Origin of the sequence: Sanguibacter sp. 25GB23B1 (assembly GCF_040012415.1) — a bacterium.
In the GTDB taxonomy this organism is placed as follows: Bacteria; Actinomycetota; Actinomycetes; order Actinomycetales; family Cellulomonadaceae; genus Sanguibacter.
The window spans coordinates 1-57,034 of sequence record NZ_JBDYKL010000023.1 but is presented as its reverse complement, the minus strand read 5'-3'; the positions used below and the strand labels follow the sequence as shown (position 1 = coordinate 57,034).

Below are 57,034 nucleotides of genomic sequence, written 5' to 3'. Positions count from 1 at the left end.
CAGCCGCGATCGTCTCCGTCTGCAGGGCCTCGCGCAGGTTCTTCTCGATGAGCTTCTGCAGCTCCGCGTGCTCGGCCGTCATGGAGCCCCCTCGTCGTCGTCCGTGCTGGCAGGCTCCATGGTGGACGACGAAGGACTCTGTGTGCGACCACCAGCGGTGGGGAGAACTCCCCGGGTCCTTCTCCCCCTGTGGACGGCGTCGCGGGCCCACGGAACCCCACTACAGTCTGAGTGCCGCTCACCAGGTCACCCTCTCGACGGCGAGACACCATGCCCCTGAAGATTCCGTCGAGACACAGGACGTGAGCGATGTATCCCGGTACTGTCCCGCCCGGCTCCACCGTTGACGAGCACCGGAGCCGGAAGGTGGCGGTACTGCTCGACGGAACGAGCCGCGCCGCCGCCGGGACGTCTGTCGCCGGGGTCCGGGTGGTGCTGCCGGCGTGAGCGGTCAGCGGTGGGAGGGGGATGGTGTGGGGGCGCGTGGCAGGTTTGCGCCTGCGTTCGACGAGCAGCCGGTCGTTGCCGTGCCGGCGGCCGATGCTGCTTCTGCTGCGGTGTTTCCACGGAAGGGTGTCCTCAAGGGCGATGTCGATCGCCCGGTCGCTCGTGTGCTTCGGGTGGTGCATACGTTGCTGTTCGCCGCCCTGATCACGGCGTTCGTGTGGTTGTTGTCACCCGAGAGGGAGAAGGCGGTCGCTCTCGTCGGACTGTCCGGGGACGTCTGGGCCCTCGTGCTGGTCGTGCTCGTGGTCCTCGTTTCCTTCGCCGTCATGGGTGCTGACGCGGAGTCGGTCGTGGCGTGGGAGATGTATGCGGTCGGCGGTGTCGTCGCTCTGGTGGAGAATCTTCGCGCCGGTCTGTGGGTCGAGGTGGCGGTCTCCGGAGCGGTCTTCCTGTGGGTCGTGGCGTACTTCTGGCGCAAGGTGCGCCTGACGCGGCGGGCGAGGTGGCGGCGGCTGAGTCAGGTGCTCGACAACCATGAGCTTGTCGAGGCGGAGGTGGTGCGGCATCGGTGGCTGGACAAGCCTGGCTCCAACGCGCTGCACGAGGTCCGTCTCGTTCTCGCGACTGCACTGGTGCCGGGGCAGCAGTGGAACGTGCAGCTGGTTGTCCCCACCCGGCAGGTCGATGCTGCGCCGGAGACCGGGGACCGGGTGCTCATGTTCGTGTGCCCGGCCGACCCCGAGGTTGCTGTCGTCCGCCCGGTGCTGCCAGCGTGAGCGTTGGTGGTCCAACCGCAGTCCGTCGGCTGTCAGGTCCACCGTCTAAAGTGGCGACGTGAGCACAGCCCTGTACCGCCGATACCGTCCTGAGAACTTCGCCGAGGTCATCGGTCAGGAGCACGTGACGGCACCCCTCATGCAGGCGCTGCGCTCCGACCGCGTCAACCACGCCTACCTCTTCTCCGGGCCGCGCGGTTGCGGCAAGACGACCTCCGCGCGCATCCTCGCCCGGATCCTCAACTGCGCGCGCAACACCCCCGAGACGCCGACCGACACCCCGTGCGGCGAGTGCGAGTCGTGCGTCGACCTCGCCCGCGGCGGACCGGGCAGCCTCGACGTCGTCGAGATCGACGCGGCGAGCCACGGTGGTGTGGACGACGCCCGCGAGCTGCGCGAGCGCGCCACCTTCAGCCCGTCGCGCGACCGCTTCAAGATCTTCATCCTCGACGAGGCCCACATGGTCACGGCCCAGGGCTTCAACGCCCTGCTGAAGATCGTCGAGGAGCCGCCCGAGTACCTCAAGTTCATCTTCGCCACGACGGAGCCCGACAAGGTCATCGGCACCATCCGCTCCCGCACCCACCACTACCCCTTCCGGCTCGTCGCGCCCGAGACCCTGCAGGCCTACCTCGGCGACCTCTGCGCGAGCGAGGGCATCGCCGTCGGCTCCGGCGTGCTGCCGCTCGTCGTGCGTGCCGGCGGCGGCTCCGTCCGGGACTCGCTGTCCGTGCTCGACCAGCTCATGGCAGGAGCGCACGAGGCGACCCTCGACTACGAGCGGGCCGTCGCCCTGCTCGGGTACACGCACGTGACACTGCTCGACGACGTCGTCGAGGCCCTCGCAGCACGCGACGGTGCGACGATGTTCCGCGTCGTCGACCACGTCATCTCCACCGGGCACGAGCCGCGCCGCTTCGTCGAGGACGTCCTCGAGCGGTTGCGCGACCTCATCGTCCTGTCCGTCTCCGGCGACGCCGCCCAGGCCGTGCTCCGCAGCGTCCCAGCCGACCAGATGGCCCGCATGCAGGCACAGGCGACGAACCTCGGCGCCGCCGAGCTCTCCCGCTCGGCCGACGTCGTCAACGCCGCACTGTCCGAGATGAGCGGCGCGACGTCCCCCCGGCTGCACCTCGAGCTCCTCTGCGCCCGGCTGCTCCTGCCCGCCGTCGACGACTCCCTGTCCGGCGTCGGCGCACGGCTCGACCGGCTCGAGCGCGGGCTCACCCATGCACCGACGGCACCTGCTCGCCCTGCGGTCGGGGCGCCGCCCGTGCAGGTCGTGCACGCACCCGCCGAGCGACTCCCCGCGCCGACACCCACTGCGTCGACATCCCCTGCGCCGACACCCGTGGCACCGGCTCCGGCAGCGGAGACGCCTCGTCCCACGCCGCCCGCGGAGGTGATCCCGCCGGCGGAGGCACGGCCAACGACCGCGCCGGACGACGGGACGTCCCCCGAGCGCGCCCCCGCCCCCGCCCCCGCGCCCGCCGAGCCCGCGCCTGCCGCACCTGCGACAGCTCCTCGCGTCGAGGAGCCGACCCCGGCCCCGGACCTGGAGCGGCCCGCCTCGCCTCGATCACCAGCTCCGGCGGACGTGCAGGCACCGGTCGTCGCCGCCGAGGAGGCACAGCGCGCCGTCGAGCCCGCAGCCGCCTCTGCCCCCGCTAGGCCTACCCCCGCTACGCCTACCCCTGCAGCCGCCCCGGCCCCCGCAGCCGCCGGTACCGGGAGTGCGGCGAGCACCGAGATGCTGCGTCGTCGTTGGCCGGAGGTCCTCGACACACTGAGCAGGCTCCGGAAGGCGACCTGGGCGCTCGTGAGCCAGAACGCGCAGATCGCCGACCTCACGGACACGACGCTCCACCTGACCTTCGCATCAGCCGGACTGGCGACGGCCTTCCGCAACGGTCCCGGCGCCGAGCTCGTCCAGCGAGCCGTCCGGGAGACGCTCGGCTTCGAGGTCCGTGTCGAGGGCGGTCTCGAGGACTCGTCGCGCACCAGCGGCACCACCGGCGGACGGCCCTCCGCGTCAGGCGGTACGTCCTCGGCCCAGGGTGCCGACAGCACACCAGGACACGGGCCAGGCGGCCCGGTCGGGCGGATCGCGGGAGTCGACCCAGCGGCCGCAGCCGCGTCGTGGGACGCCCCCGCGCGCCCCCCGGCAGGCGCTGGACCCACGCCCCCCTCCGCCACCGACCCGACCGCTGTGCCAGCGCCGCAGGGCGCCCACCCCCAGACCGCAGGAGCCACGGCCTCGGGCTCAGGCGCCCCGGCTCCCGGCTCGCCAGGTGCCGGCTCGTCGGGTCCAGGTGCGGGTGCGTCGGACGCAGCCCGTCGACGTCCGACGACCGGTGGATCGAGCGAGTTCGGCGAGGAACCGCCGGAGGACTTCGACCCGGGGCACGAGCCACCGCCGGAGACAGAGCGCGAGAGCCCGCGCCAGGCCGCGGAACGCCGCGTCGCCCGGTCGCGGCGCGAAGAGATCGAACGCACGCAGGTCGTCGACGACCCGCAGCCCGACGACGAGGACCTCGCCTCCTCCGGTCTCGTGGGTGCACCGCTCGTCGCCCAGATGCTCGGTGGCGTGGTCATCGACGAGATCCTCGACACCGAAGGCTGACACCGGGCCCATCCGGGCCCGGACCAGTCACGGATGGCGCAGGCGCGCGCCGACGGCCCGCCCGCACCCGGGAGCCGCATAGGCTGGGGGCATGTATGAAGGCGTGGTCCAGGACCTGATCGACGAGCTCGGGCTGCTGCCCGGCATCGGCCCCAAGAGTGCGCAGCGCATCGCGTTCCACCTGCTCGCGGCAGACGGCGGCGACGTCCGGCGGCTCGTCGACGCGCTCACCGAGGTGAAGGCCCGCGTCCGGTTCTGCGAGATCTGCGGGAACGTCGCCGAGTCCGAGCAGTGCCGCGTGTGCCGCGACCCGCGCCGCTCACCTGCAGTCATCTGCGTGGTCGAGGAGCCCAAGGACGTCGTCGCCGTCGAGCGCACGCGAGAGTTCCGCGGCCGGTACCACGTGCTCGGCGGAGCCATCAACCCGATCGACAACGTCGGACCCGACGACCTCCGGATCAAAGAGCTCCTCACGCGCCTCGCCGACGGCGTGGTGCAGGAGGTCATCCTCGCGATGGACCCGAACGTCGAGGGCGAGGCCACAGCGACCTACCTCGCACGCCTGCTCGGCCCGATGGGCCTGCGCGTGACGCGCCTGGCCTCCGGCCTGCCCGTCGGCGGCGACCTCGAGTATGCGGACGAGGTCACGCTCGGCCGAGCGTTCGAGGGTCGCCGCGTCGTCGGCGGCTGAACCACCCCGCACCACGCTGCCCGTTCCCGTACGTTCGCGCTGCGCCCCCTCGCCGGGGGACACTGGAGAGACGACGCCAGGCAGACCTGCCGGCGTCCGGAGCCTGGAGACGACCTGATGACTGACGAGACCACGCCGGAGCACGGGACCGTGGGCGACAGCCCGGTGCACGACGCGGCAGACCTGCGATCCGTGGCCGCTGCCGTCGTGCCGCAGGCCAAGCGCTTCCTCCAGACGTGCGCCGAGGTCGCCTCCGGCGGCGCACCGGACGCGGCGATCCCGCTCCTCCTCCTGGCGACGTCCGACATCCTCGGCGCCGGCGCCCGCCTGGGCGCGATGATCGACGTGGTCCCGTCCGAGCGCTTCGAGCCGGACGACGGCGAAGAGCTCGACCTCGACCCGCTGCGCGTCGGGCTCGCGAAGGTTCTCGACGGCCTCGACGAGTACGTCGAGGTCATCGACCCCGTCCTCGGCCCCGACCTCGGGGGAGCGAGCCTCTCGGCCGACCTCACGACGATCGCGTCGGCCCTCACCCAGGGCCTGCAGCACTACGACGCAGGCAACACCATCGAAGCCCTCTGGTGGTGGCAGTTCTCCTACCTGTCCTCCTGGGGCGAGCGGGCCGCGAGCGCCCTGCGCGTGCTGCAGCTGATCCTCGGTCACCTCCGCCTCGACGTCGACGACGACGTCGCGGCCGAGGCGGAGTACGACGCGCTCCAGTCCTGACGCTCAGGCGACGCGGGTCCCGCGGGCCAGCTTGCGCTGCGGGATCCGGATGCGCCGGACCGTGAGGGCCACGGACCCGGCGCCGAGCAGGACGTAGAACACGAGACCGAGCGGCCACACGGGTGCAGTCGACGGGTCTTCGTCCTCGATCCCGGAGATCTCTGACGGGCAGGTGGTGTACGGCTCGCCCTGCCCGGCACGCATCTCGCGGACGCCGTCACGGATCGCGGCGAGCGGGTTGGCGCCGTCGTCGCCGAAGACCTCCCCGCCCGGTGACGCGTCGGCCACCATGACGAACGGGTTGATGGCGAGAAGCCACCAGGTCCGCTCGGTGTGCACCTCGCTGCGCGTGTACGTCTCCCACACGCACTCGGTGACCTCGCCCGTGTCGGAGTCGTAGGCCGAGGCCTGCTGGACCCGGACGGTCTCCTCGCTCGTCATGGGGATGAGCGTGAGGAGGAAGAGGATGAACGAGAAGAACGACACCCCGGCGACCACGAGGTAGGAGAGCATCGTCGACCCGCTCGTCTTGGTGACGAGCGAGGACAGCGCGAGGCTGAACGCGCACACGACCGCGAGGATGAGGCTGAGCAGCAGCAACGTCGTCACGACGGCCAGGACGGGGACGCCGCCGGCGAAGAAGGCCCACACGATGAACGGGATGCTCACGGCGAGGAACGCGAGCGCGGCGCACCATCCGGCGAGGAGCTTGCCCAGGGTGATCTCCAGCGGCGTGAGGAGCGTGACCTGGAGGATGGCGAGGGTACCGGCGTTGCGGTCCCCGTTGATGGCGGTCGAGCTGAGCGTCGGGGTGACGAGGAGGCCGACGAAGAGGATGAAGAAGACGTTGAGGCCGAAGATCAGTGGGCCGGTCCTGATCTCGCCGTAGCTCGACCCGAAGGACGCGGCCGTGCTGATGAGGATCGAGATGCCGCCGACGACGACGAACCAGACGATGAGCGCGGTCTTCCACCGCGTCGACCGGATGCGCTGCGTGAGCTCGAGGCGCGCCACGGTACGCACCCCGTGCCAGGAGAGCGACCAGTCGCCGCGGTCGGCAGGTCCTGGGGCGGTAGTCCCGTAGGCGGACGGCTGGGCGGGAGGGTAGGTCACCGGCGCTCCTCGTTGAGGGAGAGATACGTCTGCTCGAGCGCGCCGCCCGAGGGCGCGAGGGACACGACGGGCACGCCGGCCGTGACGCTGTCGCGCAGCAGTCGCGACGCGGCCTCCTCGCCGGCGAGCTGGAGGACGAGCGAGCCGTCGGGCTGGTCGACGTAGGGGACGTGGACCGACCGCAGCCACGCGTGGAGGGGCTCCGGGGTCATGGCCTTCATCCGCCACGTGCGGTGGGCGGTGCGCGCGTCGGCGACGGACTCGCTCACCACCGTGCGGCCCCCGGAGATGAAGACGGCGTCGTCGACCATCTCGTCGAGCTCGGTGAGGATGTGGCTCGAGATGAGGACGGTCGTGCCCGCGGCGGCGATGGCTCGCACGAGGGTGCGCAGCTCGATGCGTGAGCGTGGGTCGAGGCCGTTGGCCGGCTCGTCGAGGATGAGGACCGACGGGCTGTGGACGAGCGCCCGCGCGAGGCCGAGGCGCTGCTTCTGCCCGCGGGACTGCACGTGCGCGGGCTGGTCGGCGAGCTCGGCGAGGTGCACGGTCGTCAGGAGCTCGGCGGCACGCTGCTTGGCGTACCCGGCCGGCAGCCGGTAGGTGGCCCCGGTGGTCTCGAGCACCTCGCGGGCCGTGAGCGAGTCCCACGTCCCGAAGACGTCCGGCATCCATCCGACGCGCGAGCGTGCCGCGTAGTTCTGGGTGACGGGGTCCATGCCGTCGATGAAGATGCGTCCCGCGTCGGGGACGAGCAGCCCGGCGAGCATGAGCATGAGGGTCGTCTTGCCGGAGCCGTTGGGTCCGATGAGCGCGGTGACGGCACCGCGTCGTGCGAGCACCTGGACGTCCTCGACGGCGCGCACGCTCCCGAACGTCCGCTGCACGCCCTGGGCGATGACGCCGTACTCGACCGGCGTGACCGTCGACGGGTACCCGACCGGGCCCTGGGTCGCCGTCGGATCGGCAGGCGTCTTGCTCAGCGACGGGTAGCCGGACGCCGTGTCGGTCGGCGGCGCAGGGGGCACCGGGATGGGCGGGGAGGGCGGCTCTGCGCTCGTCATGCCCAGAGCGTAGCGACAATCGGCACCGGAGCCGCCGCCGCGCGCCGTCGCCGTGGTAGGACTGGCCGGTGGACAGCGCAGGTTTCGAGATGGGTGGGCTCGACGTCGGTGCCACCACCCTCGTCGCCCTCGTCCTCGCCGGCCTCCTCGCGGGCTGGATCGACGCGGTGGTCGGCGGAGGCGGGCTCATCCAGCTCCCGGCGCTCCTCCTTGTCCCCGGGATCACACCGGTCCAGGCCCTCGCGACGAACAAGCTCGGCAGCATCATGGGCACCTCGGTCAGCGCGATCACGTACTACCGGCGCGTCGGCCCGGACCTGCGGACGGCAGGCCCGATGGCGCTCGCGGCGTGCGTCGGAGCGTTCGGTGGTGCCGTGCTCGCCTCGCAGATCCCGGCGGACCTCTTCACCCCGATCATCCTCACCGTGCTCGTCGGCGTCGCCGCGTACACGTGGCTGCGACCGACCCTGGGGCACACCGACGAGCTGCGGTGGGAGGGCAACGGGCACCGCTGGGCCGCGGCCGGGATCGGTGTCGTCATCGGCGCCTACGACGGCCTCCTCGGTCCCGGTACCGGGACGTTCCTCGTCATCGCACTCGTGAGCGTCCTCGGGTACGCGTTCCTCCCGGCCTCGGCGCTCGCCAAGATCACGAACTTCGCGACGAACGCCGGCGCCCTCATCTTCTTCGTCCCCGACGGCTCCGTCATCTGGGCGCTGGGCCTGTGCATCGGCGCCGCCAACCTCGTCGGCGCCTACCTGGGGGCGCGGATGGCGGTGGCGAAGGGCAGCGGCTTCGTGCGCGTCGTCTTCCTCGTCGTCGTGTCCGCGCTCATCCTCCGGCTCGGATGGCAGCTCGTCGCCGGCTGAGCCGTCGGGCACGGGCCTGCCGGCCCAGCGCCCTCGGTCCGGGATGCGGACCCGCGCGGGGCGTCGTGGCGCCCAGCGTAGGATCGTGGCTTCGGACAGCACCTGGTGGACGTTTAGATCAACGGGACCAGAACAGTAACGGAGCACATCTTCATGGCACTCATCGTGCAGAAGTACGGCGGATCGTCGGTCTCGGACGCCGAGAGCATCAAACGGGTCGCAAAGCGGATCGCGGAGTCCAGACGGGCGGGCAACGACGTCGTCGTCGTCGTCTCGGCCATGGGGGACACGACCGACGAGCTCATCGACCTCGCCCAGCAGATCACGCCGCTGCCCCCCTCCCGCGAGATGGACATCCTCCTCACCGCCGGTGAGCGGATCTCCATGTCGCTCCTGGCGATGGCGATCAACAACCTCGGCGTCAAGGCGAAGTCCTTCACCGGCCAGCAGGCCGGAGTCATCACCGACGCGGTCCACGGCAAGGCGCGCATCGTCGACGTCGTGCCCGGACGCATCCGCGAGACGATCGAGAAGGGCTCCGTCGCGATCGTCGCGGGGTTCCAGGGCGTCACGCAGAGCACCAACGACGTCACGACGCTCGGTCGCGGCGGCTCGGACACGACCGCCGTCGCGCTCGCGGCGGGCCTCGGTGCGGACGTCTGCGAGATCTACACCGACGTGGACGGCGTCTTCACCGCCGACCCGCGCATCGTCCCCAGCGCCCGGAAGATCGACCGCATCACCTACGAGGAGATGCTCGAGATGGCGGCGTCGGGCGCCAAGGTCCTCGTGCTGCGGTGCGTCGAGTACGCCCGCCGGTACGGCGTGCCCATCCATGTGCGGTCCTCGTTCTCCGGCAAGGACGGCACGCTTGTCACGAACATCCCTCCGGCCGTCGAGGCCGGATCGAGCGAGGTAGAGGTAGCGATGGAAGCCCCGATCATCTCCGGTGTGGCGCACGACCGCAGCGAGGCAAAGATCACCGTCGTCGGCGTCCCGGACGTTCCCGGCACCGCGGCCCGGACCTTCGAGGTCGTGGCGAGCGCGGGGGCGAACATCGACATGATCGTCCAGAACGTCTCGGCCGCGTCGACCGGGCTGACGGACATCTCCTTCACGCTCCCCGAGGGCGACGGCCAGCTCGCGATGACGGCCCTCAACGCGATGCAGGGCGAGATCGGCTTCGGCTCGCTCCAGTACGACGACCAGATCGGCAAGGTCTCGCTCGTCGGCGCCGGGATGAAGTCCCACCCGGGCGTCTCCGCGAAGCTCTTCGGTGCGCTGCGCGACGCCGGCATCAACATCGAGATGATCACCACCTCGGAGATCCGCATCTCCGTGGTCACGCGGGAGGACAGCCTGGACGACGCCGTCCGCGCCGTCCACACGGCGTTCGAGCTGGACGGAGACGGCGAGGCCGTCGTGTACGGAGGGACCGGACGATGAGCGCGACCACCAGCGAGACCCAGGGCGTGGGCGGCGTACGCGTCGCCGTCGTCGGTGCGACCGGCCAGGTGGGCGCGGTCATCCGCCGTCTCCTCGACGAGCGCGGCTTCCCCGTCGCGAGCATCCGCTACTTCGCGTCTGCCCGCTCTGCCGGGTCGACCCTTCCGTGGAAGGGCGAGGACGTCGTCGTCGAGGACGCGGAGACCGCGGACCTCTCCGGCATCGACGTCGCACTCTTCTCGGCCGGGGGAGCGACCTCGAAGGCGCAGGCCCCGCGCTTCGCGGCGGCGGGCGCGGTCGTCGTCGACAACTCGTCCGCGTGGCGCATGGACCCCGACGTCCCGCTCGTCGTGGCCGAGGTCAACCCGGAGGCGATCGACGATGCCCGCAAGGGCATCATCGCCAACCCGAACTGCACGACGATGGCTGCGATGCCGGTCCTCAAGCCGCTCACGGACGAGGCGGGGCTCGAGCGGCTGATCGTCGCGACCTACCAGGCGGTGTCCGGTTCCGGGCTCGCCGGTGCGAGCGAGCTCGAGAGCCAGGCGCGCGCGGCTGTCGAGCAGGACGTCGTCGGTCTCGTCCACGACGGCAGCGCGGTGTCGTTCCCCGACCCGGTGAAGTACGTGAAGAACATCGCGTTCAACGTCATCCCGCTCGCCGGGTCGATCGTCGACGACGGGTCCGAGGAGACGGACGAGGAGCAGAAGCTCCGCAACGAGTCGCGCAAGATCCTCTCGCTCCCCGACCTCGCCGTCGCCGGGACGTGCGTGCGCGTGCCGGTCTTCACGGGGCACTCCCTCGCGATCCACGCGGAGTTCTCCCAGGCGATCACACCCGACCGCGCCCGCGAGATCCTCGCGGACGCGCCGGGCGTGCAGCTGACCGACGTGCCGACCCCGCTCGACGCGGCCGGAGCGGACCCGAGCCTCGTCGGCCGGATCCGGGTCGACCAGTCCGTCCCCGGCGGGCGCGGCCTCGTGCTCTTCGTGAGCAATGACAACCTCCGCAAGGGTGCCGCGCTCAACGCGGTGCAGATCGCGGAGCTCGTCGCGGCGAAGATCGCCGCTCGGGTCTGACGCACTCGACCCGAAGGACCGTCACCGCGGATGCGGTGGCGGTCCTTCGTCGTTCTCGCTGCGGTCCCCGGCGCGAGCAGGTCTTCTCGGCACGCGGGAGAAGCAGTCGGCGTCGGCGCTCAACGTTCTGGCCTCGAGAAGCGTCTATGTCAGTGACACCCTCCGCCGCGCCCGTGACGTCGCGCCGACCTCGAGGAGCACGGCATGATCAGCATCCTGCGCGACGCCCTGGCCGGGCCGGCCGCTCCGGCCGACGGGGCGAGCGCTCGGCCCACCCCCGCCCGCCGACGTCGAGCGACGATCCTCGTCGGCGCGACCTGCCTCGTCCTCGTCACGGCGGGTGCCGCCGCCGCGGGCCTGGACGTGCTCGGGCGCGGGAGCGCCGTGACCCTCGACCGCACCGTCTCGGGGGAGAGCCCTCCGCCCGCGCCAGGGACACCGGTAGATCCAGAGACGTCTCCGGTCGCCGCGCTCCCGGCGCTCGACCCGGCCGCAACCTTCCCGCAGTGCGGTGCCCCCGTCGAGTCCCCGCGACCCGACCCCGAGATCGGGTGGAGGGGCGGAGACGGCCTGCGCCACCAGCCGGTCGACGCGAGCGGACGGTCCGAGGTCTCGCTGACGCCGACCGCGTACGGGTCGTCGGTGACGGTCTACCCGACGACAGCACCCGCGCTCGCGATCGTCCGGGACGGGGTCGTCGTCGGCACATCGATGCCTGACGGGCAGGTCTGGGTCCCGGCATCACCGCCCCAGGACCTGGTCTCCGGTGACGAGGTGGTCGGCACCGTCCTGTACCGCGCGTGCTCGCCCGGGACGGCGGACGCTGGTCTGCTGCCTGCTGGTCACTACTCGCTCTGGGCGAGCCAGACGTTCTACGTCACGGAGCGCGCCGTCTCGCCACCCGGGGGTGGCCCGCTCGTCCCGGAGGACGCCGACGAGGAGGTCGTCGCTCTCTCGCGGGTCACCGATGTGTGGATCGGTGCGGACGGTGGCCCGGTGGCCAACCCCGGCCCGACGGCCGGATGGCCGACCGCAGTCCCGGAAGACGTCCTCGTCCAGCCGTCGGCGGACGCGCGCACGGTCGTCTGGGTCGACGCCGCGACGTTCGGCGACCCGAACCGTCGTGGCGTCGTCGACGAGGCACAGGAGAAGCTTGCGGCCGTGGGATACGGCGGGTCGCCCCTGCCGTTCATGTGCCAGAAGGACGCTGCTGAGCAGCTCGGGATCGGCGCCGGGGTGGTCGGCGGGACCGGTGCTGCGGTCGTCTTCGCGACCCGTGGTGAGGCTGCGGCCTTCGTCGAGCTCTTCGCGCACCCCGTGCGGGCGGTGGTGGAGGGAGTCGTGTTCTGCGACTTCTCCTGAGGTCGGGCTGACCGACCGACCCAACCTTTCGGCCCCGTCGAGCGTCTACCTCTGTGACATCCTCCTCCAGACCGACGACAGGCAGGCCATGGCTGACTGGGAGCACGACCTCACCGAGCTGGTGCGGACACGACATCGCGCGCTGGCGGGGCACGCGTTCTTGCTGTGCGGCAACGCCAAGGACGCGGAGGACCTCGTCCAGGACGCGTTGGTGAAGGTCTACGAGGCCGGACGCAGGCCTGGCTCGACCGCGAGCCCCACCGAGGCGTACGTCCGCCGGGCGATGGTCACGCTGTACGTCGACGGCTACCGTCGCAGGCGCCGCTGGTCCGGCGTCCGGCACCTCGTCGGTCAGCGAGAGACGCAGCGCAGCCGTGACGACGCGACCGTCGAGAGCATCGCCGTCGCCACCGCACTCGAGGCGTTGACACCCCGCCAGCGCGCCTGCGTGGTCCTGCGCTACTTCGACGACCTCACCGTCCCCCAGGTCGCGGAAGAGCTCGACTGCGCCGTGGGAACCGTCAAGCGGCACCTGCACGACGCCCGCAAGCACCTCCACGACCTCCTCGGCCCGATCGACGAGGACCTCGACATCCTCGGCTCCAGCCCTGAAGGTCCCGCCCACGACGCCCACCGCATGCTTCACGTCGCACCGACCCCGAGGAGCACGTCATGACCCGCAACCTGCGCGACGAGCTGTCTGCCCTGGCCGACGAGGGCGTCGGACAGATGTCCGCCCCCGACGGGCTCGCTGAGCGGATGGGTGCACTGTTCGCCCACGCCCGGCGCCGCCGTCCGGTGATCGTCGTCGGCGCGACCGTTCTCGTCCTCGCCTCAGCGGGAGCGGCCGCCGCAGGTATCGCCCTGCTCCGGGACGAGCCCCCGGCGTTCCCCGACCGGATCACGCAGGGAGCGGCTGCGCCCCAGGCGTCGACAGGCCTGGCCTGCGGGAGGGCACCGGGAGAGCTGCAGCCCTCCGTGGTGCCGATGGAGCTCGTGGCCGAGGACCCCGAGGGCGTGCAGCCGACGGCCTTCGCTGCTCCGCTCGACCCGGAGGAGCGGTCCTGGCCGACGGTCTGGGCGACCAGCACGACGACGGCAGACCTCGCCGTCACGATGAGCGACACGGTCGGGACATACCTCGTCCGGGACGGGATCGTCGTCGCCGCGCCCGATCGGGCGGGCACGACGACGGACACCACCGCGTCACCGGGCGTCGGCATCGCCACCCCGGTCGCCCCACCGGTCATGTGCGACGGCAGCGCCACACCCGCCGGGACGTACGTGGCGTACGGCTCGCTCGAGGTCACCGTCCACGGTGGCGACTCCGCCGGGACCTACGACATCGTGGGTGGGCCCTGGACCGTGGTGCTCGAGTCGACCGGAGAGGCGTCCGCGACCCCGGACGAGCCCCCGGCCTCGGTGCTCCCGGCGCTCGACCCGTCGGCGACGTTCCCGCAGTGCGGCGCCCCCGTCGTCGCACCCCGCCCCGACCCGGAGATCACGTGGACGGGCGGATACGGCCTGTGGGACATTCCGGTCGACCCGGCCGGACGATCCACCGTCTCGCTCACCCCGTCCGTCTTCGGCGGGACGGTGACCGGCTACCCGACGACCACGACCGCGCTCGCGATCGTCAAGGACGGGGTGGTCGTCGGTACGTCGATGCCCGGCGGTCCGGTCGGGGTCGCGGCATCGCCGCCCACGGACCTCACGGTCGGCTCCGAGGCCGCAGGGACGGTGCTCTACCGCGCGTGCTCGCCCGGGACGGCGGACGCGGGACCGTTGCCTGAAGGGCGCTACTCGCTCTGGGCGAGCCAGACGTTCCACCTCACCGAGCGCGCCGTCTCGCCGCCCGGAGGTGGTCCTGCCGTCCCGCAGGTCGTCGACGAGGACGCTCTGGCCTTCGCCCGCGTCACTACCGTGGCGATCGGCCCGGAGGGTGGGCCCGTGGTCGATCCCGGACCTGCAGCAGGATGGCCTGCCGCGATCCCGGAGGATGTCGCCCTCGCGGAGCCGGCCGACGCGCTCGCGGTGGTCTGGGTCGATGCGGCTGCGCTCGACGACCCGAGCTACGGCGCGATCGTCGGAGAGGCCCAGGAGAAGCTCGCGTCGGTCGGATACGCGGGTGCGCCACTACCACTCATGTGCCAGGCGGCGGCCGCCGAACAACTCGGCATCGCCGCCGGGCCGAACGGTGGAACGGGTGCCGCGGTGATCTTCGCGACGCGGGCGGAGGCCGACGCGTTCGTCGAGCTGTTCGAGCATCCCGTGCGCGCGGTGGTCGAGGCTGACGTGTTCTGTCACTTCAGCTGACCGCGACGGCAGGGGCCGCGACCGGATCCTCGGTCGCGGCCCCCGTCGTGAGCCGGGCCTTGCGCCTTGCGGACTACAGTGGTTCACTAGTTAGGTAACGAACCATTGGAGCGAGAGACGTGGGAGGGGTGACGATGTTCGACGGCCGGGACCCCATCTACCTGCAGATCGCCGACCAGGTCCGTCGCGACGTGCTCTCGGGAGCGATCCGTGAGGGAGAGCAGGTCATGTCGACCACCCAGTACGCCACGACGTACCGCATCAACCCCGCCACCGCTGCCAAGGCGTTCGCGATCCTCGTCGACGAGGGCGTGCTCTACAAGCAGCGCGGTGTCGGCATGTTCGTCGCCGCCGGCGCAGCGGAGCAGCTGCGACGCGCGCACCGTGCCGACTACTTCAAGGTCGTCCTCCAGCCCGCACTGGACCAGGCGACAGCGCTCGGCATCACGCCTGACGAGATCGTCGAGCACATCCGATCCGCAGCCGAAGGAGCGCGATCATGACGCACGCCACGAACCCTGATGCCACGCCCGTCGGCCCGTCGGCGGACCCCGTCCCGGGCTTCCGCCTCCAGATGGAGGACGCCCGGGTGCGCTTCGGTCCGCCCGCTCTCGACGGCCTGTCTCTCGACCTCGCACCCGGCGTCATCCACGGCCTGCTCGGCCGCAACGGTTCCGGCAAGACGACCGCGCTGTCGCTCGCCGCAGGCTTTCGCCGTCCGAGCGGTGGACGCGTCCTCGTCGACGGCGAAGACCCCTTCGAGAACCCTCGCATCGCCGAGGGCGTGTGCTTCGTCCGCGAGAGCGGCGACATGCTCACCGACGAGAAGGTCCGCGACAACCTCGCCTTCTTCGCGCAGATGCGGCCGGCCTTCGACCGCGAGTACGCCGAGAGCCTCGCGGACGTCTTCCAGCTCGACCGGAAGGCGAAGGTCAAGTCGCTCTCGCGCGGACAGCAGTCGGCGCTGGGCGCTGTCGTCGGCCTCGCCACGCGCGCGCCGCTCACCATCCTCGACGAGGTCTACCTCGGCATGGACGCACCCTCGCGCTATGCGTTCTACGACGCCCTCCTCGCCGACTACGTCACGCACCCCCGCACGTTCGTGCTGTCCAGCCACCTCATCGGCGAGCTCGAGCGACTGCTCGAGAGCGTCGCCATCCTCCACCGTGGCCGACTGCTCCTGGCCGACGACGTCGCGTCGCTCCGCTCCCGCGGTGCCACCCTCACCGGACCGTTCGCGGCCGTGGACACCCTCGTCCACGGTGCGCGGCTCACGGTCGTCAACCGGCAGGAGCTGGGGCGCACCAGCCAGGTCACGGTCTTCGGTGTGCTGCCGCCCGACGTCACCGAGCAGGCGCGGGCGCTCGACGTCGAGGTCGGCCCGGTCGGGCTGCAAGACCTCTTCGTGCACATCACGACGGACACCGAGGCCGACCGCACGGGGCAGACCGCCCCGGTGCTCAGCACCGCCAAGGAGGCATGAGTCATGAGATCCCTCGAACGAGCCCAGGCCGTCCGCTCCTTCAAGCGGCTCATGGAGGTCGAGCTGTTCGTCGCCGCCTGGCTGTGGGGCACCGGCGTGGTGGTCGTCGCCGTGATCCTCACGATCGTCGACCGGCTCGGCACGGTCAACGCGTCCGCGTTCTCCGTGGGGTCGCAGGTCGGCATGTGGTTCTGCTTCGCCATATCGGTCCTCGCGACGACGCAGTACCTCCCGATCCATGTCGCCGCGGGGACGACCCGCCGCGCGTTCGTCGTCGCCTCGATCGCAGCGGCGCTCCTCACGGCGGTCGTCTACGCGGTAGTCCTGACGACGCTCCTCCAGGTCGAGCGCGCCGTGTTCGACGCCTTCGGCTGGGCGTACAGCTATGCGGACGGTCAGCTGTTCAGCTCCACGGACCAGCTCCTCGCGGTCCTCGGTCAGTACGCGCTCGTCTTCGCCGGGGGCGGGCTCGGCGGGCTGCTCGTCGGCATCGTCTACTACCGCGGTGGCGCGGCGATCGGGACCCTCGCGCTCCTCGTGACGGTCACGCCGGTCCTCCTCGTGGCCGCGGTCGTGAACGACGGTCCGCCGGTGTGGCGAGCGGTGCCGTTGCCCGACGGCTCCGGTGCCCGGGTCGGGCTGGTGATCGTCATCCTCGTCCTCGTGACCGCCGCCTACCGGCTCGTGGCGCGGCGCGTGCCGATCACGCCCGCGATGGGGTGAACCGTCAGCGGGCGAAGCGTGGGCCGGCCGACGGGTCGGCGAGATACGCGAGAGTCCACGCGATCCGGTCCTGCGAGGACGGAGCGAGGCCCTCGGGCAGCGCGTCGGGGGAGAACCACCCGACCGCGAGCGACTCGTCGTCCGCGACGTGCGCGGCCGCCGCCTCGGCGGCGTCGAGCGGGCGGCACACGAAACAGAGGTCGACGTACTGCGTCTGGTCGCCGTTGTCGTAGACGATGGGTCCGGTGACGCTCAGCGCGGAGAAGGCCTCGACGTGCACGCTGACCCCCGTCTCCTCGAGCACCTCGCGGGCGAGGCCCACGGCAGGCTCTTCTCCCGGCTCGAGCACACCGCTGATGACGGTCCACAGGGCGTCGTCCGTGCGCTGGGCGAGGAGGATGCGACCCGAGGTGTCGAGCACCACCCCGCTCACTCCGGGCAGCCAGAGCATCTGGGTGCCGATGTGCTCGCGCAGGACGGTGATGAACGCAGGGATGGCCACGTCCAGAGCCTAACGCGCGCCCGTGTGCACCCAGGCGGCCGTGCTAACCTCGCACTCGTGACCGGAAATCGTTGGTATCAGCGCTTTACGCTGGCTCCTGGTGGAGCCGAGCGGGCGCGAGCCTGACCAACCTTCCACCCGGAGCCAGCACAGGGCCAGACGCGCAACGCGTCGTGGCCCTTCGTCATTCAGACGGCGGCTCCGGATACCGGCAGGCGTGCGCGGCTCCCGTCTGACGTCCTTCCCAGATTCGGAGCCTCACACCATGCCCGCTCATCTCGACTCCCACGCCGCCGCCGCACCGTCCGGCACGGACACCCCGAGCACGAACGACCTGCGTATCCGTGCGCTGGACCCGCTGCCCGCACCTGCACAGATGCTCGCCGAGCTGCCGCTCACGAGTTCGAGCGCCGCGCTCGTCGCCCGCAGCCGCGCCGAGGTCCGTGACATCCTGCGCGGAGAGGACGACCGCCTGCTCGTCATCGTCGGCCCCTGCTCCGTCCACGACCCGGCCGCGGCCCTCGACTACGCCCGCCGCCTCGCCGTGGTCGCCCAGGAGACGGCCGCCGACCTCTGCATCGTCATGCGCGTCTACTTCGAGAAGCCGCGCACGACGATCGGGTGGAAGGGCCTCATCAACGACCCCCACCTCGACGGCACGTTCGACGTGCACCACGGTCTGGCCCTGGCCCGCGAGGTGCTCCTCGGTGTCCTCGCCGAAGGTGTCCCCGCGGCGTGCGAGTTCCTCGAGCCGACGAGCCCGCAGTACATCGCCGACGCTGTCTCGTGGGGCGCCATCGGTGCCCGCAACCCCGAGAGCCAGGTCCACCGCCAGCTCGCCTCGGGCCTGTCGATGCCGATCGGCTTCAAGAACGCGACCGACGGCGACGTCCAGGCCGCGACGGACGGCTGCGTGACCGCCGCCGCCGAGCACACGTTCTTCGGTATCGACTCCGAGGGTCGCGCGGCCGCCGTCGCCACCGAGGGCAACCCCGACTGCCACGTCATCCTGCGCGGCGGCCGCAGCGGCCCCAACTACGACGACGTCTCCCTCGCTGCGGCGCTCGACGTCGTGCGCGCGGCGGACCTCGAGCCCCGCCTCGTCATCGACGCGAGCCACGGCAACTCCGGGAAGTCCCACGTGCGCCAGGCTGAGGTCGTCCGGGAGATCGCCGCGTCGGTCGCCGCGGGCAGCTCCGGGACCGCGGGGATCATGATGGAGAGCTTCATCGTCGCCGGACGGCAGGACCCGGCGCCGAGCGGCCTCACCTACGGGCAGTCCGTCACGGACGCGTGCATCGACTGGGAGACGACGACCGAGCTCCTGCAGGACCTGGCCGCGGCCACCCGAGCTCGCCGCGCGCTCGCGTAGGCGCGTCAGGCCCGCAGCGCGTCGACGGCGAGCACGACGTTCGCCGCCGTCCACGCGAGCGGAGCGACCGCGGCCGGGCTGCCGTCGTGGAGGACCTTCTCCGAGAGCGAGCCCACGGCGGTGCGGTGGTCGGCCAGCCACCGGAGAGTCGTCCGGGCGTAGTCCTGCCGGCCGCTCCCGGCCCCCGCCATCGCGAAGGAAGCCGTCTCCGGCGTCCAGCTGATGCCGTCGCGCTTCCAGCCCGCGCCGGGGGCCAGGCCTCCGGCCGGTCGCTGGAGCTCCGTCCTGGCCAGGTCGAACGCCTCGATGACCGCCGGAGGGGAGTCCGGCACGTACGGCGGCATGAGAAAGGTGACGGACGTGCAGCGGTCGGCCCCTCCGAGGTGGCGCGGGTAGCCGTCGATGCCGAACCGGTGGTGGATCGCTGCGGAGAGCTGGTCGGCCCCGCGGATCGCCGCGTCGCGGCTGCGGACGTCCCCCAGGGCTCCGAACGCGGCGACGGCACCGTGCAGCCCCGCGAGGAGGGGCGCGGCCACGCCGAGCGTCAGACGTGTCTCGCGGACCTCCCAGTAGTCGGGGGAGACCGGCGGGAGATGGTCCGGGGTGTCGATGCTCGCCAGGCTGAGCGCGAGCGAGCGGCTCATCATCGTCGAGAGCGCCTCGAGGTCCGAGCGCACGAGGTCCGCGTCCTGGCGCCCGACGAGCCGACCGCACGCCCACAGCACCCAACCGACGCCGTCGAGCTGTCGTTCGCGGTCGTCCGGCACTCCCAGACCGTCGGGCAGGTACCGCGCCTCGAACCAGCCGTCCCGGGACTGGACGTCCTGGAGGAACGTCAGCACGCCCAGCGCCTCCGCGTGGTGACCCGCGGCGGACAGCGCGGCGGCGACGTGCGAACCGTCCCGAGGCCACGTGTAACGCCACCGGGGTGACCAGGCGGCGACGCTCGCCCCGTTCGGCAGGAGCAGCGACCGGATGTCCAGCAGCGCCTGCTGGGCGAGGTCGGCAGCAGGCCCCGAGTCCTCGTCCGGGTGCGTCCACGGCGCGCTGCGCTCGAGCCAGGCGGACTCCTCGTCGAGCAGACGGGACTCCTCGGGGATGCCTGCGAGCACGCGGGTCGCCGGGACGACGAGGCCGGGGCTGCCGGTCGGCACGAGCATGCGGGTGCCGGGCCCGTCGAACGCCACCGACTCCGAGTACAGGCGGATCGTCTCGAAGCCGGCGGTGGGGCGCGCGGCCCATCCGACGCCTGCGGCGCCGAGCGCGGCGATCGACGCCCCGCCCAGGAGGAAGCCGCGCCGGGTGAGCCCCGAGCGCTCCTCGCCCTGACGTCTGGCCATGCAAGAGTCTCCCGTGATCGGTCAGCGCAATGGTCCCACACGTCGTCGTGCGGTGACCGCTCACGGCCCCGGACGCAGCAGAGGCCCTGACCGTTCGTGCTGGTCAGAGCCTCTGCTCTTGCTGGTCGGGGTGACAGGATTTGAACCTGCGACCTCGTCGTCCCGAACGACGCGCGCTACCAAGCTGCGCCACACCCCGAGCTGCTCTCCGCGCGCACGTCATCACAGACCGTTCGCTGGGGAAGCCTGCTCAGAATAGCCGACAAGTGCCCTCCGGACGAAACCGGCCAGGCATGCGGCGTTCGCCGGGGTGTCCGGTGCCCACCGAACGACTATCGAGCCGTCAACGTGAGCAGCGTGGCCTCCGGCCTGCAGGCGAAGCGCACCGGCGCGTACGGCGAGGTGCCGAGGCCGGCAGAGACGTGCATCCACGTGGAACCCGAGCCGCCGGGCTGGTCAGGACGCGCCCCGGGCCAGCCGTGCAAGCCCTTGACGCGGTGGCGGTCGAGGTCGCAGTTCGTCACGAGCGCACCGTAGAACGGCACGCAGAGCTGCCCCCCGTGGGTGTGCCCGGCGATCATGAGCTCTGCGCCGTCCGCGTGCATCTGGTCGAGCACGCGGCGGTACGGGGCATGGGTGACCCCCAGACGGAGGTCGACGGCAGGGCCGGCAGGCTCCGGCTCGACGTCGGGGAAGACGTCCCGGTCGAGGTGGGCGTCGTCGACGCCCACGAGGGCGATCCGCCGACCGTCCGCGACGACCACGTCGCGCCGGTTCGTGAGGTCCTTCCACCCGGCTGCGCGCATCGCCGACCCGAGCTCGTCGGCAGGCAGATGCACCGGCTCCACGTCGCGCCCCGTGCCCCGGGAGTCCGGGAGCAGGTAGCGGGCAGGGTTCTTGAACGACGGTGCGAAGTAGTCGTTCGAGCCCATCACGAAGGCGCCCGGGAGGGCGAGCAGGGGCTCGAGCGCACCGAGCAGCGGGGCGAGCGCGTCGCGGTGCGCCATGTTGTCGCCGGTGTCGACGACGAGGTCGGGACGCAGCGCCGCGAGGTCGCGTACCCAGTCGATCTTCGACGCCTGGGACGGGACGAGGTGGATGTCGGAGACGTGCAGGACACGCAGGTCGCGCTGCCCCGGAGGGAGCACGGGGACGGTCACCTCACGGAGCGTGAACATCCTCGTCTCGAGGTTCGCCCACGCCAGCCCCGCGAGGGCTGTTCCGACAGTGAGCCCCAGAGCCGTCGCGGTGCGGCGCACGCCGCTCAGCGTTCGTTCCCGTTGCCTCGGCCGTCGCCCTGTCCGTCGGCTGTCGGCTGCGCCTCCGGCCCTGCAGGCGCTGCCGGGGCCGTGGGGGTGGTGGGTGTAGGTGTCGGTGACGGGCGAGGCGCAGGGGGAGTGCCGATCTGCGCCTGCGATGCGGCCGCGAAGGGCTGGTCGGGTGTCCCCGCGAGCGCCTGGTCCATGAATCGCTTCCACGTCGGTGCGGCGATCGTCGAGCCCCAGACGATCTTGTAGGGCTTCCCGGCGATGGTGACGTTGCGCAGCACGATGTTCTGGTTGTCCGGGTGGCCCATCCACATCGCGGTGGAGAGCGCGGGCGTGTATCCGGCGAACCAGACGTTGCCGTTGTTCTGGGTGGTCCCCGTCTTGCCCGCTGCGGTGTGGCTCTCGAGAGCGGCATTCTTGGCGCCACCGTTCGGGCCGATCACCTGCTGCAGCGCGTAGTTGACGGCGTTGACGGTCGCGGTGTCGAGGACCTGGCGGCAGTTCGCCTGCGGGATCGGGAGCTCCTCTCCGTCACGAGTGACGGAGGTGATCGCGATCGGGTCGCAGTAGATGCCGCCGCTCGCGAAGGTCGCGTAGGCGTTGGCCATGGCGACCGGATAGGTCTCCTGGGTGCCGAGCGTCATGCCCATCTGGACCTTGACCGCGTCACCGGTCTCCGGGTTGGTCACGGCGGGGCGGAAGCCGATCTGGTAGGCGAGGTCGGCTGCGGCGCAGAGGTCGATCTCGCTCGACATGGTGGCGAAAGCGGTGTTGATCGAGAGCGCGGTGGCCTGCAGGACGGATCGCTGGCCGCTCCCTTCGCCGTCAGCGTTGCCGGGCTCCCAGGTGGTCCCGCGGAAGTTCGTGCACGTCGTCGCCTTGAAGTCGGCTCCGGTCCACTTGCGCTTGTCGGCGCTCACGGTCTCGAGGAGGGTGTGATCCTCTTTGAGCCACTCGGCGAGGATGAAGGCCTTGAAGGTGGAGCCCGGCTGGAAGCCGCCGGACCCGCCGTGGAGGTAGTCGGTGTTGTAGTTCACCGACGTCGAGCCGGGCGGTGGCGACGGTGCGGTCGAGTAGGTCCGGTCCTGCGACATGACGAGGATCTTGCCCGTGCGAGGCTCGACGGCGGACATCGCCGCGGCGAAGCCGTACGCGTTGTCCGCGGGGACGGCGGCGTTCACCTCGGCGTCCGCGATCGCCTGCTTGCCGAGGTCGAGCGTCGTGATGACGCGCAGGCCGCCGCGGTAGAGGAGCTCTGCGCGCTCGGCCTCGGTCTCGCCGAACACGGGGTCCTGGATGAGGACCTTCGTGACGTAGTCGCAGAAGTAGGCGGAGCCCCCGGCGCCTGCGCACCCTTGGGTGATGGGCTGGACGTTGAGCGTCGCGAGGAGGGGAGTGGCGCGAGCGGCGGTGTACTCCTCCTGGCTCACGTAGCCCTGCTCGTACATGAGCTTGAGCACGAGGTTGCGCCGCGCTTCCGACTTCTCCGGGTGGGCCACCGGGTCGAACGCGTTCGGCGCTGCGGTGATGCCCGCGATCGTCGCGGCCTGGATGACGGTGAGGTCGGCTGCGGTCACGCCGAAGTAGTGGTTCGCGGCGGTCTCGACACCGTTCACCGTGGCCCCGAACTGCGCGATGTTCAGGTAGTTCTCGAGGATCTCGTCCTTCGGCATCCGCTTCTCGAGAGCGATGGCGAGCTTGGCCTCGCGGAGCTTGCGCTCGATCGTCTGCGCCTTCGCGGCGGCGACCCCGGCGTCGTCGCCGGCCGTCGCGGCTTCCTCGATGAGGACGTTCTTCACGTACTGCTGCGTGAGGGTCGAGGCGCCCTCCGTCTCAGGGCTCGTGAGGTTCTTCACCACCGCGCGCGCCATGCCCTGCGGGTCGACACCGCCGTGGAAGTAGAAGCGCTTGTCCTCGGTCGCGATGACGGCGTTCTGCATGTTGATCGAGATCGACTCGAGCGGCACGACGATGCGGTTCTCGATGTACGTCCTGGCGAGGAGGGTGACCCCGTCGCTCGCGTAGATGTAGGACGCCTCGGAGAGCTCTCCGGGCTCCAGCTCGGTCGGGATCTCGTCGAACGCCTGCGTGGTGCCCTTCGCCACGGTGTTCGCCCCGGCCGCGACGGGGATGACGAGACCTGCGGTGAGCAGCCCACCGATCAGCGCGAGCAGGAGGAACATGAGCAGCAGCCCGAGGGCCTGGAAGACGTTGACCGAGTGCCGGGAGTGCGTGGCGTCGGACCCGTCGGATCCGGTGAGGCCCGCACCGAGCGCAGAGTTTTCCATGACGACAGCCTACGTGAGCCGCACACCCCCGAACCGGATGGTTCGCGAACCGGGTGTGCGCGTTGTGTGAGAGTCCGAGGAGCGTGGGCGACTCACGCACTAGTCTCGATCCATGGCACACACCTGGGAGTACGCGACCGTTCCACTCATCATCCACGCGACGAAGCAGATCTTGGACCAGTGGGGCTCCGACGGCTGGGAGCTCGTCCAGATCGTGACCGGCCCGGACGGCAAGGGCGTCGTGGCCTACCTCAAGCGCCCGACCGGTACCACCGAGTGAGCGCGGGACGCGGCGCGGAACCGGGCACGGTCGACGCCCGCCTCGCCGAGCTCGGCATCGAGCTCCCTGCGGTCGCTGCGCCGGTCGCCGTCTACGTGCCGGCCGTGCAGTCCGGTGACCACGTCTGGACGTCCGGTCAGCTGCCGTTCGTCGACGGTGCTCTTCCCGTCACGGGCAAGGTCGGTGAGGGGGAGGGGCTCGTCGAGCCGTCGGTGGCCGCAGACCTCGCGCGGACAGCGGCGCTCAACGCTCTCGCCGCCGTCGCGAGCCAGATCGGGTCGCTCGACCGGGTCGTGCGGATCGTCAAGGTCGTCGGCTTCGTCGCGAGCGACCCGTGGTTCACCGGTCAGCCCGGTGTGATCAACGGGGCGAGCACCGTGCTCGGCGAGATCTTCGGGGAGCGCGGTATCCACGCCCGCAGCGCGGTCGGCGTCGCCGTGCTGCCGCTGGACTCGCCGGTCGAGATCGAGCTCGTCGTCGAGGTCGCTGCGCACTGATCCCCGACACCGCCCAGACAGGCTCTGACGCCAGAGGGCGCGCCACCGGTGACGGGGCGCGCCCTCCGGCGTCGGGGATGCAGGTGGTGCGGACTCACGCGGCTCAGCGCGCGCGGCGCTCCAGACGGTCCACGTCGAGCAGCACGACGGCGCGGCCCTCACGGCGGACCCAGCCCCGGCCGGCGAAGTCGGCGAGCGCCTTGTTGACGGTCTCGCGCGAGGCCCCGACGAGCTGGGCGAGCTCCTCCTGCGTGAGGTCGTGGGCGACGCGGATGCCCTCGTCGACCTGCTCCCCGAAGCGCTTGGAGAGATCGAGGAGTGCCTTCGCGACGCGGCCCGGGACGTCGGAGAAGACGAGGTCGGCCAGCGCCTCGTTCGTGCGACGCAACCGGCGGGCCAGCGCGGTGAGCAGGTGCTTGGCGACGCCGGGGTTCTCTTCGAGGGCCGCGATGAGCGCGCCGTGCTCCAGCTCGTAGAGGACGGAGTCCGAGACCGCGCTGGCACCGAGCGACCGGGGGCCCGGGTCGAACAGCGACAGCTCGCCGAACATCTCGCCCGGGCCGAGCACGGCGAGCAGGTTCTCGCGACCGTCGCCGGAGCGCCGACCGAGCTTGATCTTGCCCTCGCGGATGACGTACAGGCGGTCGCCAGGCTGACCCTCCTCGAAGAGGACGTCACCGCGACTCAGCTCGATCTTCTTCATCGAGGCCAGGAGTGATCGCGTGTCGGCGTCCTCCATGGTCGCGAAAAGAGGAGCGGAGAGCACTACGTCGTCGTTGTCCACGGCGAAATCCTTCACGGGAGTAGCTGGAGGTTCTTGCGCTCCACAGTCTGCCCCATGTGCGCTGACTCACGGTACAGCCCGCAGCGCGGCGAGGCAGGCCGGCGCGGTTCGCGGCGTGGGAGGTCAGGACGTCAGGCTGGACAGGTGCATCGCCGCGATGCTGGGATCCTCGCTGAGCCGTTCGACGAGGAGATCGGTGGCCACCATGAGCGCGCACCGGACGCGGACCTCGTACGCGGCCAGCGCGTCGTCGGCTGCCCGGAGCCTGGGGAGGTCGGCGACAGGGAGCTGGTCGCCTGCTCCCTGCACGATGCTCACGAGGTGGTAGTGGGCGACGTCGGGTCCGGGAGCGTCGTCGCCGAGGTAGTGTGTGGCATCCCCGCCGAGACGCTCCGGGAGGACCGCCCGTGCGACCGTGAGATCGAGTCGCGCTCGGACGAGCCGACGCCAGTGCGCCACCTGGGTGGCTTCGTGCCGGAGCACCCTGCGCTTGAGGCGCAGCTCGGTGACATCCATGGCTCGCGGGTCCGGGGAGTCGTGCGCTGGCACCATGAACCTCCTCTCGGTGAGTCGCCAGTCAGATGTACTAGGTTCTCGGCAGCGGGCTGTCGGACCTTGAGCGTCCGTGCAGGTGATGTGGTGTGTCGGACGAGCATGGCAAGGAGGATGTGATGGGCGATGTCGTGGCGGGCGCAGCCGCCGGCCCCGGGCTGGCCCTCGTGCGTCGTGCGCGGCGCATCAACCGCACGCTCGCCGCGACCTATCCGGACGCGCACTGCGAGCTCGACTTCACGACGCCGCTCGAGCTGCTCGTCGCGACCGTCCTGTCCGCGCAGTGCACCGACAAGCGCGTCAACATCGTCACGCCTGCGCTGTTCGCGCGGTTCCCCGACGCTCAGGCCTATGCCGCCGCGAGTCTCGTCGAGGTCGAGGACCTCGTCCGGACGACGGGGTTCTTCCGACCCAAGGCCCGAGCGCTCGTCGGGATCGGCGGCGCTCTCGTCGACCGCTTCGACGGAGAGGTGCCCGCTCGGCTCGAGGACCTCGTGTCCTTGCCGGGCGTGGGTCGCAAGACGGCGAACGTCGTCCTGGGGGACGCCTTCGGAGTCCCCGGCATCACGGTCGACACCCACGTCGGGCGGCTCGTGCGCCGGTGGGGGTGGACCGCGAGCGAGGATCCGGTGCGCGTCGAGCGCGAGATCGGCCTGCTCGTCGAGCGACGGGAGTGGACGCTCCTGTCCCACCGCGTGATCTTCCACGGCCGTCGCGTCTGCTTCGCGCGACGACCCGCGTGCGGAGCGTGCCCGCTGGCGGCGCTGTGCCCGTCCTACGGTATCGGCGAGACAGACCCCGAGACGGCGCGGGCGATGGTCAAGACCGGCTGAGGCCGCCGGTCGGGAGGTCGGCGAGCCACTCGAGGAGGATCTCGTTGACGAGGTCCGGCGACTCCTCCGGCACGAAGTGCCCGGCGCCCGCGACGAGCTCGAACCGCAGGTCCCGGCACAGTGCGGTGCTGTCCACGTCCGCGAGGTCGGCACGGAAGAGGCCGTCCCGCTCGCCGTGGATCTGGAGGGCCGGCACCGAGATCGGGGCCCGGACAGCCGAGAGGTACCGCCGGCCGGAGCCCGACGGCATCGCGCTGGCGAACCATCGCAGCGCCTCGAGCGAGTTGTGCACCGCGAACGGCACCTGCAGCGCCGTGCGGTACGTGTCGACGACCCCGTCCGACCACGCCGTCGCGCCCCACTCCCGCAGGAGCTGGCCCAGGAGGTCGGTCCGTGTGAGGGAACGCTCTGGGAGGAAGGGGACCTGGAGCTGTGCGAGGCGAGCGACGCCGCGTCGCGTGAGGAGCGACCGGAGGGAGACGTGCAGCCGGGCGGGGTGCGGAGCAGCCACCGCTGCGACCGCGGTCGTCACCACCGGCTGCAGCGCGGCCATCGACCACGCCACGGAGCCACCGAGACCGTGGCCGACGACCGTCGCCCGCTCGGCCCCCAGAGAGCGGATGACCCCGGCGACGTCACGGGTCCGGGAGGGGACGTCGTAGCCGAGCGGCGGCTTGTCCGACGCGCCCGTGCCCCGAAGGTCCATGGCCGCCACGCGGTAGCCCGCCTCGCCCAGCGCGACGATCTGGTGGCGCCACGCCCACCAGAACTGCGGGAACGAGTGCAACAGCATGACCAGCGGCGCCTGGCGGTCGTCCGGACCCGCGAGCGCGACGTGGAACCGGGCCCCGTTCGCCGGGACGAACTCGTGGCGCCACGGCCCCGGGAGGAGGACGTCCGTGTAGTCGGAGCTCATCGTGTCGAGCGGTTCACTGGGCGACCCCGAGGGTGTCCGGCGTGTCCGAGCCCGAGGCAGGGTCGGTCTCGTGGTCGGCGGCGTCGTGCGCGATCGCGTCGGCCGCCTGCGCCGCGCGCCGGTCCTTCGGCGCGTCGAAGCGGTACCCGACGTTGCGGACGGTGCCGATGAGCTGGTCGTACTCCGGGCCGAGCTTCGCGCGCAGACGACGCACGTGGACGTCGACCGTGCGGGTGCCCCCGTAGTAGTCGTAGCCCCACACCTCCTGGAGCAGCTGCGCCCGGGTGAAGACCCGGCCGGGGTGCTGCACGAGGTACTTGAGGAGCTCGAACTCCTTGTAGGTGAGGTCCAGCGGGACGCCACGCAACCGGGCCGTGTACCCGCCCGCGTCGATCATGAGCTCGCCGGACGAGATCTCCTCCGGCTGGTCGTTCGTGCTGCGGTGCGTGCTGCGCTCGCGCGCGAGACGCAGCCGGGCGTCGACCTCCGCCGGGGTCGCGCTGTCGAGAAGCAGGTCGTCGGCGCCCCACTCGGCGGTGATGACCATGAGCCCACCCTCGGTGAGGATCAGGACGAGAGGCACCGTCAGACCGGTGGCCCGCAGCAGGCGGCACGTCGTGCGTGCGCCGACGAGGTCGCGACGCGCGTCCAGCAGGACCACGTCGGCGTCCGGAGCGTCGACGAGCGCCGACGGTTCCATGGGCAGGACCCGGATGCGGTGGGTGAGCAGTCCCAGCGCGGGGAGCACCTGCGCTGAACCGCCCGCGGTGGGCGTCAGGAGCAGCAGCTCGGCCATGGGGTCACCTCCTTCTCAGACAGCTTCTCGGTACTGCGGCGGGCGGCCCGGCCAACCCGCTGGTAGGCCCTGGCACCGCTCAGGAGAGGATTCTTCCACGTGCGAGGGCACAGTTCGGGTGGGAGGGCTGCATCTGGGACACTCGCACTGTGAATCTCTCCACGCGTGCTGTCGCCACGGCGTGTGCTGCGGCGGCGATCGCCGGCGGCGCATACTTCGGTTCCCTGCCCCTGCTCGGGGTCGTCGCGGTCCTCGTGGTCCTCTTCGCGCTCGGCTGGTCCCCGCTCCTCGGGCTGCCGACACCCGGCGGGACGTTCTTCGTCGTGGTGCTCGCCGGGCTGGGGGCGCTCGGGGCCGCCCACGTCACCTACAGCGAGCCGTGGCTGCGCAACCTTCCGCTCGTCGTGGCCATGGGGGTCCTCCTCGCCTTCATCAACGAGCTGCTCCGCGGCGACGGCCGAGAACGGCTCGTCGAGTCGCTCGTCGGCGGTGTGAGCGGTCTTGTCGTCGCCGTCTCCGCGGCCGGGTGGATCTCGGCGTACAAGACGGAGAACGGGACCGCGCTCGTGCTCAGCTGCGCCGTGTCGATCGCTGCAGCCTCCGCCGTCTCGGCGTCGCGGCTGCGGGGCCTGCCCAACATCCTCGCCACCGTCGCGGGCGCCGTGGCAGCCGGGGTGGGCGTCAGCATGGCGATCCCCGACATCGAGTGGATCAGCGGCGTGTGGACCGGGATCGTGACCGGCGTGCTCGTCGTGTCCCTGCAGATGCTCTTCCACCGCCTGCCCGAGCTCCGCCGTCCGCGCGCTGCGCTCGCGGCGATCGTGCTCCCCGTCGCCGTCGGCGGGATCCTCGTCTACGTCGTGGGCCGGCTCGTCGTCACGTAGCCGTCCGTGCGCGGACGAGGGCGGACGAGGGCGGACGAGGGCGGACGAGGGCGGTCGCGGCAGCGGCCGAGATCAGTAGACGATCGCCTGCGTGCCCGGTGCCATGATCTCCTCGACGAACGTCGGTGCGCCCGCGATGCGGACGCCGACGAGCAGGTCGCTCGCGTCGATGCCTCGCCGGACGGCGCACTGGGTGCAGACGGTGAGGGTCCCGGCCGCGAGGATCGCGGCCAGCAGATCCGTCAGCGGGACGGCGTGCTCGACCACGAGCTCCTCGGCGCGGCCCGGGACCGCGAACCACGTCGACTCACCGGTCAGCCACACGCTCACCTCGACGCCGGCCGCGATCGCGGCGGCCGCGACGGTGAACGCCTGGTTGGTGGTCTCGGGCGTCGCTGTCCCACCCGTCGACTTGATGACGAGACGCTGTGACGCAGTCGGATCTGGCTCGCTCATGCGGTCAGGCTATCCCGACGTAGGATGACGGCATGGACGTGCACATCATCGAGTCGATCTTTCTCGGGCTGCTGATCGCAGCGACGCTGACGATCACGTGGTTCTCCGGCTATGTGGTCTACAAGCTCTTCAAGGGCCAGCGCTGACCGTGGCGTTCGCGCTCCCTGACGGTCTCGCACCGGAGGTCTACCCGCTCGCCTGGCTCGTCGGCTCGTGGCGCGGCGAAGGTGTCGTCTCCTATCCCGGCATCGACGAGGCGGCCTTCGTGCAGGACGTCACCTTCGACCACGACGGTGGACCGTACCTGCGCTACACGTCGACGATCCGTCTCCTCACCCCCGACGTGCCCGAGACGGTCCCCGAGGACTGGACGGACGTCACCCGCGGACAGGTCGACGAGCTGACGATCTGGTCCACCGAGACGGGCTACTGGCGCGTCCCTCCCGAGACGCCCGACGACCTCCCCGAGGGTCGGACGCCGCTCGAGGTCATGCTCGTCGACCCGGCCGGCCGGCTCACCCTCTACCTCGGCGCGGTGGGCAACGGCCGCGTCGACCTCGTGAGCGACCTCGTCGCCCGCACCGCCACGTCGGTCGAGGTGACCGCGTCGAACCGTCTCTACGGTCTCGTCGAGGGGCACCTCATGTGGGTGTGGGAGCTCGCCGCCTTCGGGCATCCCCTGCAGTCCTACGCCTCGGCGAACCTCTCCCGTCTGGACACCTGACATGACGTACCGCAGCCCCCTGCTCGCCCGTCACGGTGCCGTCGCGGCCGGTGGTGCCGACGAGGGGGTCGCCTGGCACTACGGAGACCCGACCGCCGAGCAGCGGGCCCTCGAGCACGGCGGCGCTGTCGTCGACCTCTCGCACCTCGGCGTCGTCACGGTGACCGGCCCCGACCGGCTGACGTGGCTGCACTCGATCTCGTCCCAGGAGCTCACGACCCTCGCGCCGCGCGTCTCCACCGAGACGCTCGTGCTGTCGCCGCACGGTCACATCGAGCACGCCGCAGGGGTCGTCGACGACGGGACCACCACGTGGCTCGTCACGGAGGCCGCGAACGCACCTGCGCTCGCGGCGTGGCTCGAGCGCATGAAGTTCTCGCTCCGTGTCGAGATCGCCGACGTCACCGACGCCTGGGCCGTGCTCGGCGAGCCCGTCGACGCCGAAGGTGCCGAGGGCGAGCCCGTCACGTGGCGGGACCCGTGGCCCACGACCGCGCCCGGCGGTACCCGCTACGGACCGGCCGACGCCGAGCACCCAGGGACCGACCGCCCCTGGCGCCAGGTCCTCGTGCCCCGCGCCGACCTGCTCGACGCGGTCGCCGCGCGGGAGGCCGCCGGCTGGCGGCTCGCCGGCACGTGGGCGAGCGAGGCGCTGCGCGTCGCAGCGTGGCGCCCCCGGCTCGCGACCGAGGTGGACCACAAGACGATCCCGCACGAGCTCGACTGGCTACGGACCGCCGTCCACCTCCACAAGGGGTGCTACCGCGGCCAGGAGACGGTCGCGCGCGTACACAACCTCGGTCGGCCACCACGCCGGCTCGTCATGGCGCACCTCGACGGCTCCGGTCACCTGCTGCCCGAGCGGGGCGCTGAGGTCGAGGCGGGAGACAGGGTCGTCGGCACCGTGACCTCGGTCGCACGGCACCACGAGGACGGACCCATCGCGCTCGCGGTCATCAAGCGCAGCGCCCCGGTCGACGTGGACCTCTCGGTCGCGTGCGACGGTGGCGCCGTCGCAGCCGGTCAGGAGGTCGTGGTCCCGGGAGAGGGCGTCTCGACGGACCGGCCCGCCCCGCGCGGACCGGTGGCACGTGGGCTCTCCCCGCGCTGAGCGCCGCGGCCGCCCCGCCCGGGCCGGGGTGCCGACGCGTCGTCCCGGCGAGGCGCTGAGCTGATGGCGACGACCGCCGACGACGACGAGGTACGCGTGACGACCCGGCGCGCGCGGGCGTCCCTGCAGGTCCGCAGCCGGGCACGCCAGGGGCGGTCCCGCGTGCGGGCGTCGGCGGTCCCCATCCTCGTCGCCTCGATCGCCGTCACCGTCTCCTACGCCCTGGCCTACTGGATGTTCGGGCACCAGTACCCGTTCTTCGCCCCCGTGTGCGCCTGGATCTGCCTCGGTTTCACGGCCGACCGGGACGTCCGCCGGGTCATCGAGCTCGGCATCGGCGTCACCCTCGGTGTCGGGCTCGGCGAGGTCCTCGTCGGCAGGATCGGCACCGGTGCCTGGCAGATCGGACTCGTGCTCGGTCTCTCCGCGCTCATCGCGCGCTTCATCGACCGCGGTGCGCTCATGACCACCCAGGCGGGTGTCCAGGCGATCGTCATCATCGGGCTGCCGCTCGCGTCCACCGGGGGCGGGCTCGGGCGCTGGACGGACGCGCTCGTCGGGGCCGCCGTCGCGGCCGTCGCGACGGCACTGACACCGGGCGACCCGCGGCACGCCCCCCGGCGGATCGGCGCGGAAGGGCTCGTCGAGCTCGCGAGCACCCTCGACGCGATCGCCGTCGGCGTGCGGACCGGCGACCGCAACGACAGAGAGCGTGCCCTGCTCCGTGGGCGGGCGTCCGAGCCCGCGCTCGAGGAGTGGCAGACGGCCGCCCGCTCCGCGCTCTCGACCGCCCGGGTGACGGCCAACGGTCGCAAGTACCGTCAGGAGCTCACCGAGCTCGTCCGGACGGCCGTGCTCGTCGACCGGACCATGCGGACCGTCCGGGTCGTCGCGCGGCGCGCCATCTCCGTCCCGGCGGGTCAGGAGGTCGAGCGCCTCGCCGACCTCCTCGACCACCTCGGGGTGGCGACCCGCGAGCTCGCCGAGGACGTGGCCGCCGGACGGCCACCAGGACGATCGCGGGAGCTCATCCTCGAGGTCGCGGGCCAGGCGGACCCCGGCCTCCTCGGGAGCGGCGACTGGCAGGTCCAGTCCCTCATCCTCATCCTGCGCTCCGCGATCGTCGACCTCGCCGAGGCGGCAGGTGTCGAGCCGCAGGAGGCGCGCGACGCCCTCGCGCCGATGTGAGACAGCCGCCTCGGACACGACCGGTCACGGACGGGTGGACCGCATAGGCTGTCGCCATGTTCGCCAGCCTCCAGTTCTACCTCCTGGGCCTCATCACGATCGTCCTCTTCGCCGCAGAGGCGTTCGCCCTCGTCGACGCCCTGCGCCGACCGGGTCCCGCGTTCGTCAGCGCCGGCAAGCGGACCAAGATGTTCTGGTCCCTCGTGCTGGGCGTCGCCGCGGCCCTCGGGTTCATCGGTCTCTACCCGCCGCTCGGTGGCGGGTACCTCGGGCTCATGGCGCTCTTCGTCGTCATCCCCGCGATCATCTACCTCACGGACGTGCGCCCAGCCGTCGGTGGCTACCGCGGCCCGCGCGGAGGCTCGGGACCACAGGGGCCCGGCTCCCGCGGCGGGTGGTGACGTGCGCGCCGTGCTGCAGCGCGCCTCGCGCGCGTCCGTCACGGTCGACGCCGAGGTGCTCTGCGCCTTCGACGAGCCGTGCCTCGTCGCCCTCGTCGGCGTGACCCACGGTGACGGGCCGGTCGAGGTCGAGACCATCGCCCGCAAGATCGCCGAGCTGCGGATCTTCGACGGCGAGCTCGGTGCTGTGGACATCGGTGCGCCTGTCCTCGTCGTGAGCCAGTTCACCCTCTACGCCGACACGAAGAAGGGCCGCCGCCCGTCGTGGAACGCGGCCGCGAAGGGTGACGTCGCGGCACCGCTCGTCGATGCCGTCGCGGCGGCGCTGCGCGGGCGCGGGCTGCGCGTCGGCACCGGTCGTTTCGGCGCGCACATGGCGGTCGAGCTCGTCAACGACGGCCCCGTGACGATCGTCCTCGACGCGTGAGCGGGACGCTGCGCATCGGGCTCGTCATCGACGACTCGCTCGACAGGCCCGACGGCGTCCAGCAGCACGTCCTCACCCTGGGCGCCTGGCTCACCTCCCAGGGGCACGAGGTCCACTACCTCACGAGCACGACGCGCCGCTCGGACCTCGAAGGCGTCCACTCGCTCGCGCGCAACCTGCGCCTGCGGTTCAACGGCAACCGGCTCGGCATCCCCCTGCCCGCGCCCGCTAGCGGCATCGATGCGCTCCTGCGCGCGACCCCCTTCGACGTCCTGCACGTGAACATGCCGTACAGCCCGCTGCTCGCGGGCCGGGTCGTGTCGCGTGCACGGCCCGGGACGGTCGTGGTCGGCACCTTCCACATCCTTCCGTGGACGTTCCTCACGCACTGGGGGACGCGTCTCCTCGGGCTCGTCCAGCGCCGGCAGCTGCGCCGCTTCGCTCGCGTCGTCGCCGTCTCGCGCCCTGCGGCCGACTTCGCCGCCGAGGCGCTGCGGGTCGACCCCGTCGTCATCGGCAACCCCGTGGACGTCTCGCGGTTCTCGCGCGCACGGGACGCCGAGCGCGCCGGCAGGGTGGGTGCGCCCGAGCCGGACGCGCCGGTGCGGATCGTCTTCCTCGGCCGTCTCGTCGAGCGCAAGGGCGCCGCCGAGCTCGTCCGGGCCGTCGTCCGCATGCGGGAGCTGACCACCCGCCCCGTCCACGTGGTGCTCGGCGGGACGGGCCCGCTCAAGGAGTCGCTCGAGGAGCTCGTGCGCGAGGGCGGCCTCGACGGGACGGTCGAGCTCATCGGCTACGTCACCGAGGAGGACAAGGCAGCCCTCCTCGCCGGGGCCGACGTGGTCGCGCTGCCTTCGACCGGTGGCGAGAGCTTCGGCATCAGCGTCGTCGAGGCGCTCGCCGCCTCGCGCGGCGTGGTCCTCGCGGGCGACAACCCGGGCTACCGCACGGTCATGGACGGTCTCGAGGACCAGCTCGTCGACGCGACGGACGTCGGTGCCTTCGCTGCGCTCCTCGCGCGGTTCGTCGACGACGCGGACGCGCGCGCCGCCGCGAGCGAGCGGCAGGTCGCCGCAGCAGCCCGCTTCGACGTCGAGGTCATCGGCACGGCCGTCCTCGACGTCTACCGGGCCGCAGGTGCGACGGGCCGGTAGCGGCTCGGTCTAGCGCCTCGCCGAGCGCCGCTTCGTCCGGTACGCCCCGGCGAGGACGCCGAGGAGGAAGATCAGGGAGAGGATCAGCCACAGCGGCGAGGTGACCGTCGCCCAGAACAGGTGGATCGTGACGTCGCCGCGGTTCTGCGCGACGAAGACGACCACGAGGACGACGACGAGGATCGGCACCCAGCGTCGGGCGACGAACCGTCCGACGGAGGAACCGGACTCCGGTGCGTCCGTCTCGAAGCTCTGCATCCTGGTGCCCCCTCTGCGGGTGCGACCACCCGGCGACTCGACCTCTCTCAGTGATACACCCCTCGCGGGGCGAGTGCATCAGGGGTTCTCGCCGGGGGCGCGGCGCCCCGTCGTCTCGAGGCGCACCTCGCCGCGCGCGACGACCGCTGCCACGTGGGTGTCGTCCTCCCACGTCGAGAAGGCCCAAGGCCCGTGCCGACCGGGCGGCGCCCCGTGGTCCACGTCGAGGTCCGCGAGGGCGTCGAGCGTGCCGACCCCCACCTTGAGGAGCGCCTCCTTACGGACCCAGAGGCGGGTGAACGCGAGCTCGGGGTCGTCGTGCGAGCGGACGAGCTGCTGCTCGGCGGGCGAGAGCGTCAGCGCGAGCAGCGCCGGCGTCGTGCCGGGCGTCGACCCGGCGGTCCGCCGGGACTGGACGTCGATGCCGACGGGTTCCCACCCGGCGACGGCCGCGACGCGACCGGCAGAGCGGGACAGGCTCACGTGGAGACCCGGCACCCCGTCGATCTGCGGCACCCCGTGCTCAGGGCTGCCGCACGCGGGGCAGCGGTGCACGAGGACGAGGCTCGCGGCCTCTCGGTGGCGTCCGGTCGACGCGAGCATGCGCGCTGCGCAGGCGCGCACGAGCGAGTGCGCCGCCGTGAAGTCCCGCTGGTCCTCGGCGTCGAGCAACGACCCCAACCGAGCAGACTCCGCTGGGGTCAGGGGCACAGCGGTGGCGACGTCGACCGACCGCGCGATCATCGCGACGGGCGCCGCTCGTGTGGTCACGCCCCGATTGTGCGCCGTCGTCGAGGTGCGAGCAAGGACGCTTCCGTGCGCGGGTCGAACGGCCCTGCGCGGACCGTGCCGGAGTCGGTAGGGTCCAGTGTGGGCGCGCGCGAGCGCGACCCCACCACCGCAGCGCGACACCTGACGTGACCGCAGACCTTTCGAAGGGGAGTCCTCGTGACCTCACACGACCTGACCGCAACGGCCGCCTGGAGCGCGCTGGAGGCCGAGCACGCCGAGCTCGCCACCACGACGCTCCGCGAGCTGTTCGCCGCCGATCCCGAGCGGGGCGAGCGACTCACCGCGGACGGCGTCGAGCTCCACCTGGACTACTCGAAGAACCTCGTCACCGACGCGACGATGACGAAGCTCGTCGACCTCGCGGTCGCCTCCGGGCTCGAGGCGAAGATCGCCGCGATGTTCGCTGGCGAGCACATCAACATCACCGAGGACCGCGCCGTGCTGCACACCGCGCTGCGCCTCCCGCGAGACGCGACGCTCGTCGTCGACGGCCAGGACGTCGTCGCGGACGTCCACGCGGTGCTCGACTCGATGTCCGCCTTCGCGGACAAGGTCCGTTCGGGGGAGTGGACGGGTCACAGCGGCAAGCGCATCACGACGGTCGTCAACATCGGCATCGGCGGCTCCGACCTCGGGCCCGTCATGGCGTACGAGGCGCTGCGCGACTACGCCGACCGCGGCATCGAGTGCCGCTTCGTGTCGAACATCGACCCGACCGACGTCTTCGAGACGTGCCGCGGGCTCGACTACGAGAGCACGCTGTTCATCGTCGCGTCGAAGACGTTCGGCACGCAGGAGACCCTGACGAACGCGCGCACCGCGCGCGACTGGCTCGTCGAGGCGTACGACGGCGACGCCGCAGCGGTCGCCAAGCACTTCGTGGCCGTCTCGACGAACGCCGAGCGCGTCGCCGACTTCGGCATCGACACCGCGAACATGTTCGGCTTCTGGGACTGGGTGGGCGGCCGGTACTCGTTCGACTCCGCCGTGGGCCTGTCGATCATGCTGTCGATCGGCCCGGACGGGTTCCGCCAGATGCTCGACGGCTTCCACGCGATGGACGAGCACTTCCGCACGGCGCCGTTCGAGGAGAACGTCCCCGTCCTCATGGCGCTGCTCAACGTCTGGTACAACAACTTCTTCGGCACCGGCAGCCACGCCGTGCTCCCGTACAGCCAGTACCTGCACCGCTTCGCCGCCTACCTCCAGCAGCTGACGATGGAGTCCAACGGCAAGTCCGTCCGCGTCGACGGGACGCCCGTCTCCGAGCGTGCCGCCGGCGGCTTCGCGGGCCAGACCGGCGAGATCTTCTGGGGCGAGCCCGGCACCAACGGCCAGCACGCGTTCTACCAGCTGCTCCACCAGGGCACGAAGATGACGCCCGCGGACTTCATCGGCTTCGCCGTGCCGAACCACGACCTGGGGGAGATGCACGACCTCCTCATGTCCAACTTCTTCGCCCAGACGGCGGCGCTCGCGTTCGGCAAGACGGCCGAGGAGGTCGCCGCCGACGGGACGCCCGCCGCGATCGTCCCCCACCGGGTCATGCCAGGGAACCGGCCCACGAACACGATCCTCGCCGAGAAGCTCACTCCCTCGGTGCTCGGCCAGCTCGTCGCGCTCTACGAGCACATCACGTTCACGCAGTCGGTGCTCTGGGGCATCAACGCGTTCGACCAGTGGGGCGTCGAGCTCGGCAAGGTCATGGCCAACCAGCTCGCGCCGAAGCTCTCGTCGGCCGAGAAGCCGGCCGACGACTCGGACGCGTCGACCAACGCGCTCATCGCGCGGTACCGGAGCCTGCGCGGGCGCTGAGCCCCCACGGGTCAGCGTCCGGCGCGCAGCACCTCGAGCCGGACCGGCCCGGCAGCCGCGACGGCGGCGACGTGCTCGTCGTCGGACCAGTCGACGAGCACGTGGTCGCCCCACTGGTGGGGCGACCCGGTGCCTGGCGTGCCGCGCAGCGGGACCGCGGACAGATCGACGTCCGACAGGCGGTCGAGGGACACGGCACCGATCTTGACGAGCGCCTCCTTGCGCACCCACAGCCGGAGGAAGTCTCCCGACGGGTCGTCCGACGTCCGCAGGCCGTCCTGCTCGGCGGCGCTCATGGTGGCGGCCCAGAGGGACTCGGTCGTCGGGACCGGCCGGACGCGAGGCTCGATGTCGACGCCCACGGGCGACCAGGCGGCCGCGGCGGCCACCGCACCGCGGGCGTGGGACAGGCTCAGGTGCAGCGCCGGGTGGTCGTCCGCGCTCGGGCGTCCGTGCCCGTCCTCGCCGCAGGAGGCGCACCGTTGCACCAGTCGGACCGGGGGGGACCCCGGAGGCAGGAGCCGGGCGGCGGCACGGCGTACGAGGAGATGGCCGGCGAGGTAGTCGCGGCGGTCGTCCGGGGAGCGGAACCGCGCCGCCCGTCGGGTCTCGTGCGGAACCAGGGTGTCCGCGATGGGCACGGTGCCCCGGAGCAGCTGACCGTCGGCGCCCTCGACCAGGCCCGCGAGGACGTCCCGCGTGCGCGCGACGAGCGCGACACCCGAGCGCCCAGCGGTCTCACTCATCGTCGAGAGCGGCGACGAGCTGGCTCCGGCTGCTGATCCGCAGCTTGCGGTAGATCGCCGTGAGATGAGACTCGACGGTCCGTTGCGCGAGGAAGAGCTCGGCAGCGATCACCTTGTTGGTCGCGCCGTCCCGGGCGAGCCCGGCCACCCTCAGCTCGGCCTCCGACAGGACGGACACGCGGATCCGTGGGCGCCCACCGGTGTCGATGAGCGCGGACCGTGCCCGGCCGGCCAGGACGGTGGCGCCGCACGACTCCGCCAGGCGCGTCGCGAGCGCGAGGTCGTTCCGTGCGCCGCCGGCGTCGCCGAGAGTGCCCAGGACCGTCCCTCGCGCGAACCGCACCCGCGCCAGGACGAGCGGGCGCTCCGCCTCCTCGACGAGAGCCACGGCCTCGTCGAGGTGCTCCATCGCGCGCCGGGGAGGGAGGAGCTCAGCGAGGTGGTGCAGCGTGGTGGCCAGCGTCGAGGGAGCGTCCCACCGACGGGCGAGCTCGAGCTGGCGCCCCAGGACGACGAGCGCCCCCGCCCGGTCCCCGGTGCGGTCGAGCGCGAGCGCCTCGACGACGCGCCAGTCCGCGACGGCAGGGTTGGAGCAGCCGATGCTCTCGAGGGCGGCGCCGGCACCCCGTGCGTCGGACAGCGCGCCGCGGTAGTCCTCGAGCCCCAGCCGGAGCCAGGCCCGCTCGTTGCGCAGGATCTGGGCGAGCCAGATGTCGGCCAGCGGGTCCGAGCCCTTCGCGCGCCGGACCGCGTCGAGCGCCTGGTCCGTCTCGCCGATCTCCCGGAGGACCGGGAGGAGCGTCACGAGGTGCGCATGGCGCCAGTTGCCCCACTGCTCCCCGTCGACCGCACGGGCGGCCTCCTCGGCGAGCCTGCCCGCCTCGACCAGCCAGCCACGACGCAGGGCGACGAGCCCTTGCATCCACAGGGCGATCGACGTCGCGAGCCGCGAACCGCTCGTGCGGGCGTCGACGAGCGCGTCCTGGTAGAACATCGTGGCGCCGGCGAGGTCGTCGGCCCACACGAGCACCGCGCCCGAGACGAGGAGACCCACGGACCGCTCGTCGGTCATCCGGGGACCACGGGCGACGGCCGGGGCGAACATGTCGAGGACGTGCGAGGCCGGCTCGCACGCCCAGGCGTCGCGGAACGAGGCCGCCGCGCGAGCCATGTCGTCCGCCCGGTCGCCCAGGGCCGGCACGCCCCGGCCCGGCGCGGGCCCGGTGACGCGCGGCAGCGCGGTCCGTACCTGCCGGTGCACCCTGCTGTCGCCCAACGACACGAAATAGGTCTCCGCCTGCAGGGTCCGGATGAGGACGTCGTCGGCGTCGAGGGGGGACGACTCGATCTCCTCGAGGAGCAGCGCGACGGCCGCCGAGGTCGCCCCGAGGACTGCATGGGCGTGGCTGAGCTGCAGCGTGAGGCGTGCACGGTCTGCCGGGTCCACCGCCAGGTCGCGCGCCTCCTGCAGGTGGTGCAGCGCGGACGGCCCGTCGAAGTGGAGCTCGGCGTTGCCGAGGTTCGTGAGCAGGCGCTGCCGACGCCCCGGCTCGTTGTGGGCGCGCAGCGCGCGGTGCAGGAGCACGGCCGCGTCCTCGGGGGAGGTGGCCGTCGACGCCGCCGCCTCGAGGACGTCGACGTCCGACGCGCGGCCCGGCAAGGAGGTCCGCACCAGGTGCTCGGCGACGTGCGCGGTCGGCGCGCCCTGCGCGAGAAGGAGGTCCGCTGCAGCCCGCTCCACCTGCTCGCGCACGCGCGCGGGGAGGTTCTCCCGCATCGATCGCGCGAGCACGGGCGGGACCACCAGCACCTCGTCCTCCTGGACGAGGCCGAGCCGGCGGGCGGTGCGCAGGTCCTCCTCCCACCCCGTCTCGGTGGCGGGGAGCAGGCGCTGGGCCTGGTCCCACGGGACCGGTCGACGCAGGACCGAGAGCAGGCCCACGAGCCGCGCGACGTCTCCGGGGAACGGGGCCGAGCGCCCGGCGACGACGGTCGCGAGGTGCACGGGCCAGGATCGACGCGCGGTCGCCGCGAGGTGCCGTGGTGATCGTCGGCCCTCCGACCGCAGCAGGTCGACGACGACCTTGACGCACAGCGCCCTCCCACCCGTCTGCTCCATCACGGCGTCCACGGTGGCGGGCTGGGCGGCCGACGGCCCGGCCACCTCCGCGAGGAGGTCCCGGACGTCCTCCGGCGTGAGGGCGGGGGGAGCGTCCACGACGGCCTCGTGGTCACCGATGATGCGCTCGAGGCGCTCCGCGTGGGGCGTGCCGACGCCGCGCACGGCACTGAGGACGACGGTGAGGGGCGTGCTGCTGCGTCGGCGCAGGGCATAGGCCAGGAAGTCGAGCGTCGCCTCGTCCGCCCAGTGGGCGTCGTCGAGCACGAGGAGTGGGTGCCCTTTCTCGCCGAGCCGGGCGAGTGCAGCGTGGAGTGCGCGGAACGTCTCCTTCGTCGACCGTGCTCCGCCGCCGGTCGTCTCGGGGTCCGTCGCTCCGCCGAGGAGCTGCTGGACCACCCCGTAGGCCACGTCCGACTCGTCGGGGCTGCAGCGGGCGACGACGGGCTGCAGGCCGTGGATCTTCTCCGCCAGCAGCACGAGGTGGTTGAGCTGGTGGGTCTTGCCGCTCCCGAGGGGACCGTCGACGACCACGACAGCCGGATACGCGTCGACGTCCCGCTCGACGACGAGGGAGAGCCCAGCACACATGATCACGCTCAGATCCCCCTGAATCGGCCGCCGGTCGAACGCCCCGTCGCGCTGCCCGAACGATACACCGAGCACCACGAGATGTCCCGATCGTGGTGTTTTTCGTGGTCGCCTCACGTTCCCCCGGGGGTGTCGAGCGCGGGGTAATGGAGTCAGTCCTGCCGCTCCCGCTCGTCTCCCGCTCGAAGGGCCGTCCTCCGATGAACGTCACCAGCTCCTACCCCGTGACCGCCGCCCAACGGGCGATGCTCGTCCAGTGCCTGCTCCGCCCCGAGGACGGGTCGTCGAACCTCGCCTTCGCGTACCACCTCGACGGTCCGGTCGACACGCACCGGCTGGTCGCGGTGCTCCACCGGATCGTCGCGTCCAGCCCGTCGTTGCGCACGACCTTCGTCTCCGGGGACGGTCGGTGGGAGGCGTGCGTGACGGACCGCCCGGCCCGCGTCGCCTCGCGGGTGCTCGACGACCTCCCGACGGTCGAGGACGAGCACTACGCGGTCGCCCGGCGCCTCGCTGCGCGAGCCGACCAGCCCATCCCTCCCGATGCTGCCGCGCAGTACGAGTTCGAGGTCTCGACGGGTCGGTTCGGCACTTACCTCACGATCCTGTGCTCCCACCTCATCGGCGACGCCTACACCTTCTACACCTTCGCCCGCGCCGTGACCGCCCTGTACGCGGACGACAGCACGGGGGCCCAGGACGGGCCGATGACGGACGCCGTCGCGGGGATCTGCGAGCACCCGGGGTCCATCCCCGCAGCGCCCTCCGCCCCCGGGACGCCGCGGCTCGAGACGCTCGCCCACTGGCTGGAGGGTGTCGAGACGTTCAGGCACGACGGGTTGCCCGGCGCCCGGCGCGGAGGGCGCCTGGCCGGGGTCGTGCAGCGCAGGGCGATGCCCGACGCGCTCGCGGAGCGCTTCCGCGGGAGCGACCTCGTGGCGCGGTGCGGGAGCACGGCCGTCCTGCTCGCCGCGCACGCGGTCCTCGTGGCCTCGAGCGCCGGTACCGACGACGTGATCGTCGGCGTCCCGCTCGCGAACAGGCGCGGTGCCCGCGCCAAGGGCGCGATGGGTTTCTTCGTCAACACGCTCCCGCTCCCCGTCGCGATCGGGGCGACGACGACGTGGGACGACCTCTGCGTCGAGATCGCCTCCCGGGTGCGGTCCCTCGTCCGCGTCCAGAGCGTCGACCTCGCCGAGCACCTGCACGAGATCGCCCCGCACCTGCGCCGGGACCAGAACGGCTTCGACAACGCCTTCACGGTCTACCGCCAGGAGCTCGCGCTCCGGATGGAGGGCGTCACGGTCGCGTCGATCGACGTCCCGCGGCGCGTGGTCACGTACCCGCTCGCGACGACCGTCGCCGACACGGGCTCCGGGTACGTGGTGGAGGTCAGCGTCTGCGAACAGCTGCTGCCGAGCAACCCCCTCGAGCGCTACCTGCACCTGCTCGGGTCGATCCTCGACGACCCGCTGGCACGCGTGCACGGCACCAGCACCATCGGTCCTGATCTCGCCGGCACCATCGACGCCCTCGTCAACTCGCCGACGACCTACCCCGATCCGCTGCGCCTCGACGCCCAGCTCGCCGCCGTGGCCCACCGGACGCCGCACGCCGTCGCGCTCGTGCACCGCGGCCAGGAGACCACCTACGCGGAGCTCGACGAGAGGGTGGACCGCTGGGCGGCCGTCCTCCAGAGGCGCACCACGAGCGAACGCGTCGTCGTCGCGCTCCCGCGCGGGCCGGCGCAGGTCGTCGCGCTCCTCGCCGTGCTCCGCGCAGGCCGGACGTACGTGCCGGTCGACCCGGCGGCACCCCCGGCCCGGCTCGCCCACATCTTGGCGGTGCTCGAGGAGGCGGGCGGGCGGCCGACCGTCGTCGTGCAGGACGCCGAGGACCTGCCGCCCGTCCTCGCGGGGGCCGAGCTCGTCCTCACGTCGACCCTCGACGCGGCCCGAGGCGCGGTTCCGGTGACGGCGCCCGTGCTGCGCGACCCCCACGACGTCGACACCCCCGCCTACGTGATCTTCACGTCGGGGTCGACCGGCGAGCCCAAGGGCGTCGTCGTCACCCACCGCAACGTCGGCAGGCTCCTCGCGGCCGCGTGGGACCACATCGACGTGACGAGCGACGACCGCTGGTGCCTGTTCCACTCGGTGGCGTTCGACTTCAGCGTGTGGGAGATCTTCGGCAGCCTGCTCACCGGAGGGAGCCTCGTCGTGCTCGCCGACGACGAGATCCGGGACCCCGTGGCCTTCGCCGGAGTCCTGGCTGGCACGGGCGTGACGATCCTCAACCAGACCCCCTCGGCCTTCCGCCGCCTCGGGAACGCCCTCGACGCCGAGACCGCCGCACGCCTCGTGGTGCGATGGACGATCTTCGGCGGCGAGGCGCTCTACCCCAAGGACCTCGAGCCGTGGCTCGACGCGGTCGGCGCCCAGTGCCGCGCCCTGAACATGTACGGCATCACCGAGACGACCGTGCACACCACCGCGCACGAGATCTCCCCGCGGGACGTCGTCGGCGCAGGCCGGGCGACGAGCGTCATCGGGCGGCCGCTCGGAGACCTCGTCCTCACCGTGGTCGACCGCCACCTCCGCCGGAACCCGCTGGGAGTCCCGGGGGAGATCCTCGTGAGCGGTCCCGGCGTCGCGGTCGGCTACCTGGCACGCCCCGCGCTCACGGCCGAGCGCTTCCTCACGGGGACGGCCTACGGGGCCCGCGTCTACCGCACCGGCGACCGGGCCGTCGTCCAGCCGGACGGGACGCTCGTCTACCTCGGCCGCCTCGACCGGCAGGTCCAGCTCCGGGGGTACCGGATCGAGCCCGGCGAGGTGGAGACCGCCCTGCGGTCGCTGCCCGGCGTCCGGGACTGCACCGTCCAGCTCGTCGACGACGCGGAGCGCGAGCCGTTCCTCGCCGCCTGGGTCGTCCTGGCCGACGTCCGCTCCGTGGTGCCCACGCGCGCGGCGCTGCGCGACCTCCTGCCCGAGTACATGGTCCCCGCATCGATCACGAGGCTGCAGGCGCTGCCCGTCACCGTCAACGGCAAGGTCGACGTGCCGGCGCTGCCCGTCCCGCGCGCCGCACCACGAGCGACCGGGACGAGGGCCGGCGGCGACCACCCCGCCGGCGGCGCCGTGGACCCTCTCGATCCTCTGGACCCTGTCGTCCTCGAGATCTCGAGGATCTACAGCGACGTCGTCGGCATCGAGGAGACGGGACCGGACGACCGCTTCCTCGACACCGGTGCCACGTCGATGCACCTCGTCGAGATCCACCGCCGGCTCCGGGACGATCTCGGCCTCGACCTCACCCTCGTCGACCTCTTCGACGGCGGCTCACCGCGCGCGCTCGCGGCGCGCGTCACCCCCGCGGAACCCGCGCTGTCCCTCCCGTCGCTGTCCCTCCCGTCGACGGCCCGCCGCCTCCCCGCACGTCGCGTCACCGCAGCACACCGACCCCCGGCGCCCCGCCTCGGCGCGCGCGCACCGTTCGAGAAGGAGCAGGAACGATGACGATCACCAACCACCACGGACCGCAGGCCCACCTCGTCGACGACCTGGCGGCCGAGACCGCCCCGGCTGACGTGGCCATCATCGCGATGGCCGGGCGCTTCCCGGGCGCCGGCTCCGTCGACGAGCTGTGGACGATGCTCTGCGAGGGACGATCCGGCATCCGTACCCTCACGGCCCACGAGGCGCGCGCGGCCGGCGCAGGGGACAAGGCCCACCACCCCTCGTACGTCCCGCGCGCGGCACCGCTCGACGGTCACGACCAGTTCGACGCCCGGTTCTTCGGCATCCCCGCCCACGAGGCCACGCTCATGGACCCCCAGCAGCGGGTCTTCCTCGAGACCGCGTGGCAGGCCCTGCAGGAGTCGGGGCACGGCGGGCACACCGACACGCTCCGCATCGGCGTGTTCGCGTCCACGACGACGAGCAGCTACCTGCTCGGACCGTTGCGTCGTGCCGGCGCGTGGGGCGACGGCGAGATGAGCCACCCCGTGCTCATGGGCAACGACAAGGACTTCCTCTGCAGCCGCGTGAGCTATGCGCTCGGGCTCACGGGCCCGAGCGTGGTCGTCCAGTCGGCGTGCTCGGGTTCCCTCACCGCGGTGCACGTCGCACGGCAGGCTCTGCTCGCGGGCGAGTGCGACCTCGCGATCGTCGGCGGCGTGAGCATCTCGTTGCCGCACGAGAGCGGCTACGTGCACCAGGAGGGCGGCATCCTCTCCGAGGACGGGCACTGCCGCGTGTTCGACGCGGCCGCCACCGGGACGGTCAAGGGGAACGGCGTGGCCGTGGTGGTCCTCCGGCCGCTCGACGCCGCCGTCGCCGACCAGGACCTGGTGCACGCCATCCTCGCGGGCAGCGCCATCAACAACGACGGGAGCCGGCGCGCCGGGTATGCCGCCCCGGGTGTCGCGGGCCAGTCCGCGGTGATTCGGGACGCCCTCGCGAGCTCGGGGGTGCCGGCGTCCCAGATCTCCTACGTGGAGGCGCACGGCACGGGGACCCGGATCGGCGACCCGATCGAGATGCAGGCGCTCGCCCAGGCGCACGCCGCCGACGGCACCGGACCGGAGCACTGCTGGATCGGCAGCGTCAAGTCCGCCGTGGGGCACCTCGACGCGGCGGCGGGCGTGACAGGGCTCATCAAGGCCGCGCTCGTCCTCCGGGAGCAGATCGTCCCGGTCCAGGTGGGCTTCGACTCCCCGAATCCGCTGATCCGCCTCGACGAGGGGCCCTACGTGGTGTCCCGTGCCACGCAGCGGCCCGCGGAACCGGTCGCTGCAGCGGCCGTGAGCTCGTTCGGTCTGGGCGGTGCGAACGCCCACGCCGTCCTCCTGCGCGCCGACCCTGCTCGGCGCCGTGAGGTGCCGGACGACGAGTACTGGCTCCTGCTGTCCGCGCAGGACGACGAGGCGTTGCGCGCTCGCGCCGGTGACCTGGCCGAGCTGCTGGAGAAGGCACCCACGACGCGCCTCGACGACCTCTCCCTGACCCTCCTCGGTGGCCCGCACCACGCACGGCGGGCTCCGGTGCGCGGACGCACGCTCGACGGTCTCCGCGAGGATCTCCGTCGGGTCCGCGCGGGAGAGGCCCGCCCGGACGACGAGGAGGTGCCGGTCCAGGTCGCGCGGTGGTCGGCCGGCGGCGCCGTCCCCGTCGACTGCCTGGGAGACCTCGTCGTCGCCCGTCGCACCGTGGTCCCGCACCATCCGCTCCGGCGGACGAGGCACTGGCTCGACGCGGCACCCGACGAGGGGCACGGGCACGACTCCGCCGGATTCGACCTCGGTGCCCGGAGCGCTCCCGCTCAGGCGTCCGACGCCGTCCTGCACGCCGTGCGCACCGAGCTCCCGGGAGTGCAGCCGGAGCTCGACGACTCGCTCGTCGCCCTGGGGGTGGACTCCCTCTCGGCGATCGGGATCCTCAGCCGGATCCGTGACGAGCTCGGGGTCGAGCTCGGTTTCGACGTGCTCATGACGGCCACCACGCTCAGTGACGTCGTCACCCTCTGCGAGGAGCGAGCCCCGGCCGTCGTCCCCGTGGACGTGCCGGCGGCAGCGTCGGCGACCGTCCGCGCCGCGCCGGCGAGGATCGCCGACCGGATCACCACGCTGCGGGCCGGCACGGGCGGCGAGCACCTCTTCCTCGTCCACCCGGCCGGCGGCACGACGCTCTGCTACCTCGGCCTGGCGGCCGCGCTCCCGGCACGGACGACCGTGCACGGTCTCGCCTACGCCTCGACGTGGGCGGGGACGCGACCGTCGATGCGTGAGCTCGCCGCGTCCTACGTCGAGGCGGTGCGCCACGTCCAGCCCCACGGGCCGTACGTGCTCGGTGGCTACTCGTTCGGGGGGAACGCAGCCGTCGAGATGGCCGTCCAGCTCGAGGCCGCGGGGGAGCGCGTCGAGCGCATCCTCCTCATCGACTCGCACGTCCCGCTCGCCTACGTCGCCGGGACCTGCACGGACGAGGACTACCGCGACGCGTTCCCGGACCTCCTGCGCCGGCTCTTCACCGAGCTCGAGGACCAGCCTGACCCCGTGCCAGGACCCGTCCGGTCGATGATCGAGGAGATGGCGGCCGGTGCCGGGCTCGGATGGAACAGCACGATGGTGGACCAGCTCGAGCAGTTCTACGAGATCTGGATCGACAACCACTCCGCGCTCAAGGGATGGTTCCCGGACCGGCGGACCGCGGCGCCCCTCGTCGTGCTCGAGGCCGAGGAGCCGGAGCCGCCGGCCGTGCTCGACCTCCTCGGGATCACCGAGCACCCGGCGAGCGCCTGGTCGGCGCACACGAGCGCCGAGGTGGAGGTGCGGCCCGTGCCGGGCGACCACTACTCCCTCCTGCGGGACCCGCGCCACGCAGCGCGGCTGACGGACGAGGTGATCCGTGGACTCCGCCTCTGAGCCGCGCGCACGGCGCCCCGCGAGCGTCGAGGAGGTGCGGTGGTGGACGGGCCTGCTGCTCGTGGCGTTCACCCTGCACAACCTCGAGGAGCTCCTGCTCCACGACTCCGGGACCGGGGGCCTGGGTCCGGGCGGGCCGATGCAGCGGTGGAGCGAGATGTACCAGACGGACCGCTTCCTCGGCGCGGTCGTGATCCTCACGGTCGCGGTGACGGCGCTCCTGCTCCCCGCGACGGTGCGCCGGACCCCGCTCGCGGCCAGGCTCGCCCTCCTCGCCACGGGAGCGCTCCTCGGGAACGCCCTCTCCCACGTCGGCCAGGGTGTCGCGTTCCGCGACTACAACCCCGGGCTCGTCACCGCGGTCGTGCTCGTCCTGCCCGCGGCCGTCCAGCTCGTGCGCCTGCTCCGGGGGCAGGCCGGCACCGGTCGGGCGGGCACGGTCGGCGTCCTGGCGGCCGGCGCCGTCCTCGCCGTCCCGGCGATCGTCCTGTCCCTGCTCATCAGCTGGGCGGTCGTCGGCTGAGCACCACCTGCCCCCCGCACCTGCCTCGCCTCCCGCACCCGCCTCCCGTCCTTTCCTGCACGCCCGTCGAACTGGAGAACATCATGTCCACGCACACCTCAGCCCCTGCCCCCTCGGAGACCACTGCACCCCCGACCGTGGGGACGATCTTCGACGGCGCGGCCGCCCAGGCCGAGCTCCTCGAGGAGGCGCGCGACCTCGCTGCCCGCTCCCGGGTCGTCCCCCGGCTCGTCCTCGTCGCGATCGACTCGGCGAACCCGCTGCTGCCCGTGAACGTCGCGCTGCACACCAAGGTCCTCGGCGCCGCCGGGGTGGACGTCAGCACCACGCTCCTCGGCCCGGCGACGACCGCGGACGAGCTGCAGGCGACGGTCGCCGGCATCCAGGCGGACCCCACCGTCGACGTGCTCATGGTCCTGCTGCCCCTCCCGGAGCACCTCGACGTCCGCGAGGTCCTCAGCTGGATCGACCCGGACCGTGAGATCGAGGGCCTCCACCCGGAGCACGCGCGCGGCCTGCTCGCCGTGAGCCTCGCCGGCGAGCAGGCACGGCGCCCGGTGGCGGCCGAGGCCGTCATGCACGTCCTCGGCAAGCTCGAGGTGGACCTCTCGGACGCCACCGTCGTGGTGCTCGTCGACGCCGACCTCATGGCGCAGAACCCCGTCGCGCACCTCGTGGCACGGGCCGCGGCGCCCGCCGCCCTGCCGGTGTCGACCGCCGTCGTCCTCGTCCCGCACACCCACCCCCGCGCGGCCGAGATCAGCCGGATGGCCGACGTCCTCGTGGTGAGCGTCGAGCAGACGCGGGTCGTCACCGGAGACTGGATCTCCCCGGGCGCCGTCGTCATCGACTTCAACCCCGTCGTCGTCGGCACCCGACCCCACCCGAAGGACCCCACCCGCACCTTGCCGGTGATCGCGGGCGGCGTCGACGTCGCCGACGTCTCCGCCGTCGCGAGCAGCCTCTGCGCGATCCCCGGCGGAGTCGGGCCCGTCATGCTCGGGATCCTCGCGCGCGAGGTCGTCCGCACAGCCGTCCGGCGCGCCACCGCCCCCGCCGGGGCGTCGTCGTGAACGGGAAGGTGCCGCTCGCGGTGCGCCACCCCGTCCGCGCCGTCCTCGGCTGGCTCCTCGTGCTCGCCGCGTCCCTGCCGCTGGCCGGGACCCTCGGAGACCACCTGGCGACGGCCACCATCGAGGCGAGCGGCAGCGAGTCCGCCCTCGCGCGCCAAGCCATCGCCGACACCTTCGCGGGGGCCCACCGGTACGACGTCGTCGTCACCGCGGACGGTGCGGGGACCGGGCAGTGCGCCGATCTCGGCGACGCCCTCGGCGACCGGTACGACGCCACCGTGGTCGGCGTCGAGCAACCCCGGCCCGGGGACTGCTTCGTCCGCCTCGGCGTCGACGAGGACCCCAACGGTCTCGTCGAGGCCCTGCGCGCCGACCGCGCCGAGCTCGAGCTGGCGGCGGGGCACGACGTGCTCGTCGGCGGTGCGCCCGGCATCAGCGCGGACATCGGCCACGTGAGCGAGGAGAACGTGGCGAGCGTCGAGAAGCTCGCGCTCCCGATCGTCTTCCTCCTCCTGCTCCTCGTGTTCCGGTCGCCGCTCGCCGCGATCATCCCGCTCCTCACGGGAGGGGCGGCGATCGTCGTCTCGTCGGGCGTCCTCGCGCTCGTCGCGCAGGTCGTGGACCTCTCACCGCTCACCCGGAACGTCGTGACCATGCTCGGCCTGGGTGTCTCCATCGACTACGCACTCTTCGTCACGCGGCGCTTCAGGCAGGAACGTGCCGCCGGTGCGGACGTCGTCGGGGCGTTGACCCGCACCCAGAGCACCACCGGCCGGAGCGTCGTCTGGGCAGGCATCACCGTCGCCGTGAGCCTCGGGGCCCTGCTCGTCCCCGGCTCCCTCGTCACGACGAGCGTCGCCGTCGGGGGATCGGTCGTGGTCGCCGTCTCGGTGCTCATGTCCTGGACCCTCCTCCCGGCGATCCTGCGGCTCGTCGGTCACCGCTTCCGCGTGCGCCCCGTCCCGGACGCGCAGCAGACCCAGGTGCCCGCGACGTCAGGTCGCAGGTCGGCGCGCTACGCACGCCTCGTGACCGAGCGCCCGTGGCTCGCCCTCGCCCTCGGTACCGGCGTGCTGCTCGCGCTCGCGGTCCCCGCCGCGGACCTCGACATGCACCTGCCGGCAGCTGCGTACGGCGACCTGCCGGACGGCACCGAGTCCCGCGCGGCGACCGAGCTCCTCGTCGACGCGCTCGGGGAAGGAGCCGTCTTCCCGATCGTGCTGCACGTGGTGGCCGACGAGGCGATCACCGACGCGTCCACGACGACGGACCTCGCTGCCGCTGTCACCCGGATCGAGACGGTCGACGGCGTCCGCGCCGTGGTCGCTCCCGCGCTCCTCGAAACGGGCGCCCCGGACGGCGTGGTGAGCGACGACGGCACGTCGACCGTCGTGCGGGTCGTGCTCGACTCGCCCGCCGGCAGCGAGGCGGCACGCGACGTCGTCACGACGCTGCGGGCCGAGACCTTCAGCGGCCTCGACGTGCGCGTCACCGGGGAGACGGCGACCGGCATGGACGTGGACGGTCAGATCGGTGACAGCCTGCCCGTCACCCTCGCCCTGCTCGCGCTCATCACGATCGTCCTGCTGCTCGCCGCACTGAGGTCCCTCGCGATCGCGGTCAAGGCTGTCGTGCTCAACGCGCTGGTGACGCTCGCGACCGTCGGCCTGCTCGTCGGGGTCTTCCAGCACGAGTGGTTCTCGCTGGTCGACCCCGCGCCGGTCAACGTCAACACACCCATCGTCATGTTCGCCCTGCTGTTCGGTCTCAGCGTGGACTATGAGGTGATCATCGTGGGGCGCATGCGCGAGTCGTGGCAGGCGGGCCTGCCGATGAAGGCTGCGGTGCGCGAGGGGCTCGCATCCACCGCGGGCATGGTCAACGGAGCGGCATCCATCATGATCGTCGTCTTCGCGGCGTTCACCCTCTCCGACTTCCGGATCGTCCAGGAGCTCGGGTTCGGGCTGGCCGTCGCGGTGCTCCTCGACGTCCTCGTCGTCCGTTCCGTCCTCGTCCCCTCGGCGATGGTGCTCATCGGCGAGAAGGCGTTCTGGCCGGGACGGCGTCACGACGCCTCGCGCGGCGCGCCGACGGCGACGGGCGGCGCGCCGTCGGCGGCGGACGGTTCGGGTGCGCAGGGGGCATCCGTCCCCGTCCCTGTCGGACCGGGCGTCGAACAGGTAGCGCCTACCGGGCCGCGGAGAGCCTGACGCGGCGTCGGGGGGCCGCGCAGCACGGGAGCTGAGCGGCCCCCTCCCGGAGCAACTCGTCACGCCCCTGGCGAACAAAGGCATATCGAGCGGGACTCACCGGTTCTGCCCTACTAGAGTCGGTGCGGTCAGGCCTGGGACCCTTCCGGTCACGGCCCGCACCCGTGAGGAGCGCACATGTTCGAGAGATTTACCGACCGAGCCCGTCGGGTGGTCGTCCTTGCCCAAGAAGAGGCACGGATGCTCAACCACAACTACATCGGTACCGAGCACATCCTGCTCGGTCTCATCCACGAAGGCGAGGGAGTGGCCGCGAAGGCCCTCGAGTCGCTGGGCATCTCCCTGGATGCTGTGCGCTCACAGGTCACCGAGATCATCGGCGAGGGTCAGCAGGCGCCGTCGGGTCACATCCCGTTCACGCCGCGTGCCAAGAAGGTCCTCGAGCTGTCCCTGCGCGAGGCGCTGCAGCTCGGGCACAACTACATCGGTACCGAGCACATCCTGCTCGGCCTCATCCGCGAGGGCGAGGGTGTCGCCGCCCAGGTGCTCACGAAGCTCGGCGCCGACCTCAACCGCGTGCGCCAGCAGGTCATCCAGCTGCTCTCGGGATACCAGGGCAAGGAGCCCGTCGCCGCCGGGAGCCCGAGCGAGGGCACGCCCGCCGGTTCCGCGGTGCTCGACCAGTTCGGCCGCAACCTCACGCAGGCCGCCCGCGAGGGCAAGCTCGACCCCGTCATCGGACGCGCCAAGGAGATCGAGCGCGTCATGCAGGTGCTCAGCCGCCGCACCAAGAACAACCCGGTGCTCATCGGTGAGCCCGGCGTCGGCAAGACGGCCGTCGTCGAGGGACTCGCGCAGGACATCGTCTCCGGCGACGTCCCCGAGACGCTCAAGGACAAGCAGCTCTACACGCTCGACCTCGGTGCGCTCGTCGCCGGCAGCCGCTACCGCGGTGACTTCGAGGAGCGCCTGAAGAAGGTCCTCAAGGAGATCCGCACGCGCGGCGACATCATCCTCTTCATCGACGAGATCCACACGCTCGTCGGTGCGGGTGCCGCCGAGGGTGCCATCGACGCGGCCTCCATCCTCAAGCCCATGCTGGCTCGTGGTGAGCTCCAGACGATCGGTGCGACCACGCTCGAGGAGTACCGCAAGCACGTCGAGAAGGACGCCGCGCTCGAGCGTCGGTTCCAGCCCATCCAGGTTGCCGAGCCGTCCCTGCCGCACGCGATCGAGATCCTCAAGGGCCTCCGTGACCGGTACGAGGCGCACCACCGCGTCTCCATCACCGACGGTGCGCTCGTCGCCGCCGCGACGCTCGCCGACCGGTACGTCAACGACCGCTTCCTCCCCGACAAGGCCATCGACCTCGTCGACGAGGCGGGCGCACGCCTGCGCATCCGTCGCATGACGGCCCCGCCGGAGCTGCGTGAGCTCGACGACGAGATCGCCGAGGCACGTCGCGACAAGGAGTCCGCGATCGACGAGCAGGACTTCGAGAAGGCTGCGCGTCTGCGTGACACCGAGAAGCAGCTCACGCAGAAGCGTGCCGAGCGCGAGAAGGCCTGGAAGTCCGGGGACCTCGACACGGTCGCCGAGGTCGACGAGGAGCTCATCGCCGAGGTGCTGGCGATGTCCACCGGCATCCCCGTGTTCAAGCTCACCGAGGCCGAGTCCTCGCGTCTGCTGAAGATGGAGGAGGAGCTCCACAAGCGTGTCGTCGGGCAGAACGTCGCCATCAAGGCGCTCTCCCAGGCGATCCGCCGCACGCGCGCCGGGCTCAAGGACCCGAAGCGTCCCGGTGGCTCGTTCATCTTCGCCGGCCCCACGGGCGTCGGAAAGACCGAGCTCGCCAAGGCGCTCGCCGAGTTCCTCTTCGGCGACGAGGACGCACTCATCCAGCTCGACATGTCCGAGTTCTCGGAGAAGCACACCGTCTCGCGCCTCTTCGGCTCGCCCCCCGGATACGTCGGCTACGACGAGGGCGGACAGCTCACCGAGAAGGTCCGCCGCAAGCCGTTCTCCGTCGTCCTGTTCGACGAGGTGGAGAAGGCGCACGCCGACATCTTCAACTCGCTCCTGCAGATCCTCGAGGACGGTCGACTCACGGACTCCCAGGGTCGGGTCGTCGACTTCAAGAACACCGTCATCATCATGACCACCAACCTCGGCACCCGTGACATCGCCAAGGGGATGCAGACCGGCTTCAACGCCGGCGGCGACCTCGTGACGAGCTACGAGCGCATGAAGTCCAAGGTCAACGAGGAGCTCAAGCAGCACTTCCGCCCCGAGTTCCTCAACCGCGTCGACGACGTCGTCGTGTTCCCGCAGCTCTCGCAGACCGAGATCGTCGCGATCGTCGACCTCATGGTCGCCAAGCTCGACGCCCGCCTGCGCGACAAGGGCATGGCGATCGACCTCACGCCCGCCGCGAAGATCCTCCTCTCCGAGAAGGGATACGACCCGGTCCTCGGAGCCCGACCGCTGCGCCGCGCCATCCAGCGCGAGATCGAGGACGTCCTCTCCGAGAAGATCCTCTTCGGCGAGATCAAGTCCGGTCAGGTCGTCCTCGTCGACGCCGAGGGCGAAGGACTCCTCGGGGAGTTCACGTTCCGTGGGGTCGACAAGGCCGACCACGAGCGTGGACCGGTGAGCGTCGCCGCGATCGCCGCGCTCGAGTCCGACGGGCCCGTGGACATCACGGACCTCCCGCCGACCGGCACCTCGTCCGCAGGCGCCACCGTCGACTGACGAGCAGCACGCTCCACCCGCACCACCACGTGAGGCCCCGACCGTCCGCCGGTCGGGGCCTCACGTGCGCCGACGCCGCGTCCGACGGACACGACCGGTCACGGCAGGGAGACCCGCAGGAGCGCGGACTGGTCGCCAGATCCTCGGTACACAGCGACAAGAGCGTCGTCGCCGAGGAACGTCGCACCTGAGGCCCCACGAAGATCGGGGACCACCTCGACCTCCGCTGCCGTGGCCGGAGCGGCTGCAGCCCGCACAGCGACCACCGAGCACACCGACGCGTCCTGTGACGCCGAGACGATCTGCTGGGCGTGGTCCGACGGCTCAGCAACCACCCACCCGTCCACCGTGCGGGTAGGCGCGGGGTCAGCGCCCACCCGCACGAGGAGCAGACCCTCGTCGTCCGACTCCACGAGCGTCGGTTCCGCGTCGCACGCGGACAGACCCGGGACGACCTCCGTGAGGACGCCGTCGGGTCCCACACCCACGGTCCACGAGCGCGTCCCGACGACGAGACCCCCGTCAGGCATCGCCGCAAGGCGAGGGTCCGCCCCGTCGAGCACGACGTCCCTGCCCACGGCTCCCGCCGAAGGCGCGACCGGCACAGCCGCGGGGTCGCCGGGACGCCCCGCCAGGGTCTCGAGCGTCCCGTCCGCAGCGAGGCGACGCACGACGAAGATGTCCTGGTCCGCGAACTCGACCCACAGCTGCTCCACCCAGACGGCCGAGCCGTCCGACATCACCTCGACGTCGAGCACCGTCCCGAGGTACGCGTCCGAGGCCGGTGTCCCGTCAGGCGACACCGGCGCACCAGGGACGAGAGGAAGAGGGCGCTGACCGGGCCTCCCGACGAGGACGTCGTCCGTCCCGGTCCCGACGTCGACGAGCACGATCTGCGGCGACTGCGTCTGCGTGCCCGAAGTCTGCCCGCCAGGAGTCGTCCCGACCACGAACCGCCCGTCCGGTGCTGCGGCGATGACCGCACCGAGCCACGGGAACGTCCCCGTCTCGAGAGTGCCGGTCCCCGACGCGTCACGGCGTTCCCACATGCTGCCACCGACGAGCACGACCCCTCCTGCGCCGTCGCCGGCCGCGTCGCTCACCGCGAAGGTGAGGTCGGTGTCGTCCCACACCTCGGGCTCGTTCGGCTGGCGGAGGTTCTGGCACCCGGCGACGAGGAGCACGACGGCGAGGGTGACGACGGCGAGGGGACCGGCGGTGTGCCGGGCCCGACGGCGGCGCGGGCGGCCCGGCCCGTCCTCGCCCGTGGTCATGGGCGCCCGAGGCGTCTCGACGCTGCGCCCGCGGGACCGGACCGCGTGCTCTCGGCGCTCGTGAGCGCGGCGATCTCCCGCTCCGCCTGGGCCACGCCGACGACCCGGCACCCCTTCGAGGCCCATCCTCGGACGGCCGAGGGTTCGTCGCGCATGAGCCCCCAGCCGCGTCGGACGAGCGTGTGGGGCGGCTTGCGCGACTCGCCGAGGTCACGCAGCAGCCGGAACCAGAACGTCATGAGGCGCGGACGCGTGATGCACAGCGCGTCGGCGAGGATGCCCTCGGCCCGGCAGCGGTCCACGAGCTCCGCAGCGAAGATCCCTTCGGCCACGAGGACGGGAGCGCCGGTCACGTCGAGGTGCGTGGTGCCCGTCCGGCGCGACGTCGGGATGTCGTACACCGGGACGTCGCTGTGACCGGTGGAGCACAGCTCGACGAGGGCCCGGACGGCGTCGTCGGCGTCCCAGCTCTGCGGCGAGTCCCAGTCGGCGATGCCGAAGCGGCGCGGCATGTGCGGGTGGTCGTGGTCGTGATAGAAGTCGTCGAGCGCCAGCGACGGCAGGCCGAGGCGGCGGGCGAGGCTCGACTTCCCTGAGCCGGACGGACCGGTGAGGAGGACGACGCGTGCCGTCGGGACACGCGATCCGGGTGGGAGGTCGAAGAGGGCGTCCGAGGAAGTCACCCGACGATTCTCCCGCATCCGCCGGACCGCCCGGCCCTCAACGAGGAGTCGAGGTGCGACGGCGCAGGGCGACCACCATCGCCGCACCGAGGGTGAGGACGGCGGCGACCGCTGCCGCCACGGCGACCGTCGTGTTCTCCGTCTCGCCCGACGCCCTCCCGACAGCAACCCACGCCAGCCCCCACGCGAGCGCGAGGGCGATGGTGATCCGCCCGCCCGTGCGCACGGCGAACAGGATGCCGATCACCGCGGCCGCAGCGAGGAGGACCACCGACCAACCGGTGGCACCGAGACCGAGCTCACCCACCTCGGCGGCGGCCAGCGTCGCGGCGATGTTCGCGATCGTCGCGATGGTCACCCACCCCAGGTACAGCCCGAAGGTCCCGTCGACCACCACGCGCTCGAGAGTCGTGCGGGCAGGCGTCGACATGAGCACGAGGAGGATCCGGACGAGGACCAGGAGCAGGGCGAGGATGACGACCACGCTCAGCCAGAGGGCACCCGCCTGGACCACGAGGATCCACACCGCGTTGAGGACCATCGACGCGGCGGCGAGCCATCCCGTGCGTCGCTGGCGCGCGTCCGTCCGCTGAGCCGGCAGGAGCTGCCAGACCGCGTACGCGACGAGCCCCATGTAGATGACGGACCAGATCGAGAACGCGGTCGACGCGGGGGCCACGGGGGTGGCTGTTGCCGAGAGGGCGCCATCGGCGGCCTCCGCGATCGGCGTCCCGCCGAACGCACCGGAGCCGACGGCCGCGCCCGCGATCGCGAGGAGCGCCAGGACGAGCACCCCGACCTGTCGGACCGTGTCAGATGTCCTGTTCATCGACCGAGCGTGCCACGTGCCACCGGCGTCGGCATCCGCTCGTCGCCGCGTCGTGCTGCTCGTCAGGTCGTGATGGTGCGGCAGCCGATGAGGGGGTTGTGGCCGGTGACGTTGTTGATGGCGTAGATGCAGACGTTGTGGGTGCCGGGTTTGGTGGGGATGGTGATGTCGTAGCCGTGGTCGGCGCCTTTGGCGTAGTACGTGTCGACGTCGGGGCGGGGGAGCTCGGCTCGTACGGGTGTGACGGTGGAGCCGACGTAGACGTGGATGTCGATGGGGTCGGTGGTGTCGGGGTCCAGGACCCATCCGCGGAGCTGGATCGTGTCGGGGCCGGAGGCTCGGGCGACGTCGATCGCGCCGATGGGGGTGGCGTTGACGACGGTGATGGTGCGGCAGCCGATGAGGGGGTTGTGGCCGGTGACGTTGTTGATGGCGTAGATGCAGACGTTGTGGGTGCC

The 57,034-nt window shown here is 72.0% G+C and carries 50 protein-coding genes, 1 tRNA gene and 1 pseudogene (1 of these 52 cut by a window edge); 31 read left to right on the top strand and 21 right to left on the bottom strand.

Annotated elements, in window-relative coordinates:
• Positions 1-82, bottom strand: the start of a protein-coding gene (locus ABKW26_RS13250; protein WP_348594237.1) for a hypothetical protein. Its footprint begins 326 nt before the window's first position; only the first 82 of its 408 coding nucleotides appear in the window; its start codon is at positions 80-82; the stop codon falls past the left edge of the window.
• 541 nt (positions 83-623) lie between these two features.
• Here ABKW26_RS13250 and ABKW26_RS13245 point away from each other — a divergent pair.
• From ABKW26_RS13245 to ABKW26_RS13230, 4 genes are all read left to right on the top strand, one after another.
• On the top strand, positions 624-1,223 hold the full coding sequence (locus ABKW26_RS13245) for a hypothetical protein (RefSeq protein ID WP_348594236.1): 600 nt from the start codon (positions 624-626) through the stop codon (positions 1,221-1,223).
• 58 nt (positions 1,224-1,281) lie between these two features.
• On the top strand, positions 1,282-3,846 hold the full coding sequence (locus tag ABKW26_RS13240; RefSeq protein ID WP_348594235.1) for a DNA polymerase III subunit gamma and tau: 2,565 nt from the start codon (positions 1,282-1,284) through the stop codon (positions 3,844-3,846).
• Between the two features lie 91 nt (positions 3,847-3,937).
• Positions 3,938-4,537, top strand: a complete 600-nt coding sequence (gene recR, locus ABKW26_RS13235) for a recombination mediator RecR (protein ID WP_348594234.1) — start codon at positions 3,938-3,940, stop codon at positions 4,535-4,537.
• Positions 4,538-4,654: 117 nt separating this feature from the next.
• Positions 4,655-5,263, top strand: a complete 609-nt coding sequence (locus ABKW26_RS13230; protein WP_348594233.1) for a DUF5063 domain-containing protein — start codon at positions 4,655-4,657, stop codon at positions 5,261-5,263.
• A gap of 3 nt (positions 5,264-5,266) precedes the next feature.
• On the opposite strand, the gene ABKW26_RS13225 is transcribed toward ABKW26_RS13230, so the two are convergent.
• Together ABKW26_RS13225 and ABKW26_RS13220 are read right to left on the bottom strand one after the other, a co-directional pair.
• On the bottom strand, positions 5,267-6,376 hold the full coding sequence (locus tag ABKW26_RS13225) for an ABC transporter permease (protein WP_348594232.1): 1,110 nt from the start codon (positions 6,374-6,376) through the stop codon (positions 5,267-5,269).
• Positions 6,373-7,437 carry an ABC transporter ATP-binding protein gene (locus ABKW26_RS13220; RefSeq protein WP_348594231.1) on the bottom strand — a complete coding sequence of 355 codons (1,065 nt, stop codon included), beginning with the start codon at positions 7,435-7,437 and terminating at the stop codon, positions 6,373-6,375. Before ABKW26_RS13220 ends, ABKW26_RS13225 begins: the two co-directional genes overlap by 4 nt.
• Before the next feature lie 89 nt (positions 7,438-7,526).
• Here ABKW26_RS13220 and ABKW26_RS13215 point away from each other — a divergent pair, with 89 nt between their 5' ends.
• From ABKW26_RS13215 to ABKW26_RS13175, 9 genes are all read left to right on the top strand, one after another.
• Positions 7,527-8,306 (top strand): TSUP family transporter, encoded by a 780-nt coding sequence (locus ABKW26_RS13215; RefSeq protein WP_348594258.1) that lies wholly within the window; start codon positions 7,527-7,529, stop codon positions 8,304-8,306.
• Positions 8,307-8,459: 153 nt separating this feature from the next.
• Positions 8,460-9,752 carry an aspartate kinase gene (locus tag ABKW26_RS13210; RefSeq protein ID WP_348594230.1) on the top strand — a complete coding sequence of 431 codons (1,293 nt, stop codon included), beginning with the start codon at positions 8,460-8,462 and terminating at the stop codon, positions 9,750-9,752.
• Entirely contained in the window at positions 9,749-10,831 is a 1,083-nt protein-coding gene (locus tag ABKW26_RS13205) for an aspartate-semialdehyde dehydrogenase (RefSeq protein WP_348594229.1), read from the top strand. The genes ABKW26_RS13210 and ABKW26_RS13205 overlap by 4 nt, the downstream gene beginning before the upstream one ends.
• Positions 10,832-11,035: 204 nt before the next feature.
• Positions 11,036-12,193, top strand: a complete 1,158-nt coding sequence (locus ABKW26_RS13200; protein WP_348594228.1) for a hypothetical protein — start codon at positions 11,036-11,038, stop codon at positions 12,191-12,193.
• An 88-nt stretch (positions 12,194-12,281) separates the two neighbouring features.
• A complete protein-coding gene (locus ABKW26_RS13195; protein ID WP_348594227.1) occupies positions 12,282-12,869 on the top strand; it encodes a sigma-70 family RNA polymerase sigma factor in 588 nt (195 codons plus the stop codon).
• Complete coding sequence (locus ABKW26_RS13190; protein WP_348594226.1) at positions 12,866-14,509, top strand: hypothetical protein; 1,644 nt, start codon at positions 12,866-12,868, stop codon at positions 14,507-14,509. The genes ABKW26_RS13195 and ABKW26_RS13190 overlap by 4 nt, the downstream gene beginning before the upstream one ends.
• 134 nt (positions 14,510-14,643) lie before the next feature.
• The gene (locus ABKW26_RS13185) at positions 14,644-15,012 is read left to right on the top strand and encodes a GntR family transcriptional regulator (RefSeq protein ID WP_348594256.1); all 369 of its coding nucleotides are present in this window, start codon (positions 14,644-14,646) and stop codon (positions 15,010-15,012) included.
• Positions 15,009-15,992, top strand: coding sequence for an ABC transporter ATP-binding protein (locus ABKW26_RS13180; RefSeq protein ID WP_348594225.1), 984 nt, complete (start codon positions 15,009-15,011; stop codon positions 15,990-15,992). Before ABKW26_RS13185 ends, ABKW26_RS13180 begins: the two co-directional genes overlap by 4 nt.
• Before the next feature lie 3 nt (positions 15,993-15,995).
• Positions 15,996-16,715 carry a hypothetical protein gene (locus tag ABKW26_RS13175; RefSeq protein WP_348594224.1) on the top strand — a complete coding sequence of 240 codons (720 nt, stop codon included), beginning with the start codon at positions 15,996-15,998 and terminating at the stop codon, positions 16,713-16,715.
• A gap of 4 nt (positions 16,716-16,719) precedes the next feature.
• Here the strand turns inward: ABKW26_RS13175 and ABKW26_RS13170 are convergent, their stop codons facing one another.
• A complete protein-coding gene (locus tag ABKW26_RS13170) occupies positions 16,720-17,217 on the bottom strand; it encodes an NUDIX domain-containing protein (protein ID WP_348594223.1) in 498 nt (165 codons plus the stop codon).
• A 265-nt stretch (positions 17,218-17,482) separates the two neighbouring features.
• Between ABKW26_RS13170 and ABKW26_RS13165 the strand changes: the two genes are divergently transcribed.
• Entirely contained in the window at positions 17,483-18,589 is a 1,107-nt protein-coding gene (locus ABKW26_RS13165) for a 3-deoxy-7-phosphoheptulonate synthase (RefSeq protein ID WP_348594222.1), read from the top strand.
• 5 nt (positions 18,590-18,594) lie between these two features.
• Here ABKW26_RS13165 and ABKW26_RS13160 read toward each other — a convergent pair whose 3' ends face one another.
• The 4 genes from ABKW26_RS13160 to ABKW26_RS13145 form a co-directional block, all read right to left on the bottom strand.
• On the bottom strand, positions 18,595-19,929 hold the full coding sequence (locus ABKW26_RS13160; protein ID WP_348594221.1) for a glycoside hydrolase family 15: 1,335 nt from the start codon (positions 19,927-19,929) through the stop codon (positions 18,595-18,597).
• A 122-nt stretch (positions 19,930-20,051) separates the two neighbouring features.
• A tRNA-Pro gene (locus ABKW26_RS13155) sits at positions 20,052-20,128 on the bottom strand.
• Positions 20,129-20,261: 133 nt separating this feature from the next.
• Positions 20,262-21,107: a metallophosphoesterase gene (locus ABKW26_RS13150; RefSeq protein WP_348594255.1), complete on the bottom strand. Its 846-nt coding sequence runs from the start codon at positions 21,105-21,107 to the stop codon at positions 20,262-20,264.
• Positions 21,108-21,193: 86 nt separating this feature from the next.
• Positions 21,194-23,485, bottom strand: a complete 2,292-nt coding sequence (locus ABKW26_RS13145) for a transglycosylase domain-containing protein (RefSeq protein WP_348594220.1) — start codon at positions 23,483-23,485, stop codon at positions 21,194-21,196.
• A 112-nt stretch (positions 23,486-23,597) separates the two neighbouring features.
• Between ABKW26_RS13145 and ABKW26_RS13140 the strand changes: the two genes are divergently transcribed.
• Complete coding sequence (locus ABKW26_RS13140; protein ID WP_348594219.1) at positions 23,598-23,765, top strand: DUF4177 domain-containing protein; 168 nt, start codon at positions 23,598-23,600, stop codon at positions 23,763-23,765.
• The gene (locus ABKW26_RS13135; protein WP_348594218.1) at positions 23,762-24,262 is read left to right on the top strand and encodes a RidA family protein; all 501 of its coding nucleotides are present in this window, start codon (positions 23,762-23,764) and stop codon (positions 24,260-24,262) included. Before ABKW26_RS13140 ends, ABKW26_RS13135 begins: the two co-directional genes overlap by 4 nt.
• Before the next feature lie 103 nt (positions 24,263-24,365).
• Here ABKW26_RS13135 and ABKW26_RS13130 read toward each other — a convergent pair whose 3' ends face one another.
• Together ABKW26_RS13130 and ABKW26_RS13125 are read right to left on the bottom strand one after the other, a co-directional pair.
• A complete protein-coding gene (locus ABKW26_RS13130; protein ID WP_348594254.1) occupies positions 24,366-25,001 on the bottom strand; it encodes a Crp/Fnr family transcriptional regulator in 636 nt (211 codons plus the stop codon).
• A 168-nt stretch (positions 25,002-25,169) separates the two neighbouring features.
• Positions 25,170-25,598: a hypothetical protein gene (locus ABKW26_RS13125; protein ID WP_348594217.1), complete on the bottom strand. Its 429-nt coding sequence runs from the start codon at positions 25,596-25,598 to the stop codon at positions 25,170-25,172.
• Between the two features lie 119 nt (positions 25,599-25,717).
• Here ABKW26_RS13125 and nth point away from each other — a divergent pair, with 119 nt between their 5' ends.
• Complete coding sequence (gene nth / locus ABKW26_RS13120; RefSeq protein ID WP_348594216.1) at positions 25,718-26,431, top strand: endonuclease III; 714 nt, start codon at positions 25,718-25,720, stop codon at positions 26,429-26,431.
• Here the strand turns inward: nth and ABKW26_RS13115 are convergent.
• Positions 26,418-27,347, bottom strand: coding sequence for an alpha/beta hydrolase (locus ABKW26_RS13115; RefSeq protein ID WP_348594215.1), 930 nt, complete (start codon positions 27,345-27,347; stop codon positions 26,418-26,420). The genes nth and ABKW26_RS13115 overlap by 14 nt on opposite strands.
• Positions 27,348-27,360: 13 nt before the next feature.
• Positions 27,361-28,143, bottom strand: coding sequence for a response regulator transcription factor (locus ABKW26_RS13110; protein ID WP_348594214.1), 783 nt, complete (start codon positions 28,141-28,143; stop codon positions 27,361-27,363).
• A gap of 149 nt (positions 28,144-28,292) precedes the next feature.
• Here ABKW26_RS13110 and ABKW26_RS13105 point away from each other — a divergent pair, with 149 nt between their 5' ends.
• The gene (locus ABKW26_RS13105) at positions 28,293-29,027 is read left to right on the top strand and encodes a hypothetical protein (protein ID WP_348594213.1); all 735 of its coding nucleotides are present in this window, start codon (positions 28,293-28,295) and stop codon (positions 29,025-29,027) included.
• A gap of 72 nt (positions 29,028-29,099) precedes the next feature.
• Here the strand turns inward: ABKW26_RS13105 and ABKW26_RS13100 are convergent, their stop codons facing one another.
• Positions 29,100-29,483 (bottom strand): DsrE family protein, encoded by a 384-nt coding sequence (locus tag ABKW26_RS13100; protein WP_348594212.1) that lies wholly within the window; start codon positions 29,481-29,483, stop codon positions 29,100-29,102.
• A gap of 148 nt (positions 29,484-29,631) precedes the next feature.
• Here ABKW26_RS13100 and ABKW26_RS13095 point away from each other — a divergent pair, with 148 nt between their 5' ends.
• The 6 genes from ABKW26_RS13095 to ABKW26_RS13070 all read left to right on the top strand — a co-directional run bounded on the left by ABKW26_RS13095 (position 29,632) and on the right by ABKW26_RS13070 (position 34,488).
• Positions 29,632-30,207, top strand: a complete 576-nt coding sequence (locus ABKW26_RS13095; protein ID WP_348594211.1) for an FABP family protein — start codon at positions 29,632-29,634, stop codon at positions 30,205-30,207.
• Position 30,208: 1 nt separating this feature from the next.
• Positions 30,209-31,318, top strand: a complete 1,110-nt coding sequence (locus tag ABKW26_RS13090) for a folate-binding protein (RefSeq protein ID WP_348594210.1) — start codon at positions 30,209-30,211, stop codon at positions 31,316-31,318.
• Between the two features lie 63 nt (positions 31,319-31,381).
• On the top strand, positions 31,382-32,506 hold the full coding sequence (locus ABKW26_RS13085) for an FUSC family protein (protein ID WP_348594209.1): 1,125 nt from the start codon (positions 31,382-31,384) through the stop codon (positions 32,504-32,506).
• A gap of 56 nt (positions 32,507-32,562) precedes the next feature.
• Entirely contained in the window at positions 32,563-32,907 is a 345-nt protein-coding gene (locus tag ABKW26_RS13080) for a DUF2516 family protein (protein WP_348594208.1), read from the top strand.
• Between the two features lies 1 nt (position 32,908).
• Complete coding sequence (dtd, locus tag ABKW26_RS13075) at positions 32,909-33,334, top strand: D-aminoacyl-tRNA deacylase (protein WP_348594207.1); 426 nt, start codon at positions 32,909-32,911, stop codon at positions 33,332-33,334.
• Positions 33,331-34,488, top strand: a complete 1,158-nt coding sequence (locus ABKW26_RS13070) for a glycosyltransferase family 4 protein (protein ID WP_348594206.1) — start codon at positions 33,331-33,333, stop codon at positions 34,486-34,488. Before dtd ends, ABKW26_RS13070 begins: the two co-directional genes overlap by 4 nt.
• A gap of 9 nt (positions 34,489-34,497) precedes the next feature.
• Here ABKW26_RS13070 and ABKW26_RS13065 read toward each other — a convergent pair whose 3' ends face one another.
• Together ABKW26_RS13065 and ABKW26_RS13060 are read right to left on the bottom strand one after the other, a co-directional pair.
• On the bottom strand, positions 34,498-34,746 hold the full coding sequence (locus ABKW26_RS13065) for a LapA family protein (protein ID WP_348594205.1): 249 nt from the start codon (positions 34,744-34,746) through the stop codon (positions 34,498-34,500).
• 78 nt (positions 34,747-34,824) lie between these two features.
• A complete protein-coding gene (locus tag ABKW26_RS13060) occupies positions 34,825-35,517 on the bottom strand; it encodes a 4'-phosphopantetheinyl transferase superfamily protein (RefSeq protein ID WP_348594204.1) in 693 nt (230 codons plus the stop codon).
• Positions 35,518-35,694: 177 nt separating this feature from the next.
• On the opposite strand from ABKW26_RS13060, the gene pgi reads away from it, so the two are divergent.
• The gene (pgi, locus tag ABKW26_RS13055) at positions 35,695-37,353 is read left to right on the top strand and encodes a glucose-6-phosphate isomerase (RefSeq protein WP_348594203.1); all 1,659 of its coding nucleotides are present in this window, start codon (positions 35,695-35,697) and stop codon (positions 37,351-37,353) included.
• An 11-nt stretch (positions 37,354-37,364) separates the two neighbouring features.
• On the opposite strand, the gene ABKW26_RS13050 is transcribed toward pgi, so the two are convergent.
• Both ABKW26_RS13050 and ABKW26_RS13045 read right to left on the bottom strand, forming a co-directional pair.
• Positions 37,365-38,099 carry a 4'-phosphopantetheinyl transferase superfamily protein gene (locus ABKW26_RS13050; protein ID WP_348594202.1) on the bottom strand — a complete coding sequence of 245 codons (735 nt, stop codon included), beginning with the start codon at positions 38,097-38,099 and terminating at the stop codon, positions 37,365-37,367.
• A complete protein-coding gene (locus tag ABKW26_RS13045) occupies positions 38,092-40,809 on the bottom strand; it encodes an AAA family ATPase (RefSeq protein WP_348594253.1) in 2,718 nt (905 codons plus the stop codon). Before ABKW26_RS13045 ends, ABKW26_RS13050 begins: the two co-directional genes overlap by 8 nt.
• Before the next feature lie 200 nt (positions 40,810-41,009).
• Here ABKW26_RS13045 and ABKW26_RS13040 point away from each other — a divergent pair, with 200 nt between their 5' ends.
• From ABKW26_RS13040 to ABKW26_RS13015, 6 genes are all read left to right on the top strand, one after another.
• On the top strand, positions 41,010-44,327 hold the full coding sequence (locus ABKW26_RS13040) for an amino acid adenylation domain-containing protein (protein ID WP_348594201.1): 3,318 nt from the start codon (positions 41,010-41,012) through the stop codon (positions 44,325-44,327).
• Positions 44,324-47,233: a beta-ketoacyl synthase N-terminal-like domain-containing protein gene (locus ABKW26_RS13035; protein ID WP_348594200.1), complete on the top strand. Its 2,910-nt coding sequence runs from the start codon at positions 44,324-44,326 to the stop codon at positions 47,231-47,233. Before ABKW26_RS13040 ends, ABKW26_RS13035 begins: the two co-directional genes overlap by 4 nt.
• Positions 47,217-47,756, top strand: a complete 540-nt coding sequence (locus ABKW26_RS13030) for an HXXEE domain-containing protein (protein WP_348594199.1) — start codon at positions 47,217-47,219, stop codon at positions 47,754-47,756. Before ABKW26_RS13035 ends, ABKW26_RS13030 begins: the two co-directional genes overlap by 17 nt.
• A gap of 83 nt (positions 47,757-47,839) precedes the next feature.
• Positions 47,840-48,829: a tetrahydrofolate dehydrogenase/cyclohydrolase catalytic domain-containing protein gene (locus tag ABKW26_RS13025; RefSeq protein WP_348594198.1), complete on the top strand. Its 990-nt coding sequence runs from the start codon at positions 47,840-47,842 to the stop codon at positions 48,827-48,829.
• Positions 48,826-51,039, top strand: a complete 2,214-nt coding sequence (locus tag ABKW26_RS13020) for an MMPL family transporter (protein WP_348594197.1) — start codon at positions 48,826-48,828, stop codon at positions 51,037-51,039. The genes ABKW26_RS13025 and ABKW26_RS13020 overlap by 4 nt, the downstream gene beginning before the upstream one ends.
• A gap of 177 nt (positions 51,040-51,216) precedes the next feature.
• Positions 51,217-53,790, top strand: coding sequence for an ATP-dependent Clp protease ATP-binding subunit (locus ABKW26_RS13015; protein WP_348594196.1), 2,574 nt, complete (start codon positions 51,217-51,219; stop codon positions 53,788-53,790).
• 98 nt (positions 53,791-53,888) lie between these two features.
• Here ABKW26_RS13015 and ABKW26_RS13010 read toward each other — a convergent pair whose 3' ends face one another.
• The 4 genes and pseudogenes from ABKW26_RS13010 to ABKW26_RS12995 all read right to left on the bottom strand — a co-directional run.
• The gene (locus ABKW26_RS13010; protein WP_348594195.1) at positions 53,889-55,064 is read right to left on the bottom strand and encodes a hypothetical protein; all 1,176 of its coding nucleotides are present in this window, start codon (positions 55,062-55,064) and stop codon (positions 53,889-53,891) included.
• Positions 55,061-55,747 (bottom strand): ATP-binding protein, encoded by a 687-nt coding sequence (locus tag ABKW26_RS13005; RefSeq protein WP_348594194.1) that lies wholly within the window; start codon positions 55,745-55,747, stop codon positions 55,061-55,063. The genes ABKW26_RS13010 and ABKW26_RS13005 overlap by 4 nt, the downstream gene beginning before the upstream one ends.
• A gap of 37 nt (positions 55,748-55,784) precedes the next feature.
• Positions 55,785-56,576, bottom strand: coding sequence for a tryptophan-rich sensory protein (locus tag ABKW26_RS13000; protein ID WP_348594193.1), 792 nt, complete (start codon positions 56,574-56,576; stop codon positions 55,785-55,787).
• Positions 56,577-56,638: 62 nt separating this feature from the next.
• Positions 56,639-57,034 (bottom strand): annotated as a pseudogene (locus tag ABKW26_RS12995) (hypothetical protein); the annotation flags it as partial.

Bases quoted from the DNA above. Each gene is read 5' to 3' on its own strand.
- ABKW26_RS13065 (WP_348594205.1), bottom strand. From the start codon at position 34,746: ATGCAGAGCTTCGAGACGGACGCACCGGAGTCCGGTTCCTCCGTCGGA.
- ABKW26_RS13160 (WP_348594221.1), bottom strand. From the start codon at position 19,929: ATGGCCAGACGTCAGGGCGAGGAGCGCTCGGGGCTCACCCGGCGCGGC.
- ABKW26_RS13050 (WP_348594202.1), bottom strand. From the start codon at position 38,099: ATGAGTGAGACCGCTGGGCGCTCGGGTGTCGCGCTCGTCGCGCGCACG.
- ABKW26_RS13115 (WP_348594215.1), bottom strand. From the start codon at position 27,347: ATGAGCTCCGACTACACGGACGTCCTCCTCCCGGGGCCGTGGCGCCAC.
- ABKW26_RS13125 (WP_348594217.1), bottom strand. From the start codon at position 25,598: ATGGTGCCAGCGCACGACTCCCCGGACCCGCGAGCCATGGATGTCACC.
- ABKW26_RS13180 (WP_348594225.1), top strand. From the start codon at position 15,009: ATGACGCACGCCACGAACCCTGATGCCACGCCCGTCGGCCCGTCGGCG.
- ABKW26_RS13145 (WP_348594220.1), bottom strand. From the start codon at position 23,485: ATGGAAAACTCTGCGCTCGGTGCGGGCCTCACCGGATCCGACGGGTCC.
- ABKW26_RS13130 (WP_348594254.1), bottom strand. From the start codon at position 25,001: ATGGAGGACGCCGACACGCGATCACTCCTGGCCTCGATGAAGAAGATC.
- ABKW26_RS13010 (WP_348594195.1), bottom strand. From the start codon at position 55,064: ATGACCACGGGCGAGGACGGGCCGGGCCGCCCGCGCCGCCGTCGGGCC.
- nth (WP_348594216.1), top strand. From the start codon at position 25,718: ATGGGCGATGTCGTGGCGGGCGCAGCCGCCGGCCCCGGGCTGGCCCTC.
- recR (WP_348594234.1), top strand. From the start codon at position 3,938: ATGTATGAAGGCGTGGTCCAGGACCTGATCGACGAGCTCGGGCTGCTG.
- ABKW26_RS13195 (WP_348594227.1), top strand. From the start codon at position 12,282: ATGGCTGACTGGGAGCACGACCTCACCGAGCTGGTGCGGACACGACAT.
- ABKW26_RS13090 (WP_348594210.1), top strand. From the start codon at position 30,209: ATGACGTACCGCAGCCCCCTGCTCGCCCGTCACGGTGCCGTCGCGGCC.
- ABKW26_RS13100 (WP_348594212.1), bottom strand. From the start codon at position 29,483: ATGAGCGAGCCAGATCCGACTGCGTCACAGCGTCTCGTCATCAAGTCG.
- ABKW26_RS13205 (WP_348594229.1), top strand. From the start codon at position 9,749: ATGAGCGCGACCACCAGCGAGACCCAGGGCGTGGGCGGCGTACGCGTC.
- ABKW26_RS13035 (WP_348594200.1), top strand. From the start codon at position 44,324: ATGACGATCACCAACCACCACGGACCGCAGGCCCACCTCGTCGACGAC.
- ABKW26_RS13175 (WP_348594224.1), top strand. From the start codon at position 15,996: ATGAGATCCCTCGAACGAGCCCAGGCCGTCCGCTCCTTCAAGCGGCTC.
- ABKW26_RS13190 (WP_348594226.1), top strand. From the start codon at position 12,866: ATGACCCGCAACCTGCGCGACGAGCTGTCTGCCCTGGCCGACGAGGGC.
- ABKW26_RS13025 (WP_348594198.1), top strand. From the start codon at position 47,840: ATGTCCACGCACACCTCAGCCCCTGCCCCCTCGGAGACCACTGCACCC.
- ABKW26_RS13220 (WP_348594231.1), bottom strand. From the start codon at position 7,437: ATGACGAGCGCAGAGCCGCCCTCCCCGCCCATCCCGGTGCCCCCTGCG.
- ABKW26_RS13000 (WP_348594193.1), bottom strand. From the start codon at position 56,576: ATGAACAGGACATCTGACACGGTCCGACAGGTCGGGGTGCTCGTCCTG.
- ABKW26_RS13165 (WP_348594222.1), top strand. From the start codon at position 17,483: ATGCCCGCTCATCTCGACTCCCACGCCGCCGCCGCACCGTCCGGCACG.
- ABKW26_RS13045 (WP_348594253.1), bottom strand. From the start codon at position 40,809: ATGTGTGCTGGGCTCTCCCTCGTCGTCGAGCGGGACGTCGACGCGTAT.
- ABKW26_RS13185 (WP_348594256.1), top strand. From the start codon at position 14,644: ATGTTCGACGGCCGGGACCCCATCTACCTGCAGATCGCCGACCAGGTC.
- ABKW26_RS13150 (WP_348594255.1), bottom strand. From the start codon at position 21,107: ATGTTCACGCTCCGTGAGGTGACCGTCCCCGTGCTCCCTCCGGGGCAG.
- ABKW26_RS13110 (WP_348594214.1), bottom strand. From the start codon at position 28,143: ATGGCCGAGCTGCTGCTCCTGACGCCCACCGCGGGCGGTTCAGCGCAG.
- ABKW26_RS13215 (WP_348594258.1), top strand. From the start codon at position 7,527: ATGGGTGGGCTCGACGTCGGTGCCACCACCCTCGTCGCCCTCGTCCTC.
- ABKW26_RS13080 (WP_348594208.1), top strand. From the start codon at position 32,563: ATGTTCGCCAGCCTCCAGTTCTACCTCCTGGGCCTCATCACGATCGTC.
- ABKW26_RS13200 (WP_348594228.1), top strand. From the start codon at position 11,036: ATGATCAGCATCCTGCGCGACGCCCTGGCCGGGCCGGCCGCTCCGGCC.
- ABKW26_RS13140 (WP_348594219.1), top strand. From the start codon at position 23,598: ATGGCACACACCTGGGAGTACGCGACCGTTCCACTCATCATCCACGCG.
- ABKW26_RS13210 (WP_348594230.1), top strand. From the start codon at position 8,460: ATGGCACTCATCGTGCAGAAGTACGGCGGATCGTCGGTCTCGGACGCC.
- ABKW26_RS13230 (WP_348594233.1), top strand. From the start codon at position 4,655: ATGACTGACGAGACCACGCCGGAGCACGGGACCGTGGGCGACAGCCCG.
- ABKW26_RS13015 (WP_348594196.1), top strand. From the start codon at position 51,217: ATGTTCGAGAGATTTACCGACCGAGCCCGTCGGGTGGTCGTCCTTGCC.
- ABKW26_RS13040 (WP_348594201.1), top strand. From the start codon at position 41,010: ATGAACGTCACCAGCTCCTACCCCGTGACCGCCGCCCAACGGGCGATG.
- ABKW26_RS13085 (WP_348594209.1), top strand. From the start codon at position 31,382: ATGGCGACGACCGCCGACGACGACGAGGTACGCGTGACGACCCGGCGC.